The sequence below is a fragment of the uncultured Psychrosphaera sp. genome, assembly GCF_947500655.1.
In the GTDB taxonomy this organism is placed as follows: Bacteria; Pseudomonadota; Gammaproteobacteria; order Enterobacterales; family Alteromonadaceae; genus Psychrosphaera.
The window spans coordinates 1-57,671 of record NZ_CANMSK010000021.1 but is presented as its reverse complement, the minus strand read 5'-3'; the positions used below and the strand labels follow the sequence as shown (position 1 = coordinate 57,671).

Annotated in this window: 58 protein-coding genes (1 of these 58 running past the window's edge); 31 read left to right on the top strand and 27 right to left on the bottom strand. The window is 37.3% G+C overall.

Annotated elements, in window-relative coordinates; all coding sequences use genetic code 11:
- The 3 genes from Q0940_RS15165 to Q0940_RS15155 form a co-directional block, all read right to left on the bottom strand.
- On the bottom strand, positions 1–327 hold the 5' portion of the coding sequence (locus tag Q0940_RS15165) for a glycosyltransferase (RefSeq protein WP_299270358.1). Its footprint begins 771 nt before the window's first position; 327 of the gene's 1,098 nt are visible here — the first part of the coding sequence; it begins with the start codon at positions 325–327; its stop codon lies off the left edge, out of view.
- A gap of 74 nt (positions 328–401) precedes the next feature.
- Positions 402–1,025 carry a hypothetical protein gene (locus Q0940_RS15160; RefSeq protein WP_299270357.1) on the bottom strand — a complete coding sequence of 208 codons (624 nt, stop codon included), beginning with the start codon at positions 1,023–1,025 and terminating at the stop codon, positions 402–404.
- A 7-nt stretch (positions 1,026–1,032) separates the two neighbouring features.
- Positions 1,033–2,388, bottom strand: a complete 1,356-nt coding sequence (locus Q0940_RS15155; RefSeq protein ID WP_299270355.1) for a capsule assembly Wzi family protein — start codon at positions 2,386–2,388, stop codon at positions 1,033–1,035.
- A gap of 317 nt (positions 2,389–2,705) precedes the next feature.
- Here Q0940_RS15155 and Q0940_RS15150 point away from each other — a divergent pair, with 317 nt between their 5' ends.
- From Q0940_RS15150 to Q0940_RS15115, 8 genes are all read left to right on the top strand, one after another.
- Positions 2,706–3,788 (top strand): capsular biosynthesis protein, encoded by a 1,083-nt coding sequence (locus Q0940_RS15150; RefSeq protein ID WP_299270352.1) that lies wholly within the window; start codon positions 2,706–2,708, stop codon positions 3,786–3,788.
- Positions 3,785–4,543 (top strand): glycosyltransferase family 25 protein, encoded by a 759-nt coding sequence (locus Q0940_RS15145; RefSeq protein WP_299270349.1) that lies wholly within the window; start codon positions 3,785–3,787, stop codon positions 4,541–4,543. Before Q0940_RS15150 ends, Q0940_RS15145 begins: the two co-directional genes overlap by 4 nt.
- Positions 4,544–4,583: 40 nt before the next feature.
- Complete coding sequence (locus tag Q0940_RS15140; RefSeq protein WP_299270347.1) at positions 4,584–5,252, top strand: sulfotransferase family 2 domain-containing protein; 669 nt, start codon at positions 4,584–4,586, stop codon at positions 5,250–5,252.
- Between the two features lie 249 nt (positions 5,253–5,501).
- Positions 5,502–5,738: a 50S ribosomal protein L28 gene (gene rpmB / locus Q0940_RS15135; RefSeq protein ID WP_299270343.1), complete on the top strand. Its 237-nt coding sequence runs from the start codon at positions 5,502–5,504 to the stop codon at positions 5,736–5,738.
- 9 nt (positions 5,739–5,747) lie between these two features.
- The gene (gene rpmG / locus Q0940_RS15130; protein ID WP_105050859.1) at positions 5,748–5,903 is read left to right on the top strand and encodes a 50S ribosomal protein L33; all 156 of its coding nucleotides are present in this window, start codon (positions 5,748–5,750) and stop codon (positions 5,901–5,903) included.
- A gap of 543 nt (positions 5,904–6,446) precedes the next feature.
- Positions 6,447–6,950 carry a hypothetical protein gene (locus Q0940_RS15125; protein ID WP_299270337.1) on the top strand — a complete coding sequence of 168 codons (504 nt, stop codon included), beginning with the start codon at positions 6,447–6,449 and terminating at the stop codon, positions 6,948–6,950.
- Between the two features lie 10 nt (positions 6,951–6,960).
- Positions 6,961–7,770 (top strand): bifunctional DNA-formamidopyrimidine glycosylase/DNA-(apurinic or apyrimidinic site) lyase, encoded by an 810-nt coding sequence (gene mutM / locus Q0940_RS15120; protein WP_299270335.1) that lies wholly within the window; start codon positions 6,961–6,963, stop codon positions 7,768–7,770.
- 51 nt (positions 7,771–7,821) lie between these two features.
- A complete protein-coding gene (locus tag Q0940_RS15115) occupies positions 7,822–9,192 on the top strand; it encodes an aldehyde dehydrogenase family protein (RefSeq protein WP_299270332.1) in 1,371 nt (456 codons plus the stop codon).
- A gap of 84 nt (positions 9,193–9,276) precedes the next feature.
- Here Q0940_RS15115 and Q0940_RS15110 read toward each other — a convergent pair whose 3' ends face one another.
- From Q0940_RS15110 to Q0940_RS15100, 3 genes are all read right to left on the bottom strand, one after another.
- On the bottom strand, positions 9,277–9,609 hold the full coding sequence (locus Q0940_RS15110; RefSeq protein WP_299270329.1) for a hypothetical protein: 333 nt from the start codon (positions 9,607–9,609) through the stop codon (positions 9,277–9,279).
- Between the two features lie 92 nt (positions 9,610–9,701).
- Positions 9,702–11,051, bottom strand: a complete 1,350-nt coding sequence (locus Q0940_RS15105) for an amino acid carrier protein (protein WP_299270326.1) — start codon at positions 11,049–11,051, stop codon at positions 9,702–9,704.
- A 39-nt stretch (positions 11,052–11,090) separates the two neighbouring features.
- Positions 11,091–12,278, bottom strand: coding sequence for an MFS transporter (locus Q0940_RS15100; RefSeq protein ID WP_299270322.1), 1,188 nt, complete (start codon positions 12,276–12,278; stop codon positions 11,091–11,093).
- Positions 12,279–12,433: 155 nt separating this feature from the next.
- Between Q0940_RS15100 and Q0940_RS15095 the strand changes: the two genes are divergently transcribed.
- Entirely contained in the window at positions 12,434–13,000 is a 567-nt protein-coding gene (locus Q0940_RS15095; protein ID WP_299270320.1) for a DUF3016 domain-containing protein, read from the top strand.
- A gap of 92 nt (positions 13,001–13,092) precedes the next feature.
- Here Q0940_RS15095 and Q0940_RS15090 read toward each other — a convergent pair whose 3' ends face one another.
- The gene (locus Q0940_RS15090; protein WP_299270318.1) at positions 13,093–13,746 is read right to left on the bottom strand and encodes a peptidylprolyl isomerase; all 654 of its coding nucleotides are present in this window, start codon (positions 13,744–13,746) and stop codon (positions 13,093–13,095) included.
- 192 nt (positions 13,747–13,938) lie between these two features.
- Between Q0940_RS15090 and Q0940_RS15085 the strand changes: the two genes are divergently transcribed.
- The 11 genes from Q0940_RS15085 (at position 13,939) to Q0940_RS15035 (ending at position 22,950) form a co-directional block, all read left to right on the top strand.
- Positions 13,939–14,550, top strand: coding sequence for a dUTP diphosphatase (locus Q0940_RS15085; RefSeq protein ID WP_299270315.1), 612 nt, complete (start codon positions 13,939–13,941; stop codon positions 14,548–14,550).
- 198 nt (positions 14,551–14,748) lie between these two features.
- The gene (gene rnr, locus Q0940_RS15080) at positions 14,749–17,265 is read left to right on the top strand and encodes a ribonuclease R (RefSeq protein ID WP_299270311.1); all 2,517 of its coding nucleotides are present in this window, start codon (positions 14,749–14,751) and stop codon (positions 17,263–17,265) included.
- A gap of 64 nt (positions 17,266–17,329) precedes the next feature.
- Positions 17,330–18,076, top strand: coding sequence for a 23S rRNA (guanosine(2251)-2'-O)-methyltransferase RlmB (rlmB, locus tag Q0940_RS15075; RefSeq protein WP_299270309.1), 747 nt, complete (start codon positions 17,330–17,332; stop codon positions 18,074–18,076).
- Positions 18,077–18,108: 32 nt separating this feature from the next.
- Entirely contained in the window at positions 18,109–18,699 is a 591-nt protein-coding gene (locus Q0940_RS15070; protein WP_299270307.1) for a TlpA disulfide reductase family protein, read from the top strand.
- A gap of 145 nt (positions 18,700–18,844) precedes the next feature.
- On the top strand, positions 18,845–19,183 hold the full coding sequence (rpsF, locus tag Q0940_RS15065; protein WP_105050847.1) for a 30S ribosomal protein S6: 339 nt from the start codon (positions 18,845–18,847) through the stop codon (positions 19,181–19,183).
- Between the two features lie 22 nt (positions 19,184–19,205).
- Entirely contained in the window at positions 19,206–19,508 is a 303-nt protein-coding gene (gene priB, locus Q0940_RS15060; protein ID WP_299270416.1) for a primosomal replication protein N, read from the top strand.
- A 10-nt stretch (positions 19,509–19,518) separates the two neighbouring features.
- Positions 19,519–19,746 carry a 30S ribosomal protein S18 gene (rpsR, locus tag Q0940_RS15055; RefSeq protein ID WP_105050846.1) on the top strand — a complete coding sequence of 76 codons (228 nt, stop codon included), beginning with the start codon at positions 19,519–19,521 and terminating at the stop codon, positions 19,744–19,746.
- A gap of 14 nt (positions 19,747–19,760) precedes the next feature.
- A complete protein-coding gene (gene rplI, locus Q0940_RS15050) occupies positions 19,761–20,213 on the top strand; it encodes a 50S ribosomal protein L9 (protein WP_299270299.1) in 453 nt (150 codons plus the stop codon).
- Positions 20,214–20,408: 195 nt separating this feature from the next.
- Positions 20,409–21,053, top strand: a complete 645-nt coding sequence (locus tag Q0940_RS15045; protein WP_299270294.1) for a YitT family protein — start codon at positions 20,409–20,411, stop codon at positions 21,051–21,053.
- Between the two features lie 117 nt (positions 21,054–21,170).
- The gene (locus tag Q0940_RS15040) at positions 21,171–21,950 is read left to right on the top strand and encodes an ABC transporter substrate-binding protein (RefSeq protein ID WP_299270291.1); all 780 of its coding nucleotides are present in this window, start codon (positions 21,171–21,173) and stop codon (positions 21,948–21,950) included.
- Between the two features lie 37 nt (positions 21,951–21,987).
- Positions 21,988–22,950, top strand: a complete 963-nt coding sequence (locus Q0940_RS15035) for a D-2-hydroxyacid dehydrogenase (protein WP_299270287.1) — start codon at positions 21,988–21,990, stop codon at positions 22,948–22,950.
- Here the strand turns inward: Q0940_RS15035 and Q0940_RS15030 are convergent.
- The 3 genes from Q0940_RS15030 to Q0940_RS15020 form a co-directional block, all read right to left on the bottom strand.
- On the bottom strand, positions 22,925–23,347 hold the full coding sequence (locus tag Q0940_RS15030; protein ID WP_299270283.1) for a secondary thiamine-phosphate synthase enzyme YjbQ: 423 nt from the start codon (positions 23,345–23,347) through the stop codon (positions 22,925–22,927). The genes Q0940_RS15035 and Q0940_RS15030 overlap by 26 nt on opposite strands.
- A gap of 28 nt (positions 23,348–23,375) precedes the next feature.
- Positions 23,376–23,858: a chemotaxis protein CheX gene (locus tag Q0940_RS15025; protein ID WP_299270280.1), complete on the bottom strand. Its 483-nt coding sequence runs from the start codon at positions 23,856–23,858 to the stop codon at positions 23,376–23,378.
- A 174-nt stretch (positions 23,859–24,032) separates the two neighbouring features.
- Positions 24,033–24,917, bottom strand: coding sequence for a GGDEF domain-containing protein (locus Q0940_RS15020; RefSeq protein ID WP_299270277.1), 885 nt, complete (start codon positions 24,915–24,917; stop codon positions 24,033–24,035).
- A gap of 294 nt (positions 24,918–25,211) precedes the next feature.
- On the opposite strand from Q0940_RS15020, the gene typA reads away from it, so the two are divergent.
- The 3 genes from typA (at position 25,212) to panP (ending at position 29,466) form a co-directional block, all read left to right on the top strand.
- On the top strand, positions 25,212–27,053 hold the full coding sequence (gene typA / locus Q0940_RS15015) for a translational GTPase TypA (protein ID WP_299270274.1): 1,842 nt from the start codon (positions 25,212–25,214) through the stop codon (positions 27,051–27,053).
- Positions 27,054–27,120: 67 nt separating this feature from the next.
- Positions 27,121–27,702: a hypothetical protein gene (locus Q0940_RS15010; protein ID WP_299270272.1), complete on the top strand. Its 582-nt coding sequence runs from the start codon at positions 27,121–27,123 to the stop codon at positions 27,700–27,702.
- Positions 27,703–27,819: 117 nt separating this feature from the next.
- On the top strand, positions 27,820–29,466 hold the full coding sequence (gene panP, locus Q0940_RS15005; RefSeq protein ID WP_299270270.1) for a pyridoxal-dependent aspartate 1-decarboxylase PanP: 1,647 nt from the start codon (positions 27,820–27,822) through the stop codon (positions 29,464–29,466).
- A gap of 93 nt (positions 29,467–29,559) precedes the next feature.
- Here panP and panC read toward each other — a convergent pair whose 3' ends face one another.
- The 8 genes from panC to Q0940_RS14965 form a co-directional block, all read right to left on the bottom strand.
- Positions 29,560–30,423 (bottom strand): pantoate--beta-alanine ligase, encoded by an 864-nt coding sequence (gene panC / locus Q0940_RS15000; RefSeq protein WP_299270266.1) that lies wholly within the window; start codon positions 30,421–30,423, stop codon positions 29,560–29,562.
- Between the two features lie 11 nt (positions 30,424–30,434).
- Positions 30,435–31,229: a 3-methyl-2-oxobutanoate hydroxymethyltransferase gene (gene panB / locus Q0940_RS14995; RefSeq protein WP_299270264.1), complete on the bottom strand. Its 795-nt coding sequence runs from the start codon at positions 31,227–31,229 to the stop codon at positions 30,435–30,437.
- 56 nt (positions 31,230–31,285) lie between these two features.
- Complete coding sequence (gene folK / locus Q0940_RS14990; RefSeq protein ID WP_299270261.1) at positions 31,286–31,768, bottom strand: 2-amino-4-hydroxy-6-hydroxymethyldihydropteridine diphosphokinase; 483 nt, start codon at positions 31,766–31,768, stop codon at positions 31,286–31,288.
- Between the two features lie 2 nt (positions 31,769–31,770).
- Positions 31,771–33,153, bottom strand: coding sequence for a polynucleotide adenylyltransferase PcnB (pcnB, locus tag Q0940_RS14985; RefSeq protein WP_299270413.1), 1,383 nt, complete (start codon positions 33,151–33,153; stop codon positions 31,771–31,773).
- 264 nt (positions 33,154–33,417) lie between these two features.
- Positions 33,418–34,365, bottom strand: coding sequence for a tRNA glutamyl-Q(34) synthetase GluQRS (gene gluQRS, locus Q0940_RS14980; RefSeq protein WP_299270258.1), 948 nt, complete (start codon positions 34,363–34,365; stop codon positions 33,418–33,420).
- A gap of 59 nt (positions 34,366–34,424) precedes the next feature.
- Positions 34,425–34,865 carry an RNA polymerase-binding protein DksA gene (gene dksA, locus Q0940_RS14975; protein ID WP_299270255.1) on the bottom strand — a complete coding sequence of 147 codons (441 nt, stop codon included), beginning with the start codon at positions 34,863–34,865 and terminating at the stop codon, positions 34,425–34,427.
- 152 nt (positions 34,866–35,017) lie between these two features.
- Positions 35,018–35,767: a DNA/RNA nuclease SfsA gene (sfsA, locus tag Q0940_RS14970; RefSeq protein WP_299270251.1), complete on the bottom strand. Its 750-nt coding sequence runs from the start codon at positions 35,765–35,767 to the stop codon at positions 35,018–35,020.
- Between the two features lie 39 nt (positions 35,768–35,806).
- The gene (locus Q0940_RS14965) at positions 35,807–36,748 is read right to left on the bottom strand and encodes a DUF808 domain-containing protein (protein WP_299270248.1); all 942 of its coding nucleotides are present in this window, start codon (positions 36,746–36,748) and stop codon (positions 35,807–35,809) included.
- Between the two features lie 194 nt (positions 36,749–36,942).
- Between Q0940_RS14965 and pepB the strand changes: the two genes are divergently transcribed.
- From pepB to Q0940_RS17120, 5 genes are all read left to right on the top strand, one after another.
- On the top strand, positions 36,943–38,232 hold the full coding sequence (gene pepB, locus Q0940_RS14960) for an aminopeptidase PepB (protein ID WP_299270246.1): 1,290 nt from the start codon (positions 36,943–36,945) through the stop codon (positions 38,230–38,232).
- Between the two features lie 332 nt (positions 38,233–38,564).
- On the top strand, positions 38,565–40,967 hold the full coding sequence (locus Q0940_RS14955; protein WP_299270244.1) for a TonB-dependent receptor: 2,403 nt from the start codon (positions 38,565–38,567) through the stop codon (positions 40,965–40,967).
- A gap of 24 nt (positions 40,968–40,991) precedes the next feature.
- Entirely contained in the window at positions 40,992–41,276 is a 285-nt protein-coding gene (locus Q0940_RS14950) for a hypothetical protein (RefSeq protein WP_299270242.1), read from the top strand.
- 7 nt (positions 41,277–41,283) lie between these two features.
- Positions 41,284–42,843: a PepSY-associated TM helix domain-containing protein gene (locus Q0940_RS14945; RefSeq protein ID WP_299270239.1), complete on the top strand. Its 1,560-nt coding sequence runs from the start codon at positions 41,284–41,286 to the stop codon at positions 42,841–42,843.
- Positions 42,837–43,109 (top strand): DUF3325 family protein, encoded by a 273-nt coding sequence (locus tag Q0940_RS17120; RefSeq protein ID WP_363323589.1) that lies wholly within the window; start codon positions 42,837–42,839, stop codon positions 43,107–43,109. The genes Q0940_RS14945 and Q0940_RS17120 overlap by 7 nt, the downstream gene beginning before the upstream one ends.
- Before the next feature lie 92 nt (positions 43,110–43,201).
- On the opposite strand, the gene glpQ is transcribed toward Q0940_RS17120, so the two are convergent.
- The 3 genes from glpQ to Q0940_RS14930 form a co-directional block, all read right to left on the bottom strand.
- Positions 43,202–44,299 (bottom strand): glycerophosphodiester phosphodiesterase, encoded by a 1,098-nt coding sequence (glpQ, locus tag Q0940_RS14940; protein ID WP_299270236.1) that lies wholly within the window; start codon positions 44,297–44,299, stop codon positions 43,202–43,204.
- A gap of 153 nt (positions 44,300–44,452) precedes the next feature.
- Positions 44,453–45,280, bottom strand: a complete 828-nt coding sequence (locus Q0940_RS14935; RefSeq protein ID WP_299270233.1) for a DUF2145 domain-containing protein — start codon at positions 45,278–45,280, stop codon at positions 44,453–44,455.
- A gap of 37 nt (positions 45,281–45,317) precedes the next feature.
- The gene (locus Q0940_RS14930) at positions 45,318–45,641 is read right to left on the bottom strand and encodes a hypothetical protein (RefSeq protein ID WP_299270231.1); all 324 of its coding nucleotides are present in this window, start codon (positions 45,639–45,641) and stop codon (positions 45,318–45,320) included.
- A gap of 165 nt (positions 45,642–45,806) precedes the next feature.
- Between Q0940_RS14930 and Q0940_RS14925 the strand changes: the two genes are divergently transcribed.
- On the top strand, positions 45,807–46,544 hold the full coding sequence (locus Q0940_RS14925; RefSeq protein WP_299270229.1) for a helix-turn-helix transcriptional regulator: 738 nt from the start codon (positions 45,807–45,809) through the stop codon (positions 46,542–46,544).
- Between the two features lie 261 nt (positions 46,545–46,805).
- On the opposite strand, the gene Q0940_RS14920 is transcribed toward Q0940_RS14925, so the two are convergent.
- Entirely contained in the window at positions 46,806–49,022 is a 2,217-nt protein-coding gene (locus tag Q0940_RS14920) for a malate synthase G (protein WP_299270225.1), read from the bottom strand.
- A gap of 159 nt (positions 49,023–49,181) precedes the next feature.
- Positions 49,182–50,114, bottom strand: coding sequence for a LysR family transcriptional regulator (locus Q0940_RS14915; RefSeq protein ID WP_299270222.1), 933 nt, complete (start codon positions 50,112–50,114; stop codon positions 49,182–49,184).
- A 162-nt stretch (positions 50,115–50,276) separates the two neighbouring features.
- On the opposite strand from Q0940_RS14915, the gene Q0940_RS14910 reads away from it, so the two are divergent.
- On the top strand, positions 50,277–51,872 hold the full coding sequence (locus Q0940_RS14910) for an isocitrate lyase (RefSeq protein ID WP_299270219.1): 1,596 nt from the start codon (positions 50,277–50,279) through the stop codon (positions 51,870–51,872).
- 244 nt (positions 51,873–52,116) lie between these two features.
- On the opposite strand, the gene Q0940_RS14905 is transcribed toward Q0940_RS14910, so the two are convergent.
- Positions 52,117–52,821 carry a peroxiredoxin gene (locus Q0940_RS14905; RefSeq protein ID WP_299270218.1) on the bottom strand — a complete coding sequence of 235 codons (705 nt, stop codon included), beginning with the start codon at positions 52,819–52,821 and terminating at the stop codon, positions 52,117–52,119.
- A gap of 294 nt (positions 52,822–53,115) precedes the next feature.
- On the opposite strand from Q0940_RS14905, the gene Q0940_RS14900 reads away from it, so the two are divergent.
- Entirely contained in the window at positions 53,116–54,489 is a 1,374-nt protein-coding gene (locus tag Q0940_RS14900) for a hypothetical protein (RefSeq protein ID WP_299270215.1), read from the top strand.
- Positions 54,490–54,497: 8 nt separating this feature from the next.
- Here Q0940_RS14900 and Q0940_RS14895 read toward each other — a convergent pair whose 3' ends face one another.
- The 3 genes from Q0940_RS14895 to thpR form a co-directional block, all read right to left on the bottom strand.
- Positions 54,498–55,904, bottom strand: a complete 1,407-nt coding sequence (locus Q0940_RS14895) for an MATE family efflux transporter (RefSeq protein WP_299270212.1) — start codon at positions 55,902–55,904, stop codon at positions 54,498–54,500.
- A 71-nt stretch (positions 55,905–55,975) separates the two neighbouring features.
- Positions 55,976–56,863, bottom strand: a complete 888-nt coding sequence (locus Q0940_RS14890; RefSeq protein ID WP_299270209.1) for a GyrI-like domain-containing protein — start codon at positions 56,861–56,863, stop codon at positions 55,976–55,978.
- 161 nt (positions 56,864–57,024) lie between these two features.
- Positions 57,025–57,561: an RNA 2',3'-cyclic phosphodiesterase gene (thpR, locus tag Q0940_RS14885; RefSeq protein ID WP_299270205.1), complete on the bottom strand. Its 537-nt coding sequence runs from the start codon at positions 57,559–57,561 to the stop codon at positions 57,025–57,027.
- Positions 57,562–57,671 lie beyond the last annotated feature (110 nt).

The window sequence follows — 57,671 nt, the reverse complement described above, 5'->3', positions numbered from 1 at the left end:
TAACACTTTACAAGTTGGATCTAGATTAGCTAAGTGTAAATCAAATTCACCATGTTCTTTGGTAACGTCTTGAACTAGCGTTTGCATATCTGCAACGGTTTGTCGGATATTAAATATATTGGCACTTTTGCGGTGTTTCACATTCTTGTAAAGAATGTGAACCGCGAAGTCCTGTGAAGGGGTGTATTCAATCCTAGACTCTAATAAAAAAAAATGTACCTGATGACCTGCTGATTTTAAGCCAGAGGCAAGCGTTAACATGACTTTTTCAGCACCACCACCGCCTAAACTGTCGATAAATATGGCTATGTTTTTTTTACTTATCACTTAATTCATTTCCCACTTATTTCCATGCTTTGAATCATTATTTTTTGAGGTATTGCTAGTTGATTATTTTATTACTAAAAGTAATAGTTCACACCAAAAGTGATAGCTTTAAAAGCTGAAAAAGAGTCGAACCCATCGTAGCTTGGTCCTGTTGGATCTTCAGGTGAAAGTTTATCTCTAGCTATTGTATCAAAGTATTGAGCCTCAAATTGCAGTCCCCAATTACCCCATTCAGCAGGGCGATATAATACACCAAATCCCATACTGTAGCCATAAGCTGGTGTTCTAAATTGATAACTCGCTGCTCCCACAAACGCATTAGCCTTAAATGATTCTGATAATGTTCTATGATAATCAAGAGCTCTAACGTTGAGTAACATAGAACCATCAAACTCTTGTATATCTATTCGTGAACCTATCGAACTAGAAGGTGAAACGGCTTGTTGCACAGAAATACCTAAATACTGTCCTAATTTAGCAGAACTAAATGAAGGGATCTCTTGTTGAATTGCCTCATATAATCTACTCGAATATACAGACGCTCCAAAATCCATCCTGAGCTGGTAACCTTGAGTATTATTGAACGGTAAGCTTTCTTTGTCAGTACTTTGTAATTCAGAAGCATAAGATGTTAAACAGAAAAGGCCACAAAAAAAGCTGAGTAAACTAATTTTAATTATAAAAGATATTTTTTTCATTTAATATTTACCAAGCAATTGACGTTGAAATTAAAAAGTAAGATTCGCCAAATATGTCTTTGCCATATTCAAATGAAGACTCCCATAAGTAACTGTCGACAGTTTTAATCCAATCTGCTTTTAATTGATAGCTAGTATCATAATCATATTGGGTATAACTTTCATTTTCGGTCATACTCGCTGTAATTGTTATGTCATCACCATTTGGCTGGAGCCAATACAATTTTGTCATTATATTATAAGCACCTACACCATCACCTGAAAATGAAGAATCTCTATTACGTGATTCCGCAGCCCAATGGCCAATGATATTACCTTGGTTTGTTAGACCATCTTTATAGACATGATGGACATACCAACCATTTTGCCATTCAGATATCTCTAAGCGTAATCCTATATTTTCTGTAATGGTAGGAATGTAAAGTCCAGCAGACAGTGCTGAGTTACCAAGTTTATAGTTATAATCTCGGCTTGTATCCTCTCCTGCGTATTCAAAATATAAAGAAAAAGGGGTTTTACCACTGAAGGTAAACTGGCTGACAATAGACGCAGCTTGATTACCAAATTGCTCATCTACTGTTAAATCTGCATCTGTATTATCATTGGTGGTAGGGTTAAAAAAAGCCCCAAAAAAGTCATTAAGTGAATTATTTCCTCGTTCACCACCACCGGATTGTAATAACCTATTTATTCCTAAGCTAAACCCTTGCCAAGGAGAAATCGAAAGTTGGAGCCCAGTTATAATCGGTTTTCCGCTAATATATTCACTTTGGTAATAAATATTATCTGATGCTGATAACTCACCCACGAACAGTTCATAACTAATGCCTAAATCAGAAAGTGGCGTTGAGTTTGATATGGAAAGAGTGGGAATCGTTTCTGCGTGAGTGCTTAATAACATTGCTGAGTTTTCCATTGGTGATAACCAATGAGGTTTAGTGCCCAAGTCAAGTTGCAACCAATCAGTGCCGATTGAAAGGTAAGTGTTCTCTAATGTCGTGTGTTGTTCATTCAGTTGAGCACCTGCGCTGATTGACATGTAATCGCTTAATTGGCTGTAACCAGTAATATAAGCATAATAACCTGCCTCATAGTCAATACCACGTTGATTTGCTAAGGAAGCATCGACCTTATTAGAACGTTGGATCGCTAATTTTGCATTTACAACAGATACTGAAGCTTCGTATCTTTTTAGGTAATGTTTAATATCTGCGCAGATTGAACTTTGCTGTATTGGACATATCTTTTTTAAAGCTATTTGTACTTGATTAATTGCCAGTGGCTTTTTTAATGATGACATATTTGCCAGCAAAAATAGCTGATCCACTTTACGTTCAATTTGTGGTGATTGCTTTAATGGCAAATAGGCAGTGGTTCCTGCAATAGCCAAAGAAGATGTTAAATATAGGAGAATTAATATGAGTTTTATTTGCACAGTAGAGATCAATATGACTATAAATTTGATGATAGTGTAATGGCTTTTGTTTTGAAATCTACTATTTCATTAACTTTTTGATAATACTGCGCTAATATCGGCGAAGATTAAAAGAATGAAAATCATTGAGCTAATTTATTTTGAAATCAAATTATAAAAAACAACAATATTTGTTTATCTCCCGAAAATCGTCTCATTACCGCTATTATAAAAAATTAATATCGTATTTAGGTGAGCGAGCTGAATTGCATAAACTAAAAACCTTTGTGTTACCTAAGTTTAGCCAGTGGTCAAAAGTCAATCAACTTAACATCACAGATTTGGTCGAGGTTCACTTAAAAAGAAAGCAAGTTCGTCATCCAATATTAAAACATTCTAAGTTTTTAAATTTTTTAGTGTGTTGCTTTTATCGTTTTCGAGAAAAGTCCAGAGCCAGCTTCTATTTTCAATTATTTGCTGATCACCCATGTGAAACAGTTGTCATTTGGAATGGTATGAAGCAGCCAAATAGAACACCTTATATCGTCGCGCAAGCAGCGGGTAAAGAAACAATGCTGTTTGAAAATGGATTGTTACCTAATACAACCGTACTTGATAGCAAAGGTGTTAATGCGGTAAATTCGTTGCCTCGAGATCCTAATTTTTATTTGAACTGGCAAGGGAAAGTTGAAGATGCAGATAAAACATTGGTTGCTAGAAAAGCACATAAAAATCGAAAAGTAAGTAAGGCGGAAATTACCCTACCTGAACGTTATATTTTTGTGCCATTTCAGGTGCCAAATGACACACAGATTGTTTGTCATTCGCCTTGGGTACCTGATATGGAGTCTTTTTATCAATCGATAGAAAATGCATTAACTTTTTTACAGCAACAAGCCGACTGGAAACAGGTGAAGTTTGTGATTAAAGAACATCCTAGCTGGCCACGTAGTTTTGTCGATTTGCATAATAAAAACAGCGATATTATTTTTGCTAATGAAAATAATACACAGGCACTTATCGAAAATTCACTCGCGGTGATCACTATTAATTCAACCGTTGGTATCGAATCCCTACTTTTGAATAAAAATGTGATCACTTTGGGAAATGCGTTTTTTAATATAGATGGCCTAGTTTATCATTGTGCAGATCAGTTACAGCTTAATAATACTTTACTAACCATTGAGCAACATTCGGTTAATCAAGAGCTGGTAAATAAGTTTTTAAATTATATGAAAGTGGAATACTTGTTACCACAAAGTTGGAATAACTTAACCAATGAAATTGAACATTTTGAAGCTGTTGCTCAACGTTTAGAAACACCATATATCCCTAAGGAAGTAAAATGAAGTTTAAAGTATTTTTGATAAATCTAGACAAAAGTACCGACCGTTTAGAGTTATGCCAAAATGAACTGAAAAAATACAATATAGATTTTGAAAGAATTCCTGGTGTATACGGTAAGGATTTGACAACGGAAGAAGTTGAAACAATTTATGATGAAAGTAGAAATGACAAACACTATAAAAAACCGTTAAGCCTAGGTGAGATAGGGTGCTATTTAAGTCATATTAAATGTTGGCAAAAAATAGTAGATGAAAAGTTAGACTATGCGGTTATTTTAGAAGATGATTTTAAGTTAGATAGTAACTTTAAAGAGTTTGAATCTGTTTTTGAGCAGATGCAAAATTGGGATTATGTAAGAATGGCATTCTCTTCAAGAAAAGTCCCTATTGTAAAACGTCATAAAATAACTAATACACGTGATTTAGTTTATTATAAAAAAATACCGATTAATACTTTAGCTCAGGCTGTCTCATTAGAAGGCGCAAAAAAGCTGTTAGCCAATTCAAAAACAATTTTTAGGCCAGTAGATGTTGATATGAAACACTATTGGGAAAAAGAGATTAATATACTTGGCATTGACCCTCCACTTATTTTAGATCGTTATGACTTCACCAGTGAAATCAGTCAAATGTCTGACGGAAAAGGCCGTATGTCTAAAACTTCAATTTGGAAAAATTTGCGCTATGTATTGAACTATAAAATAAAACATTTCTTTTATAGTTTTATAAAACAAGATTTGAAGTCATTTTGTAAATGACCCGAAGGGATTTAGAATTACACCATTGAGAGTTATTTTAGTGAAAAAGAAAGTAAAAAACTATAATCAATTATCAAGGATGTTACGTCGGATTTTAGGGAAAACTCTGTATCGAGGAGGAATGGACAAAAGAAAAGCGATTTTTGTTCATATCCCTAAAGCTGCGGGTACTTCAGTGTGCAAAGCTGTATTTGATTGTCCCGATAGTAGCCATTATACGGCACGATGTTATCGTAGTGATAATCCGGTGAAGTTTGATAATTATTTTAAATTTACCGTGGTTCGTAATCCTTATGATAGGTTTTGCTCAGCATATAACTATTTGAAAAATGGCGGTGAACGTTTAAGCGAAAAAGATAAAATTTTTAGAGATACTTTTTTAAATGATTTTTCCGATATTAATGATTTTGCTTTACATGGTTTATATTGTGAAGAGTTATATCAACGACCTCATTTTGATCTTCAATATGAATATATATTTGATGATAATGAAAAAACATTATTGGTCGATTTTGTCGGGAGAATGGAGAGTTTAGAACAGTTCACTCAACAGTTAAGTAATGAGCTTGGTACAAATATAGACATAGGACATGAAAATAAAACGCGCTCTGCTGCAGTATGTTTGAATGATAATATAACTGAACAAGCCAAAGCGCGAATTTACGAAAAGTATAAAAAAGACTTTGAATTACTGGGGTATGAAAAGTAAATAAAGTTAGGTTTGGTCTGATGAATTGTTTATTTGTTTTTAGGAATTAATTCCCTAAAAATCTTAGCTTTGTTTAAAAAACAAACTTAATTGCAAAAAAGACGAAAAAAACCATCTTATTTACAACTAAAACTTGACCTTAATCATCAAATTCTGTATAAATTGCGCCCTTTCGAATGCCCGGACAAATCAATTGGCCAATAGGGCGAATTAGATTGACGTCAGAATTTTTGTTTTGGAGTAAATGACATGGCTAAAGTTTGCCAAGTAACAGGTAAGCGTCCAACGGTTGGTAACAATCGTTCACACGCGCGCAACGCTACTAGACGTCGTTTCTTACCTAACCTACAAACACACCGTTTTTGGGTTGAAAGTGAGAAGCGATTTGTGAAATTACGTTTATCTACTAAAGGTATGCGTATAATTGATAAAAAAGGTATTGATACAGTGCTTGCAGATATGCGTGCAGATGGTCAAAAAATCTAAGGAACTAACATGCGTGATAAAATTCGTTTAGTTTCAACGGCTGGAACTGGTTATTTTTATACTACTGATAAAAATAAAAAGCTAATGCCTGAAAAGATGGAAATCAAAAAATTTGATCCAAAGATCCGTAAACACGTGATCTTCAAAGAAGCTAAAATTAAGTAAGCTTTTTGATTCTATTGAAACTTTTGCAAAAGTTTAAAAAACCTGACTAACGTCGGGTTTTTTTATGTCTAAAATTCAAGTTTAGTAAAAACGTTGGTAATAATGAATTTTAAGCTCGCACAATAAGTTTAAATTGTGCGATTATAATACCAATTGTATTAATGAATTGATTAGTTCAGAGCTATGTTAGAGGTGTGAGAATAAGTAAAATTTGTGTCGATATAGTTATTCTCGGCTTTGTCTCCTGAGTCGCTCTATCTCCTGCATCCATGCAGTCGTACATCAAATAAATTTTGCGCAATTATCGCGCCTCTAACAAGCTCCCGAAGGGCGAGTTTAAAAGGTTCATATGCTTTGTTGCCCTACAAGGATGTAGGGTAAGGTGACAATGCAGGAGCATATTGTCTTTATTGATTTCAACAAGGGAACAACCATTCTCTTCAATCAATGCCTCACCTATGAACCTTTTAATTCTCGCTGAATAACTAATTCATTAATTCAATTGGTATAATTTGTGATCTAATAATTTCGATAGGACGTATAATGAGAACAGGCTTAAGTCAAAGAGGTTGGAATAATGTTTTAATTTTTGCCTCGTTATTTATGATCGTATTATTTAACAGTACACATCAGCGCTTCGTATCAAATGAAAATAACAAAGTTAAACGCACGCTAATCGACTCAAACAGCTTAATTCAAAATATAGATTACAATGGTCTACGTTTTGAACGTATCGGCGCTAGCTGGCGTACAGTGAGCGAAATAGCGTTAGATAAAGAGTTAATGCCAGCCGATATTATAAGTCATTGGACTTCGACTTCGATTGAACTTTTGACTAACGAACCGGCGATAAATAGTTCAAATACTCGTTTACCAATTTCAGTGGATGTATTGGGGACGAAACAAACGCTCATTTTTGAGTTTATTATTGATAATGATTTAGGGCTAGTTTATGTTTTTGACCATCATTTAGCACAATGGATGATGATCGATCAGTCCCAGTTACCTTTATTTATTCCACTCGTTTTACTCAATATAACTAGTTAGGTTAATACGAATGCCTGAGTTACCAGAAGTTGAAGTTAGCCGTTTAGGTATTTCACCTCATATAACCGATCAAGTCGTGACTAAAGTCATTGTTCGAAACGGACGCTTGCGTTGGTTAGTGCCAGATGAAGTTCAATTATTAGTCGGCCAAAAAGTAAAAGCGGTTACTCGCCGAGCTAAGTATTTATTTATAGAGACCGACGCTGGAAGTGGCATTTTACACTTGGGTATGTCGGGCAAATTACGTGTTGTCGACAAAGATGTAGAATTGGTTAAGCATGATCACATCGATATAGAGTTTAGTAACGGTAAAGTGCTCAGATATAACGACGCTCGTCGCTTTGGCTCGTTTTTATGGCAGGAACCTAATACAACCCACAAGTTACTTATGAAATTGGGTCCTGAGCCGTTAACGGACGCATTTGACGCTAATGTATTGTTTGAACAATCCAGAGGCAAAAATACAGTTGTTAAAAACTTTATTATGGATAATCACATTGTTGTCGGTGTTGGAAATATTTACGCCAATGAGAGTTTATTTAAAGCCGGTATAGACCCAAGAAAACCCGCTGGGAAAATCACAAAAAAAGCTTATGGAATACTAACTGAACATATTAAGCAAACGTTAGCAGAAGCAATTGTTCAAGGTGGTACTACATTGAAGGACTTCACCCAGTCAGATGGAAGTCCAGGTTACTTTGCTCAAGAATTGTTGGTGTATGCACGAGCAGGAAAGGAATGTTTAACCTGCCAAAATGTTATAGAATCGATAAAAATAGGGCAGCGTAATTCGTTCTATTGCCCAAGTTGCCAAGGATAACAAATCAAGTTATCTTCGGTATTAGAAAATCAGTGATGAGGTGTTGTTATAATGGAATTTATTTCTCAATTTAAAAAGACATTTGGTAGTGGAAAAACAAGATCAATAGAGTGGCGTCATAGTCAGTTATTGGCATTAAAACAAATGTTAGAGGAAAATGAAAAGTCGATTTATAAAGCGCTTCATGATGACTTAGGTAAATGCGAATTTGAAGCACATGTTTCAGAATATGCTTTCGTATTAAAAGACATTTCTTTGTTCCTCAAAAAAACGAAAACTTGGGCAAAAACAAGAAACCTTAGCACTCCATTATTATTGCAACCGGGTCATAGTAAAATAACACCTGAGCCTTTAGGTACAGTATTAATTATGGGCGCATGGAATTATCCATTGCAGTTAGTATTAAGCCCAATGGTTGCTGCTATAGCTGCGGGGAATTGTGTCGTACTTAAGCCTTCTGAATTGTCAGTAGCTACGTCAAAATTGTTAGCTGAATTAGTGCCTAAATACTTAGATAAAACCGCTGTTGCTGTATATGAAGGTGGTGTTGCAGAGACCACAGAACTACTTAAACAGCGCTTTGACCATATTATGTATACAGGCAGTGAAACGGTTGGAAAAATCGTTATGCGCGCAGCAAGTGAGTACCTAACTCCTGTTACTTTAGAGCTTGGCGGAAAAAGCCCGTGTATTGTCGATAACAACACTAATTTAAAGGTAACCGCAGCTAGAATTATTTGGGGTAAATTTATCAATGCAGGCCAAACCTGCATCGCACCAGATTACATATTAGTTACGCCTTTAATGCGTGAACCGTTGATCAAAGCTCTACAACAAGCCTTAATCAAACAATATGGACGCGATCCAAAACAATCTGAGGATTATGGCCGAATTATTAATGAACGCCATTTTGATAGGTTATCGGGTTATTTAAAAGAGAACGAAGAGAAACTGATCATCGGTGGACAAACAGACAAGAAAACCAAATACATAGCTCCAACGTTAATTTTTAATCCGGATTTAACAAGTCCAATTATGGAAGAAGAAATATTTGGTCCTTTATTGCCGATAATTGAAGTACCTTCAATGGATAAAGCCGTTCAGTTTATTAAAGATAGAGAAAAACCATTAGCGTTATATTTATTTAGTAATAATGATCTAACCATTAAAATGGTAAAAAATGAGACTAGTTCTGGAACATTAAGCATTAATGACACGCTTACCTTTATGCTTAACTCAGACTTTCCATTTGGTGGTGTTGGTCATTCGGGGATGGGGGCATATCATGGGAAGTGGGGCTTTGATACTTTCAGCCACCTTAAGCCTATTTTACATAAAAGCTTTTTTGCCGATATGCCAGTTAGGTATGCACCATATTCTAATTGGAGACAAAAGATATTTAAGTTTTTAGCTAAGCTTTAATAATTAGCTAATTAAGACCCAGCTTTTCGATTAATTCCAGAGCTGGCGGGCTAAAATAACAAAAAAGTGATATTCAAATGAATATCACTTTTTTGTTTTGTAGGTATTAAATTTTTTGATGGTTTTTGTTCTGTCAGGACGCTCACCGTTATATACACAATAAATATGATCCTCAGTTTTAACAAAAACCTCATCGGTACAAAACTCTTCAGCTACTTCGGCATCAATATAAATTAACTCACCTGGGTTACACACGTATGGAATTTTACCTACGTATACTTTTTCACATTGATTAAACTCAGGCTCGTAATCGGTTATTTTTTTATCAGCTAAAGAAGAGCGCCATAAATACATAACAATTAATGCGATAGATAGCGCCGCAAGAATATAGATAACTGGCTTCTTACTTCTATTCATAATATTTAACCCTTTTAATTATCTATATTCTGTTACACACATACTAGATTTTTAATCTAGCTTATTCTTGCTCGATACTACTGTCTATACTATTAAAGTTTAGCAAAATATACTTTAGCTGCGGCTTTAACTTTAGGCGCTAGTAAAATAGCTGAGAGCATAGTTGGTATTGCCATTATACCGTACATGCCAATCATAAAGTTAAATATGATATCTAGCGTAACTAAACATCCTATTACAATGGTTGATAAGTAAAACGCTTTGTAATATTTTCTATTGGCTTCACCGAGTAAATACACAAAACACTTTTCCCCATAATACCAATACGTAAACATAGTACTGGCGGCTAAGAATAAAATTTCAATGGCTAATAATACTTGTCCAATAACGCCTAGCTCTTGTCCAAAGACTTGCATTGTTAATTCTACACCTTTAACACCCTCAACATCTTGCCACATACCAGATGCTAAAATAACCAATGCAGTACAAGTACACATAATTAAGGTATCAACAATTGGCCCTAACATGCCAACTAATCCTTCACGGATTGGTTCATTAGTTTTTACTGCACCGTGGGCTAATACTTCTGTACCAATGCCAGCTTCGTTAGAAAATACACCGCGGGATACACCAATAATAAGAACACCTAATATGCCACCAGAAACAGCTTGAGGTTGAAAAGCTTCTACGAATATAGATTGAAATAATTGTGGGATTTCAGAAAAATGATTAAACAGTACTGCTAATGTCATTAATACATACATAATTGCCATGCTTGGAACTAAACGTGTGGTGACATAAGCAACACGCTTTAATCCACCTAAAATAACCCCCGCAACCAATACTGTAATAACAATTGCCACAATTAAATTGAACATGTCTGGTGATGAAAACCAAGACTTAGGAATTAACTCTTCTCGTAACGCGGCGGTTAATTGATTGGCTTGGAATGCCGGAATCGTTCCCCATAAACCTGCGAATGCGAATAAAATGGCCAACGGTTTCCATTTTTTACCTAAGCCTTCTGTTATGACGTACATAGGTCCGCCATGAACTTCGCCATCTTTATCGGTTTTTCTAAACATAACACCTAAAGAGCAAGTGAAAAACTTAGTGGAAATACCTAATAACGCAGTTAACCACATCCAAAATACAGCACCTGGGCCGCCAGCGGTAATTGCTAAAGCAACGCCTGAAATATTACCCATACCAACCGTACCTGCTAATGCAGCCGATAATGCTTGGGCATGAGTTAGCTGACCTTTTTCAGAATCTTTATCGTGCTTCCCGGTTAACAATGAAATACCGTGACCAATATAACGAAAAGGGGTTAAACGAGAATAAACGGTAAAAAAGATCCCTCCACCCACTAATAAAAAAATCATGGGCATTCCCCAAACAAAATTTGAGAACGCAGACATGATAGAGCTTAGTAAATCCATAGTTATTCCTTCGCAGAGGTAGTTGTAGTGTTTAAATTTTTATTTTTTATTACGTCTGTGCCAGTGCACTATAACAGTTGCAGATAACAGCAATAAAGGGATACAAATAATCAACATTGAATTCCAGCCCAGAGTATTAATAACCCAACCAGCAGACAATGAAGCTGCGGCTTGGCAAGAAAACATAACAAGATCGTTTAAACCTTGAATCTTATATTTTTCAGAAGGTGTATAACTTTGTGGTAATAATGTTGTTGCAGTTATAAACATAAAGTTCCAACCAATCCCTAACAATACCAAAGCTCCCCAATAATGCACGTACTGATGACCGGCAAAGCCTATAATTATACAAAGTGACAAAGCAAGGATGCCTGCCAATAGTATTTTGACTTGGCCAAATCGTTGAATTAACTTGCCAGTAAAAAAAGAAGGCAAGTACATTGCGATGATATGACTTTGAATAACCCACTTAGTATCTTCTATATTAAAACCACTATAAACATGCATGCTTATTGGGGTTGCAGTCATAATAAAACTCATAACCGTAAAGCCAACGGTTGCACTTACGATAGAAGCTAAAAATACAGGTTGTTTTATAATGTCTATTAATTCACGTTGCGGTGCTTGAACCTCTTCTTGCTGTTTAGACACAGGTTTATAAAAAGAAACAAAGCTAATTGATAAAAGCAGCAAAATAGATACACCAACAAAAGAACCAACAAATTCAGTTTCAAACCAGTCTTTACCAAGAAATGCGACTTCAGGACCAACAAATGCCGCAATTAACCCAGCTAATAAAAGAATAGACACCGCTTTACTGGCAAGTTCGTCGGGGACAGATTCCATCGCTGCAAAGCGAAATTGTTGCATGGCGGATATAACAATGCCAAATAAAAATATACTGGAACAAAACACCCAAAAATTTGCAATTTCAATAGCATAAGCGGCAAATAGGCAATTTAACGCGCCCACAATAATTGCAACAATAAAGCCTTTTTTTCTGCCTAAAATCGATAAGCATTTAATGACAGGGAGCATAAAAAAAGCAATGCCAAGGATCATTAAGGCAATGGGGAGCGTAGCCAGGACTTTGGTTGGGGCTAGCTGCAAGCCAATAAAGCCTCCAACAAAAACAATAACAGGGCCAGCCGAACCAATTAAAGATTGAGCTAACATCAATAGCCATACATTTGGATGGATTTGACCTTTGTTATGACTTAATGGCACTGGCTTTACTCTATTGTAGGAAATACGTTATTGCAGTAGGGTATAGAAATGAGTTTGTTAATTCAGCATTTATTTAAACTTATATGAAGTTTATGGCTCTAAGCACATACGTAGTTTAAATAACGTAACATAAAATTTTTCATAGGAGCGCTCAAATGGCAAAACTAATTAACCAAATTACATTATGTGTAAGCGGCTTATTTACCACATCTTTATTTATCACGTCTTTGCTTGTAAGTGTTGCTTATGCCGGAACGGCTACCGTTAAATGGCAAGAGCCTGATAAATATACAGACATTCGTAGTGGTGATTCAGGAAAAACTCAATTTAGAAAAAATGTGTTTAATCAATTAGAGAAACACTTGGTAAAATTAACATCTGAATTACCAGAAGACTTTGAACTACAAATTAAAGTTACCAATCTTAATTTGGCTGGGCAGGTTGAATATAACTTTGGAATGAGTCGCGATATTAGGATAGTAAAAGATTTTTACTGGCCAATGATTGAGTTTGAATATCAAGTGTTGGTTAACAAACAAAAAGTTAAAATAGAAACTGTAAAATTAAAAGATATGGCTTTTATGAGTCGAGGTGGCAGTAATCGTTTAAGTCATGATACATACTATTATGAAAAGCGACTTTTAACTGACTGGTTTAATAAAAATATTGAAAACATGGTTCCAGCTTGGCAAGAACAACAAAACGCCATTATGGGGAAATGATTTTATTTGATGTTGATGTTATTTAAAATTGAAAATAAAAAACGAGTTCAAATATGAACTCGTTTTTTTATTTTAAGCAGTAATAAATCATATTACTCAGAAACAGGGCAATCCATAGGCGTTATCGTATCAATAGTGACATCGTCCACAGGTACATCGGCATAACCATTAGTAGTTGCTGTTTCAACGGCTTCTATTGCATCCACCACATCCATACCTGCAATCACTTCACCAAATACAGTATAACCATAACCGTCTGACGCATTCCCATAATCTAAAAATGCATTATCAACGGTATTAATAAAGAACTGCGAAGTTGCTGAATCGGGGACTGATGTTCTTGCCATAGCAATGCGACCACGGTAATTTTTTAAACCATTTTTAGATTCTATTTCAATAGAGGCTTGAGTTGCTTTTGCAACTAACCCTGGTTCAAACCCACCACCTTGGATCATAAAGTTTGAAATAACTCGATGAAAAATTAAACCGTCATAAAAGCTGTCTTCTACGTAATTGTAAAAATTTAAGCTGGTGGCAGGAGCATATTTTTCATCTAAGGCTAATTCGATGTTACCCAAGCTGGTAACCATTTCATAACAAGCGTATTCACCGCGAGATAAATCAAATGGAGTATCAGAGTCATTTTCTAATACTGGGTAGTTTAATACCTCCTCTTCTGAATCATCAGAGCAGGCGGAAAGAGCAACAACTAAAGACAGTACACTGGCTTTCAACAAAGACTTCATAGGGGGTACCTAACATTTGTAATAATAAAATTATCGATTTTCAAATATTTTTTGATGTCCTTATCAACAAATATTCACTTGTAATTAAATGAATACTAATGATTTAAAACCTTTTTGGTAGTGTTAATTTCAATGGAAAATTATATGATGCTCTGTAATGAGTAAATTACTATTTTTTATGGTGTGAATATAATGCAGCAACAATTATTAACCATGTTACAAATGCAGGACGATATGAATACTAAAGTTCACCCTCAGTGGCGTGAACAAGGCTTTTCATGGCATAGAGCTATGTGGGTTGAACTGGCGGAAATGCTAGATCATTACGGTTGGAAATGGTGGAAACACCAAGAGCCAGATATCGAGCAAGTACACTTAGAACTAATTGATATTTTCCATTTCGGTTTAAGTGCTCGTTTGGTTTCAGGACAAAGTGTTGCTGAAATTGCCGCAGACATTGAAAAAGAATTAAGTAAACCATTAGCTCAAGCTACATTTGCCGAAACCATTGAAACTATGGTGAGCAATACCTTGGCTGATAAAGGTTTCGATGTAAATACCTTTGCCGGATTAATGCAACAAACAGATTTGAGTTTTGATGAGTTATTTAGACATTACGTTGGTAAAAATGTTTTAAATTTCTTCCGTCAAGATCACGGTTATAAAACCGGTGAATATATTAAAATCTGGAATGGTAAAGAAGACAACGAAGTATTAATGGACGTTTTACGTACCACAGATGCATCGAGTGCAAACTTTAAAGAGCTAGTTTATAACGGTTTAAAATCTGCTTACCCAGCCTAGTAATGATTGAAATAATACAAACAAAGAGTCTGTAGTCGAGTGATCACAGACTCTTTTTTACATGTAATCTAGCTGTAATTAATACTTTCTATACTAACCTTAGGTTAAATAATAAAACTAAACATTGTTCAATAAATCCACCGAGTTATAATACACATATAAAACCTATCAAATTCAAAAACTATTAAGCGAGTATTAATGCCAAAACACGACCCGAACTTCTCACGGGAAAAAGAAAAATACGACACACCAATTGCAAGTCGAGAGTTTATCCTTGAACAAATCAACAACAATGGTGGGCCGTTAGGTTTTGGCGAACTGGTTAAATTGTGTCACATCCCAAATGAAGATTTAAAAGTGGCGTTAAAGCGTCGACTTCGTGCCATGGAGCGTGAAGGTCAGCTTTTATATAATCGTCATAATAAATATGAAATTCCACTGGAAAGTGACTTTGTAACTGGCAAAGTGATCGGTCACCGTGATGGTTTCGGTTTCTTGCAACTTGAAGGCACTCGCCCTGGCAAAAATGACTGGTATATTAGCCATAGTCAAATGCGTAAATTATTCCACGGCGACGTTGTTAAAGCACAAGAGATTGGCGAACATAAAGGCAAAACAGAAGCGCGAGTTGTTAAGGTATTAGAACCAAGAACCGCACCAATTATAGGCCGTTACTTTGTTGAAATGGGTGTACATGTTGTCATTCCTGATGATAGTCGCATCAAACAAGAAATTATAATTCCACAAGGCGAAGAACTTGGGTCTCGCCATGGCCAAATGGTGGTTGTTGAGTTAGTCACTCGTCCAGATAAACGTTCAAGCGGTATTGGTAAAGTTGTTGAAGTCCTTGGTGAACATATGGCACCGGGAGTTGAAATTGAAATTGCCCTTAGAAATTACGAAATTCCGCATGAATGGCCAGCAGAAGTCAGTAGCTTTGCTGAGAGTTTATCGGCAGAAGTAACCGAACAAGACAAAGAAGGTCGCGTAGATTTACGTAAACTACCATTAGTGACTATTGATGGCGAAAGCTCACGAGATTTTGATGATGCGGTTTACAGTGAAAAACTAGCAACAGGCGGCTGGCGTTTATATGTCGCAATTGCCGATGTATCGCATTATGTTAAACATAACTCGCCAATGGATAAAGAAGCCATTGAACGAGGCAACTCAGTGTATTTTCCTGATCAAGTTGTACCTATGTTGCCAGAAAAATTATCCAATGGTTTATGTTCGTTAAATCCACAGGTAGACCGTCTGTGTCTAGTGTGTGAAATGACCATTAGTGCTGCTGGTGAATTGTCTGAGCACAAATTCTACCAAGCTGTAATGCACTCACATGCACGCTTAACGTATACCAAAGTAGCGGCAATGTTAGACGGTGATGAAGAACAAAGAGAACGTTATCAGCATGTCTATCCGCATATTGTTGATTTGTTTGAGTTGTACACTCAACTTAAACAAGTACGTGCAGAGCGTGGTGCATTTGAATTTGAAACGGTTGAAGCTAAGTTTATCTTTAACGCTCAACGTAAAATTGAATCAGTAGAAACCGTTGCCCGTAACGACGCACATAAGATCATTGAAGAATGTATGATCTTAGCCAATGTATCAGCGGCGCAGTTTATTGAACAGAATAATGCAGAAGCCTTATTCCGCGTGCATGACAAACCAGATCCAAGTAAGTTGGCTGCATTTAGAAGTTTTATTGCTGAACTTGGTGGTGAACTTACCTTTGGTGACGAACCAACACCAAAAGAACTAAGTGCTCAGGTTAACAAATACTTATCAAGACCAGATGGTGAGTTAATTCAAACTATGATGATCCGCTCTATGCGCCAAGCCGTATATCAAGCCGATAACATAGGTCACTTTGGATTGGCACTTGAAGGTTATGCACATTTCACGTCACCAATTCGTCGTTACCCTGATTTAATTGTTCACAGAGCAATTAAAGCAATAATAAACAAACAAGGTCAAAAAACATCTGGCCATTACGCGTATAACTCAGAAGAGTTAGAAGCGCTTGGTGAACAATGTTCCATGACAGAGCGTCGTGCTGATGAAGCAACCAGAGATGTAGAATCTTGGTTGAAATGTGAATTCATGCAAGACCATATTGGTTCTGAGCATGCAGGTGTTATTTCATCAGTAACCTCATTTGGTATTTTTGTTCGTTTGTTAGATTTACATATTGAAGGTCTAGTTCATATAACCGCACTAGGTAACGATTATTATCAATACGATGGTGACCGTCACGTATTAGTTGGTGAACGTAATCGCCGAGTTTTCCGTTTGGGCGACAAGTTAGATGTTCGCGTTAAAGCGGTAGATTTAGACGAAAAACAAATAGATTTTGAATTGGCAGAATTACCAACCCAAGGTGGCAGAGCTAGCAATGGAAAAGCTAACGCTGGCAAAGGTTCAAGAACTCGTAGCAAAGCCAATGAAGAAAGAACCAATAACACTGCTACGTCAATTAGAGATAAATTGCGTAAAGGTGATGTTCCAAATACTACGAAATCTGACGGTTCTGGTAAAAGAGGCACTGGCAAAAGTAAAACCGCCAAGTCGACTGACGAGAAAAGCCCTAAAAGAGACTCCCGTAAAAAGCCTGTAAAAAGTGGCAAGAAAAAACCTAAGTCACGAGCGGGTAAACGCATAGCGGCTAAAAAAACAGATTCGGCTAGTTCAGGTAAGTCAGCAAAAAAGTAGCCATAAACAGCCAGTAGTAATAAACAAAAACTCGTAGTTATCAGTTAAGTAGGTAAGTTAAAAAATGAGCGTTGAATTAGCGTACGGCATCCATTCAGTGGCTGCTATTTTACAGCATGAACCAGAACGTATTATTGAAGTATTTGCATTAAAAGGTCGTGAAGATGATCGAGTTTTACCCATTATTAATGATGCAAAAGAATTAGGTGTTTCGGTTCAGTTTATGTCTAGAAAAGCTTTAGATGACAAAAGTGATGGCGAACAACATCAAGGTATAATGGCTAGAGTTAAAGCTGGAAAGCAAAAGGATGAGTCAGATTTAAAAGACTTACTTGATGCTAAAGCTGAAGCAGGCAAAGCACCATTTTTATTAGTATTAGATGGCGTTACTGACCCACATAACTTAGGCGCTGTGATCAGAACTGCAGACGCTGCAGGTGTGGATGCGGTTATCGTCCCTAGAGATAAATCAGCTAAGCTAACGCCAACTACACGTAAAGTGGCATGTGGCGCGGCTGAAGTAATGCCATTGATCGTTGTTACTAACTTGGCAAGAACATTAAAGATGTTACAAGACGAACAAGTTTGGATCATTGGTACCGCAGGCGAAGCAGAAAAAGATGTGTTTCAAATGAAATTTGAAGGACCTTTGGCTATAGTGATGGGTGCTGAAGGTTCAGGTATGCGCCGTTTAACGCGTGAACATTGTGACCAGCTTGTGAAAATCCCTATGGCAGGCACTGTGTCTAGCTTGAATGTATCTGTAGCAACTGGGGTTATTTTATTTGAAGCGGTTCGTCAAAGAAGCTAGTCGTTTTGATAGTTAGAGGAGTGAAGTAAAAGATGATGTTAAAAATTAAATTATTAGCCATGCTTTTTTTATGTAGCTTCTCGTTATTCGCTTTGAGTGATGAGCCTGAATTGGATGAAGATGGCAATCCTATTATAGAAGCCATTATGGCTCCTGCTTGGCAGATCACCAATGACACTATCGAGCTTTCATCAGAAACTTTACTCGGTAAACCTTATGTTTTACATTTTTGGGCCACTTGGTGTCCTTACTGTAAAAAGCTACAGCCGGGTTTAGAAACTATCTCCAAAGGTTATGTAAAAAAAGGAATTGAAACATACGCCGTCAGTTTTTGGGAAAACCCAAGAACAAAACCAATCAAAGAAATGAAGCGCAGAGGACTCGACTTAAAAGTACTAGTGGATGGTGATGATGCCGCTAAGTCGTTTGAGGTAACAAACACACCTACGACAGTATTTATTAACCACCGTGGTGAAATTGTATTTACTTATATATTATCAGATCCTAACGATCCACAACTTAGGTTGGCTTACGAAACACTCGTTGACCAAGTGAAAGCCGATCAACTCAAAGCCGCCGAAGAGTTAGCAAAAAAACAAGCAGAAGAACAAGCCAGTAAATAGTTGGTTAATTAGTCAGTTAATTCTTGTTTTATCCCCCAATCACAGTATAATTCGCGCCCAAATCAGCCATTTATTTAATTCCTTGCCTTTGTTCAAGTGTGGCTGAGCTTGATTTTGAGGCTAAAAATCCATAAGGAATCTAACGATGCGTCATTACGAAATCGTTTTAATGGTTCACCCTGATCAGAGTGAACAAGTTACAGGTATGATAGAACGTTATACTGGTACAATTACAGAAGCAAACGGACAGATCCACCGTCTAGAAGACTGGGGTCGTCGTCAATTAGCTTATCCAATTGAGAAACTACACAAAGCACATTATGTTCTTTTGAACATTGAAGCGCCAAGTGAAGTTGTTGCTGAGCTAGAAGAATCTTTCCGCTATAACGATGCGGTTTTACGTAGCTTAACTATCCGTAAAGATAGCGCAGTTACAGAAGCTTCTCCTTTAGCTAAAGAAGAGAAGAAAGAACAAGCTGCTTAATTTGTTTGGAGTGTCTTAAGTGTTGAATCAAGTTGTATTAAGTGGCCTGATTTGCAAAGCACCTAAGTTTTCAGATAGTCCAGCAGGGGTGATTCATGGTCAATTTTCAATTGAACATAAGTCCATTCAACAAGAGTCAGAGTTTAGTAGAAATGCTTATATTCGAATTCATGTTGTAACCTGTGGGAAAGAGCAACAACAGTTAATTAAAAATTTTATTGTGGGTGATGCAGTTCAAGTGAGTGGTTTTTTAAATCGCCACGAAAGTAATAAAGGGACTCCCATTATTGCCTTGCACGCTCAACATATAGAAATACTCAATTAGGAGAATTCAAATGGCACGTTATTTCAGACGTCGTAAAGTATGCCGTTTCAAAGCTGATGGCGTAAAAGAAATAGATTATAAAGATCTAGCTACGCTACGTAACTATGTTACAGAAAGTGGCAAAATCGTACCAAGTCGTATTACTGGTACAAGCGCAAAGTATCAACGTCAACTAGCTCGTGCAATCAAACGCGCACGCTATGTTGCATTGTTACCTTACACTGACTTACATCAATAAGAGGAATAATAAATATGAACGTTATCCTTTTAGATAAAGTTGCTAACCTAGGTTCACTAGGCGACAGCGTTAATGTTAAGTCTGGTTTTGCACGTAACTTCCTTTTCCCTCAAGGAAAAGCAGTTCCTGCAACTAAAGCTAACACTGAACAGTTTGAAGCTCGTCGCGCAGAATTAGAGAAGAAAGTTGCTGCTGAATTAGCAGCATGTGAAGCTCGTTCTGACAAAGTAACTGGTCTTGGTGAAGTGACTATCGCTTCTAAAGCTGGTGAAGAAGGTAAACTATTTGGTTCAATCGGTACTCGTGATATTGCTCTTGCAATAACTGAAGCCGGTGTTGAAGTAGCTAAATCAGAAGTTAAAATGCCTGAAGGCGTTATCCGTGAACTAGGTGAATTTGATATTGCTATCCAATTACACCCTGAAGTTACTGCATCAATTAAAATTGTAGTAATCGCGGAAGCTTAATTTATTCACCGCTTGCGGTAATAAGTTAGATAATAAAAACACTGTCCTCGGGCAGTGTTTTTTTATGTCATTTTTTCAATACGTTTTGCTGATTATTGGTTTTTTTGTAAAAAAATCATTTAGTGTTTTTAGAGTTTATACTCGAAATTGAACGGGTAAAAACATATACTGCAGGCCAAATATATTGAGGTAAAAATGAAAAAAATTGCATTTGAATGGTACGCGATAGTTGAAGGTTGTTTCTTAGTCGCATTAGGTTTTTTCTTTTTACAATCAAGTAGCTTGCTAATTGGCGGAACCGGTGGCCTAGCGGCTATCACAAATAACCTGTACGAGATAAGTCTTGGTACTTGGTTCTTCTTAATTAACCTACCATTTTTTGTTATTGCGCTTAAACAAATGGGCAAATCATTTACCTTTAAAAGTATCGTCTCCATCGCATTAGTTTCAGTTTTGTCAGACGCCTTATCTTCTATGATCGTTATTGATGTTATTCCACTATGGTTAGCTGCTATTATTGCTGGCGGCTTAATGGGTATTGGCCTTTTATTAGTATTCCGAAATGGCGCCTCTCTTGGTGGCGTAAATATTTTGGCTCTGTATTTAGAAAAACATTATGGTATTCATACCGGGAAAGTGATCTTTATAATCGATATGATCATTCTTACTCTTGCCTTTCAAGTTTATTCGGTTGAGCAGGTTCTATATTCAGTTATTGCTTCGTTAGTATTAACTTCCGTTATTGGTCGATATCATAAAAAAGCACCAATTAGTCAGTTACAGCCAAAACCCGACAGATTAAAGTCGAGATTTAAAAGTTTTAGACTGTTCTCCAAGTAAATGATGCTAATTTAATCAAGAATGTTGGTATTAGCTTGAATAAACTACAAAATCCTTGATAATCGGGCTTGTGAAAAATTCAGCTTAATAAAAGTACAATATAGGTTAACAATGTTTATGAAAAAATTTATTTACCTTTGTTTAGCTCTGTCGTTATCTGCTTTTTCCAATACAGCTATGGCAGCGAGTAAGTCTAATTTAGAACAAAGTCAATTAACCCCAATCACTTTTTATACCGAAATTTACCCACCTGCTAATTATATGAAAGATAATGAATTAGTTGGTATTACAGTGGATTCGTTAAAGTTGATTTGGACTGAGTTAAAGTTACCAGAGCAAGATATAACCGTTTTACCTTGGACTCGTGCTTACCGAAACACATTAAAAACCTCAAATACAGCATTGTTCACTATGGCTAAAACTCCAGCTCGTGAACCTTTATTTAAGTGGGTTGGCCCTCTGTTTAAATCTGTTCATATATTAATGGCAAAAAAATCATCTAATCTAAAATTTACTAATTTAGCCGATGTATTGAACTACAAAGTATCTGCAATTAAAGGTGATGTTTCAGAAATTTCGCTTCGACAAGTTGGCTTTCCAGACTTTAATATTGCTAAAGTTGATGATTTGGAGCGTTCATTTATCATGTTGCAATCAGAACGCGTTGAAATGATGGTTACATCAGTACATAGCTTCCAGCATTTGACTAATCGTTTAAACATAGATGCTAGCCAATATGAACAAGTATGGAAAGTGAATGAAATTAGTAACTATATAGCGTTCAATATAGAAACATCCGATGAAGTTATCCAAGCTTATCAAACGGCATTAGATAAGTTAGAAAGTCAGCGTGCTTTAATTAAACAAAGCTATATATTACCCATACTTGAATATTAAGTCTGTAATAAGTTAAATAGCAAATTAGATAAAAATAATGACAAAAAAACTAACTGGCGTATTTTTAGATGCAGCTACATTGGGTCAAGATATTAATTTTGAACCATTAACTAATTTACCAATTAATTGGCAAATGCATGCTTATTCATCACCAGATGAAGTATTACAGCGCTGCGCTGACGCACAGGTGATCATAACCAATAAAGTGCAGTTAGACGCTCAGACTTTATCTCAACTTCCAGAGCTAAAGTTAATATGTGTTGCAGCAACGGGGATGAACAACGTTGATTTAGATGCAGCAGCTAAACAGTCGATTGCGGTTAAAAATGTAAAGAACTATGCCGGAAATTCGGTCGCTCAACTTGTGTTTAGTTTGTTATTAGAATTGGTTAATAATACTAGCCGTTATAGCGCTCTCGTTAAAAAAGGTGATTGGAGTAAGAGTAAGTCGTTTTGCTTATTAGACTTTCCTATAGCAGAGCTAACTGGTAAAACTATTGGGCTAGTAGGCTATGGTACGTTAGCTAAGTCAGTAGAAAAAATAGCGCTGGCATTTGATATGAAGGTAATTATTGCTGAGCATAAAGATGCTAAATCAATAAGAGCAGGGCGTGTTAGTTTTATCGACTTACTCACTAATTCAGATGTGATCAGCATTCATTGTCCATTAACGGCACAAACAACTGACTTGATTGCAGCAACAGAGTTCGGTTTGATGAAACCATCAGCGGTTATTATTAATACAGCAAGAGGTGGGATTGTTAATGAAGCTGATTTACTGCAAGCATTAAAGCAAAAAACAATTTGCGGTGCCGCAACCGATGTATTGAATATAGAGCCGCCACCAAAAGATCATATATTGTTAACTGAGCAATTAGAAAATCTAATTATTACCCCACACATAGCATGGGCGAGTATAGAAGCCCGTCAGCGTTTGTTGGAGCAAGTTTGTAGTAATATCAAACAGTCCCTAATTAACTGCCAATATAAGTGGCTATAATAGTTCGGCTGCTTGCGTGGTTTCTATGTTCTCCTAAATAAATTCCCTGCCACATTCCTAACAATAAACTGCCATTATTCACTGGGATACTGACTGAGCTACCTAAAACTGATGCTTTAATATGAGCGGGCATATCGTCGCTGCCCTCATAATCATGGAGGTAGTAGGGGGCATTTTCAGGAACAAATTTATTAAAATGAGATTCCATGTCAATTCTTACAGTAGGATCTGCATTTTCGTTTATAGTTAATGACGCTGAGGTATGTTGGATAAATAGATTGAGTATGCCAATTTCACAGCTATGTAGTTGCGGTAATTGGTTTAAAATATCTGAGTCTATTAGATGAAAGCCGCGATTACGCGGCTTTAAATGTATTTGTTTTTGCCAGTTAGACATGGATTTTACTTATACTGAAGCCTTATATTTATTCTTCATCGGCTTCAAGTACATCAAACGATACTTCAATAAATGCTTTGCCGTTTTCTGAATCAAAAGGAATGATAAGTGTTGATGCTTCACATTTATGGTTTATGGTATGACCTTCTCCTGAAACAACCATAGGTGTAGCCATGTCAAATTCGTAACCATTATCGGATAGAATATTTTTAGCACCACCTGTCACCATATTGGTTATTTCACCAACCATGTCGGTTACGTCTTCATTTATAGAATCAGGACGTTCACCTAACATTTTTTCCATAATAGAAATAGCGAGAGACGCTTCAAAGGTGATAGATAATGAACCCTTAGTTTGAGGCCCTACCATGCCCATTAAGCCTGATACATCACCTCTGGCTATTTGTTCCTTTTTTAATGATGGTTTACCTGGCACTAACTTCGTCATGGCCATAGTTTCAAGTACATTCATTAATGATGTTAAAAATGGGTTTATAAATTTTACGTTCATATAAGATTATATTTACTTTTAGTTGATGAATTTAAATAACAATTTATTTGCTCGTAGTAAACTTAGAACGATATCGGATTAATAACAATGTTTTTGTTAATTTGATTTCATTATTTTAAATATAATCCAATATATTAGGGTCAGTTGATCCTTTCAAAAAGATTAAAAAAAGCGCTACATCTCAGGTTTATTGTTTTTCATTTTGTACATTCTACGATCGGCTTGATTAATCAGTTCTAACACATCGTTAGATTCGTCAGGATAGATAGACACGCCGATGCTGATCCCGATATGTATTTTTATACCGGCCACATCAAAAGGTTGGGAAATAGAGCGACCTATTTTCTCTTTGATCACTGAAATAACGTTATCGTCAGTTAATGGTGAAATTAAGATCACAAATTCGTCACCGCCGTAACGAGCAATAATGTCTTCATTACGAATATGTTTACTTAATCGTTTTGCGACTTGATGCAGTACTTTGTCACCAACGGCATGGCCGTGAGTATCATTTACTTGTTTAAATCCATCTAAATCGCAGAACAAGAGTGCAAATCTATCTAAAGTTCGATCGCGGTTAGTTGTTAATGATTCTAACTTTTTTTCTAAATAAAGACGGTTTGGTATGTCGGTTAAAGGATCGGTATTGGCGGATACTGATAAGATACTTTCAGCTCGTTTAAATTCAGTGACGTCTTTTACGATAATAATCACTCCAACCACTTCTTCTGTTTGTTCAGAAATATGCGGTAAGTAAGACATATATAAAAAGTGTGGTTCTTCGAGTTTATTTGCTGTGATCCATGTATCAAAATTAACTGGCGTCTTTTCTTTAATACATTCCTTAAGGTATGGGTTGATGACTTTGTTATAGGTTATTGAGTCAAAGACTTGAACAGGTGTACGTCCAATTAACTCATCGGGCTTAAATCCGTAAAAATTAGCATAGCTGTTACTTACATAAAGATAGCGGTAGTTGATATCTATATAAGCAAACAGGTCAAGACTGTATCCCAATACGGTTGAGAATATTTCTTTATAAAAGGCACTTTTATCCATACAACACTCACTAGCTAAAAATTAACCTATCTTCAGTCTATTCATCTAAAAAGGAAAAACAACTGTAAATGTTAAATTATCGTCTTCGGTTAAGTTAATAAATTACTCTGAATTAGGGCTACCGTAAAATAAGCTCACTTAACATGATTCTTTTTTTACCCACTATTTTATTATTCGTGTATAATGCGCGAAAATTTTAATGTAGTAGATAACATTTAATGGTCCAAGAAGGTTTGGATTTTATATAGTGAATTGCTCTACGTTTACCCCAAAAACGAATTTGAGAGAATTAAAATGAACAAACCAGCTGATGCTGCTCACTTACGCAATATTGCTATCATTGCTCACGTTGACCACGGTAAAACTACCCTTGTTGACAAACTATTAGCACAGTCTGGAACACTAGAGACTCGTGGTGATGCTGAAGACCGTGTTATGGACTCGAACGATATCGAGAAAGAACGTGGTATTACAATCCTAGCTAAAAATACAGCGATAGACTGGAAAGATTACCGTGTAAACATCGTAGATACCCCAGGACATGCTGACTTTGGTGGCGAAGTTGAACGTGTAATGTCAATGGTAGATTCTGTTCTATTGATTGTTGATGCACAAGAAGGTCCAATGCCGCAAACTCGCTTTGTAACACAAAAAGCATTTGCTCAAGGTCTTAAACCAATTCTAGTTATCAATAAAATTGATAAGCCAGGTTCTCGTCCTGATTGGGTTATGGATCAAGTATTTGATTTATTCGACAACCTTGGTGCAACTGACGAACAATTAGACTTTAAAGTTGTTTATGCTTCAGCATTAAACGGTTGGGCTTCTCATGAAGAAGGCGAAACTGGCACAGACATGACTCCATTGTTTGAAACTATCATTGATCAAGTTCCGCCTCCGGCTGCTGATATCGACGGTCCTTTCCAAATGCAGATCTCTCAACTTGATTACAGCTCATACTTAGGTGTTATCGGTATAGGTCGTGTTACACGTGGTACGGTTAAACCAAACCAACAAGTAACAATTCAAACAGCTGCTGGTACTGTTCATAACGCTAAAGTAGGTAAAGTATTTGGTTACTTAGGTCTAGACCGTTACGAAGCTGAAGGCGCACACGCAGGTGATATTATTGCTATTACTGGTGTTGGCGAATTAAAAATATCTGACACTATTTGTGATCCATCTCAAGTTGAAGGTTTACCGTTATTATCTGTTGATGAACCAACAGTAACAATGACATTCCAAGTAAATACGTCTCCATTTGCTGGTCAAGAAGGTAAATTTGTAACTTCACGTAACATCAAAGAACGTTTGGACAAAGAATTAGTTCATAACGTTGCATTACGTGTTGAGCAACTTGACGATCCAGATAAGTTTAAAGTTTCTGGTCGTGGTGAGTTACACCTAGGCATATTAATTGAAAACATGCGTCGTGAAGGGTTTGAGTTAGCAGTTTCTCGTCCTGAAGTTATCATGCGTGAAGTAGATGGCGAAAAACAAGAACCATATGAAACAGTAACTATTGATGTTGAAGAACAACATCAGGGTTCTATCATGGAAAAAATGGGTATCCGTAAAGCAGAACTTACTGACATGGCTCCAGATGGAAAAGGCCGTATTCGTATGGACTTCATGATGCCTAGCCGTGGTTTAATTGGTTTCCAAACTGAATTTATGACATTAACGTCTGGTTCTGGTTTGATTTATCACACATTCGTTGAGTACGGACCTTTCAAAGGTGGCGTAATTGGTCAACGTTTGAATGGTGTATTAGTTGCAAATGCAACTGGTAAAGCATTAACAAATGCAATCTTTAACTTACAATCACGTGGTCGTATGATGATTGGACACGCAACTGACATCTATGAAGGTCAAGTTGTTGGTATCCACAGCCGTGATAACGACTTAACCGTTAACGTACTTAAAGGTAAGCAATTAACTAACGTACGTTCATCTGGTACAGATGAAGCGCAAACACTAACTCCACATATCGTAATGACATTGGAACAAGCGTTAGAATTCATCGATGATGACGAATTGGTTGAAGTAACACCAGAAAGCATTCGTATCCGTAAGAAATTCCTTACTGAAAACGAACGTAAACGTAACTCACGTCCTAAGCCTAACGATATTTAATCGATAGTCTTTAGCAAAAAAACCGAGCCTAGCTCGGTTTTTTTATATCTATCAAAGGTCAAAATAAATGAAAGATTGGACGAGCAGTAAAATCGTAGGATTTGGTGTAATAAAACATTCGCCTCGTGTCGTTTTACATATTGCCAACAGACCACCGATGGATGACTTTCAACACGATATTAGTCGGCCACTACAGCTTGGTGAAGCTGCGAGTATCATTCAGCAAACCGGTAATCATTGGCGTAAAGTGTTTTCAATTTTGGCAAAAATATCGTTTGCCTTATTTGATACAGGATGTAAAACATGGCAAGAGTACCGAGATACAAAGCTGTTAACAGAGCAGGGCTTTGAGTTTATTGCTTTTTCACCACTTAGTGTGACAACCGAACAGCGTGTTCAAAATCTTAAGCAATTAGAAAGTGAACCAACACCTTATGTTTCTCTTGTGTGTGGTTTTAGTTACGCGCAAAGCCAATTGGATTTATTACCGTTAGTATCACATCAAAAATTTGATAAATTAAAATGGTCTGACGTAGATCAATGCTTAGTTACACCTTATTTTGATTGGCGCCAACTTAATAATGAAATGCTTGATATTGTGGTCAATATCATTAAATCTAAACTGGATGTTGATGGATCACCGTTATAGTTTAGGTTTTTAATAAGTTAAATATCAGATTAAAAAACAGTTTTACTGCTATAAAGTAAAGACATTTTCTGTCAGTTACAGTAAAGTACTGGCAACTTAAATCGGCTGAATTTAGCTATGTCTGACAAACGAATTGCTGCGGCAACAGAAGAAAATTTATATCGGATATTCACAATACCTGAAGATCCTGATTCGACGCTGTCGCTGATTGAACAAGAAGTATCGCAAAACCTAGATGGTTTTTTGCGTGATCATATTGTTGCAGTCGAAAAACCTCTATCAGAAATTGAAAAAGACTTTCTAGATTCGGCTATGCCAGAAAATCCTCAGTTTGTCTCAGACATTGCTGATGAATTACTGCATAAATTAGTTGCTCAGTCAGTACACACTTCGTCTCCGAGCTTTATTGGTCATATGACCTCTGCGCTTCCATACTTTTTACTACCTCTGTCTAAATTGATGGTAGGTTTAAACCAAAACCTAGTAAAAATAGAAACCTCCAAAGCATTCACGCCATTGGAACGCCAAGTTATCGGTATGATGCATCGCATCGCTTATGGCGAAACCCGTGAAAATAATGACGGCTATTACGAGCATTACATGCACAGTGCAAATCATTCACTGGGTGCGTTTTGTTCAGGTGGCACTGTGGCCAATATAACGGCATTGTGGATTGCACGTAATACCGTTTTGGGACCAGATGGTGACTTTAAAGGTGTCGGCAAAGAAGGTTTGTTCCGCGCAATGAAGCATTACGGTTACGAACGTGTTGTCGTATTAGTATCTGAACGTGGTCATTATTCGTTAAGTAAATCAGCAGATATTCTTGGTATTGGTCGTCAAGATATAGTGACTGTCCCGACGGATGATGATAATAAAATTCGAATCGATTTACTTGCTGAAACCATCAAAGAATTAAAGCAGCAAAACGTAGGTATTATGGCGCTGGTTGGTGTTGCTGGTACAACAGAAACTGGCAGCATAGATCCTCTCGTTGCTATGGCTGACTTAGCAGAACAACATAAAATACACTTTCATGTTGATGCTGCATGGGGCGGAGCGACGTTACTGTCTGGTAATCAACGCTCTAAGCTTGTTGGCATAGAAAGAGCTGACTCTATTACTATAGATGCTCATAAACAGATGTATGTGCCTATGGGTGCAGGTATGGTGTTATTTAAAGATCCACGAGCTACTGATGTAATTGAACATCATGCGGAATATATATTACGTAAAGGCTCCAAGGATTTAGGTTCACATACACTTGAGGGCAGCCGTCCTGGTATGTCGATGTTGGTTTATGCATGCTTAAAAGTAATGGGGCGTAAAGGTTATGAAATGCTGATAGATCGCAGCATAGACAACGCCAACTATTTTGCCGAATTAATCCAAAAAGATGATGACTTTGAGCTGATCACCCAACCTGAGTTGTGTATTTTAACTTATCGTTATGTGCCTAAAGCAGTACAAGATTTTATGGCTATGTGTGGCAAAGATGAAAAGGTTATTATTAACGATTTACTTAATGACTTAACGCGTTTTATTCAAAAGAAACAGCGTGAATCTGGTAAATCTTTTGTTTCAAGAACTCGCTTAACACCTCAACGTTATGATGGAAAAACCATTACCGTATTTAGAACTGTGTTAGCTAACCCTCTAACCACAAAACAGATATTGAAAGATATTTTGGATGAGCAAAGAGAAATTGCTAAAGAAAGCTGGCGCAGTTTACCGGCTATCTTGAAAAAAGTGCTTAGCCAATAAGATAAATGGACAAATAAAAAAGCCAACCTGTTAACTTAATAGGTTGGCTTTTTTATATTTGAATCTGGAATATAAAATAAAACAGATTCAGAATTAATTGGTTTCGCGTTTAAAGCTTATGTTATCAATTAAGCGCGCTTTACCTAAATATGCTGCACCTAAGATCACAACCTCTGTCGTTTCTTTAGTCAGTGGTGCTAAAGTATGAGCGTCACGTACAAGAATATAATCGGTCTTTAACCCAGCTTCATTAAGAAACTCAGTCGCCAGTTTTTTGAGTGTATCTATTCTTGCAATACCATCTAATACAGATTGTTTTATTAAGAGAAGAGCTTGATTTAACGCAGGCGCTAAACTCTTTTCTGCTGCGGTTAAATAGCCATTGCGTGAACTTTTTGCTAAACCACTTTCTTCTCTTACCGTTTCAACACCAATAATTTCAATTGGCATATTAAGATCTGAAACCATAGTTTTGATCAGCCGTAATTGTTGATAATCTTTTTCGCCAAATACCGCAACATCAGGCTGAACCAAGTTAAATAACTTAGCGACAACAGTAGATACGCCACGAAAATGTCCTGGTCTTTGGGTTGCTTCACCACACAAGCTATGTGCTGTGTCTGGAACTTCAACATAGGTTTGTGCATCTAAGCCATTTGGGTAAACTTCTTTGGCATTAGGGTAAAAAACAGCATGATTATTTGCTGCTTTTAGTTTGTCGCAATCTGCTTCAAACGTACGAGGATAGGCATCTAAGTCTTCATTTTTACCAAATTGCATTGGATTAACAAAAATAGAGGTTATAACAACATCGGCGTAGTTATGCGCTTCTTCTACTAATTTGATATGCCCTTCATGCAAGTTGCCCATGGTTGGTACAAATGCTAATGACTTACCTTGTAATGCTAACTCTTTACGCCATTGACGTAATTCAGATAATTTATTAAAAATTAACATAAATTGACCTATTAATTAAACGAACGAGACTCATCTGGAAACTCACCAGATTTAACTTCTGATACATATAATTCGACCGCTTCACGCATGTTGCCAGTTAAAGCTATGTAGTTTTTTGAGAACTTAGGAATGTAACCTGAGCTAATGCCAAACATATCGTGCATAACCAAAATTTGTCCATCAGTTTGGTTACCAGCACCAATGCCTATTGTTGGAATAGAGATGGCATCGGTTATCGCTTTGGCTAAATCTGTTGGAATACATTCTAATACTAATAATTGCGCGCCAGCAGCTTCTAAGCCTTTAGCGTGTTCAACCATTTCTAATGCTTTTAGATCATCACGTCCTTGTACTTTAAAACCACCAAATACGTTTACAGATTGTGGCGTTAAGCCCAAATGACCACATACTGGAATACCGTTTTGAGTTAGTTTAGTAATGCTGTCATATAACCAGTCACCACCTTCCATTTTGATCATGTTAGCGCCAGCTGCCATTAATTCATGGGCATTCTCTAACGTTTTATCAGCACTGTAATAAGTCATAAATGGCATGTCAGCGATAACTAACGCATTGGCCGCGCCAGCTCTAACGCAGCGAGTGTGGTAAGCAATCTGTTCATTGGTCACACTTAATGTGCTGTCAGCACCATGTAAAACCATTCCCATTGAGTCGCCAATTAATAAAACATGAACACCTTGGGCATCAAATAATTGAGCGAAACTTGCGTCGTAAGCAGTTAACGCCGCGATTTTTTCGCCGTTTTGTTTCATCTTTAATAACGTTGAAGTTGTGATCTTTGCCATGATAAACCTTTGTAATTTTGCTTAACAATCTTGTTATAACTTGTAATCTAGGGTGTTTAAATGGGCGTCATCCCATTCAACGGAATGTTACTAGTTAATGCAGCAACTGATGTACTGCAAGGTAACACTAAATCGGGAGTAATATCTAATAAAGGATAAATAACAAACTCACGTTGCTGTAAACCATAATGAGGGATAATTAAGGTTTCGTCATTTATTAATTGTTGACCAAATAATAAGATATCTAAGTCTAACGTACGCGCTCCCCAATGCTCACCTAAGCGAGTTCGGCCATGTTTATCTTCAATGCTACAAGTATGCTTAAATAATTCATGAGCTGTCAGCTCAGTTTTAATTAATGCAACTGCGTTGATATAATCAGGTTGGTCGGCAGGTCCCATTGGTTTACTGCTGTATATCTTAGACACAGTAATAAACTCAGAATTTGGTAAATTAGCTAACTCTTCAAGTGCTAATTTTATGGTTGCTAGTGGTGATTGTAAATTTGCCCCTAAACCAATATAAACCAGTTCACTCATTATTAGCTTCCTTGGTTTTTGGCCTTAGGCTTATCATATTTGCGAGGTTTACGTTTTTTCTTTGGGTAGCTTGAATCTGGTGCTTTTGATTTAAAGCTAGGTTTGCCTTGGTTTGGATTAGCGTAGGCGTGTTTTTTACCTTCGTCAGATTGTTGATAATCTGTCCAGAATTGCGCCAACTCAACCAATTCACCACCTTCAACTTCAGCACGTAGTACTAAGAAATCATAAGCGGCTCTAAATCTTGGATTTTCAATTAACACTGACGGACGTTTGCCAGTCGTTTTGGTTAATCTATGTTGGAACGTCCAAATCTCGCGAGCAGCAGCAGTAAAGCGTTTTGGAATAGCAATAGTTTGCACAGCTTGTTGTAACACATCGTTAGTCGCAACTTGGAATGCATCATACGGATGTAATCCACCTTCTTGCTCTAGTGAGGTTGCAATTGCTTCCAATGGGTACCAAAACATAGCCGCTAGGATATAAGCTGGAGAAACCGACTTACCTGAATTAATACGAGTATCGGTAGCATTAAACATAATAGACAGTAAGCGTTCTTCTTTATCGTCCATATTGCCCGTTAGCTCTTTATCAACCGCAGGATAAAAATAGCGGAATAAACCATATTCTCTTAACGACTGATAATTTACTTGAGCTTTACCCGCTAACATTAGTTTTAATGATTCATCAAACAAACGTGCCGGTGGGATATTTTGTAATAAGTGAGCCAGTTCAAAAATTGGTTTTTCAGTACGTTCTGCAATTTGCATGCGTAATTTATTAGAAAAACGAACTGCGCGTAACATACGCACTGGATCTTCACGATAGCGAGTTTCAGGATCGCCAATTAGGTCAATTAAGCCTTTTTCGATATCAGCCATGCCATTGGCAAAGTCGTAAATTGAGAAATCTCTGATGTCGTAATATAAGGCATTGATAGTAAAATCACGACGTTCCGCGTCTTCCTCCATTGAACCAAATACATTGTCACGCAACAATTGTCCTTCGTCGCTTTGACGAGAAACCTTTTTAGCTAACTGTTCTTTTGTTTCGTTTTCTTCAGGTTCGGCTTCTGCTTCGTGATGTCCACGGAACGTTGCAACTTCAATGATCTCCCTACCAAACATGATATGCGCTAAACGGAAGCGGCGACCAATTAAGCGGCAATTATTAAAACAGCGTTTAACTTGTTCTGGAGTGGCGTTAGTTACTACGTCAAAATCTTTAGGCTCTAAACCTAATAAGATATCTCGAATACAGCCACCAACTAAGTAAGCTTCGTAACCATTATCTTTAAGACGATATAAAACTTTAAGCGCACTTGGGCTAATGTCCTTTCTGGACACTGGATGTTCGCTACGTGGAATTGTCGTGGCGCCTTCGATAACTCTAGGAGTTCGAGCAACATATTGTTTGGCAGGTGCCTTTGACTTGCTTGGAGTTGTAGCCGCTGATTGAGGCTTGCTTTTACTAAACCAAGATATAACTTTTTTAAATACCACTAAGAGATTTACCCAATTTTATTAATTATGATTAGACGCATGTAGCTAAGCCTACGAAAGCGGCGCATTTTACAGCAATTAGCTGTAAATATAAATAAGTTAACGATGAATCAAACATCTTTAATTTTTTAATGTTGTTTTTGTTCGTTAAAGCAAAATATTTAACTGAGTTGGGATCTTATTTATATCCCAATTTTGTATTGCCCAGTCAATGATATCAGGTATTGAAAGGGCCGACAGAGAAGATTGACTTAACACCGGCAATCCTAAGCAAGCTAAAGCTTTAAGCAATTCAGGTTTTGGATCACTACAATTAATTGCAGACGCTTTATTTTGTTTACTTAGCTTTTGCCCATCATCATTAACTATCAAAGGTAAATGCAAATAACTTGGCGGTGCAATGCCAAATAAATTAAATAAACTTATCTGCCTAGGTGTTAATTCCATGATATCAACACCTCTTACTACATTGGTAATGGCTTGATCTATATCATCAATAACCACGACCAACTGATAAGCAAATAGACCATCCGAACGCTTAACAATGTAATCTTCATTCATTAGCTGCTCATCAATATTAACTTTGCCATGCAGTAAATCGGTAAACTCAGTTTGTGCTGCTTGTTGCTTTATCCTAACCGCATGAGCGTCAAATCTGTGCTGTTTATTACGGCAGTGACCAAGATAAATGCCACCCATTTCTTTAATCTCTTTGCGTGTGCAATAACAAGAATACAGAAGACCTTGTTGTTTTAAATCATCAAAAATTTGTTGGTAGCGCTCTAAGCGATTGGATTGGACTAAACAGCCACGATAGTTATTTTCGTTGTTTGTTTGTAAATCTTGATCCCAAACCATACCAAAGCTTTCAAGAGCATTTAAAATATCATCAACAGAGCCAGCTTGCTCTCTTGGTTTATCTATATCTTCAATCCGTACAAACCATAAACCATTTTGAGATTTTGCATGCAAAAAACTACCAAGAGCTGCGACTAAAGAGCCAAAGTGTAAAGGTCCAGATGGAGATGGCGCAAAACGTCCACGATATTGGACATTGCTGATTTGGAATTTTTTTTGCAGATGAAACGAGTTCAAAATTGGAAGCTTCACTAAAATGGATAAGTACTAAAGTGAAAAGGGTTAAGGCTTATGCCTTAACCACCTAATTGCTTCTCTTTAATTTCAGATAATGTTTTACAGTCGATACATTGGTCTGCGGTAGGACGTGCTTCTAAGCGACGAATACCAATTTCTATTCCACAAGTCTTACAAAAACCAAAGTCGCCAGATTTAATTAAACCAAGTGTTTTTTCGATTTTCTTAATTAACTTACGTTCACGATCTCGAGTACGTAATTCCAATGCAAACTCTTCTTCTTGCGAAGCACGGTCTACTGGATCTGGAAAGTTCGCTGCTTCGTCTTGCATATGAGACAAAGTACGGTCAACTTCTTCGCGTAACTGAGTACGCCAAGCATTTAAAATTTTACTAAAATGTTCGTACTGCTCATCACACATGTACTCTTCATTTTTCTTCTCAACATACGGCTCAACGCCTGCGAGGGCTAGCAATCCTAATGATTTTTTATCTGCCATGCGTTGTTTTCTCCTAATAATTCAACTGGTTAGCGTATTTTGGTATTTTTATTCAGCAACCAGTGGTGTTACTGCTTTTAAAAAACGGCGCTATCTATAGCAAATAATTAAGGCCAGAGCAATTTATTTGTTAAATATGAACAAAATAAATCTTATGCCGGCCACTGAAATTTACTGGTGTTATTCGCCGTAATACCGTCAACATCAATTTTTGTGTGTAATACTATTATTTCTAATCCTGCAAAAAACGCCTTTTTTAGTTCGTCAGCATATTTAGCATCAACAGTATCGGCCACTTTTACCGATTCAATACCTGTATGTTGAACTAAAAACACTATTACGCCCCTATGACCTTGTTGGATCATCTCAACTAGCTCGCGAATGTGCTTTTGTCCACGTGTAGTGACCGCGTCTGGAAATGCGCCTAACCCTGTTTTTTCATCTAACAATAATGTTGTAGATTTTACTTCCACATAACAATTAGGTTTTGTACTGCTCCTGTCAGAGCTATCATCTAAGGCATTATCCGTGAGTAATATATCAATTCGACTGTTCTCGTTACCGTATTTCACTTCTGTTGCTAACGTGGAGTAATTGTTAAGAGTTGGCAGTAAACCTTTGTTTATTGCCTCAATTACGACTTTATTTGCTTTGATAGTATTAATACCAATAAAGTGTCCTAGATGATTTTGAGCGAGTTCAAAAGTGTTTGGATATTTACGTTTAGGATTATCGCTCGTACTGTAATACACGGTATAACCAGGCTCTGCACAACCCGTCATTGCCCCTGTATTGGGACAATGAATGGTGATCACTTCGCCATTTTCGGTTTCTACATCGGCTAAAAAACGTTTGTAACGTTTTATTAATGTGCCCTTTACTAAAGGCGAGCTATGCTTCATAAAAATAACGCTTCATAACAATAATGCCGCATAAAATAGTTACTCTTTAGTTTTGCTTAGGATTAAATGTAACAAGCCCGCTACTATTAATCCGGCAATTACACCGTAACTACCGTCTAATAAAACACTGGTGGTTGTATGTATTACATTGCTATCTGCTGGTAAAAAACCTAAAACGATTTCAGATACGTGATGTAACCAAGCCATATTGTGCGTTAGCATGCCGCCGCCAACTAAAAACATAGCAACTAGGCCAATCCAACTTAAACTCTGCATTAATTTAGGTGCAAACATTAATAAACCTGACCCAATTTTGTTACGCAACTTATTAAATAAATTACTCGGTTTAAGTGACAACCAAGCTAAACCTACATCATCCATCCTAACGATAAGCGCAACCACGCCATAAACGCCTGTAGTTACCACGATGGCAATAACTGATAATACTAATATTTGTTCAATTAAGGTGTTGTTGGCAACGGTTCCAAGGGCAATAATTATTATTTCTGCCGATAAAACAAAGTCGGTTTTTATCGCACTTTTTATTTTGTCTTTTTCGTATTTGACTATATCTAGGTCCGGTTCATTTAATGCCGAAATTAAAGCTTCTTGGTGTTGTGTTTTTTTGTTTTTTCCTTTCCCTTTCTTCTCTACCATTTCAATGATTTTTTCTGCCCCTTCAAAAGACAAAAATAAACCACCCATGATCAATAATGGCACAATCAGCCAGTTGGCAAATATGCTAATTAATATCGCCGCAGGCACTAACATGCACTTATTTAGTAAAGATCCTTTTGCCACAGCCCAAACAACCGGCAATTCTCTATTGGCTTTAACACCTGAAACTTGCTCAGCATTCACCGCTAAGTCATCACCTAATACACCAGCTGTTTTTTTAGCGGCTACTTTCGTCATTGCTGCTACGTCATCTAACAGTAAGGCGATATCATCAAACAATGCAAAAAAACTTGCTCCGGCCATTGCTATTTTCCTTTATAAAAATAAGTTAAAAACTATCCCCAACCATCCAATCAATTAACGAAGACAATTTTATTAAGATGTGTATTCAATAACTATATTAATGAGAAAACAAGGAGTAAACTGATGTTATAGAATTAATTTTCTTTTTTGTAGCCAATTATACGTCTTCAATTATTTTAACTATGAGAGTGCCCATGTCAGATATCTTAAACGTTACCGTTTCAAAACAAGCAGCACCAGCCCAGTGGGGAACAAACAACTCACTTAGCATGAATGCAGAAGGTCAAGTCATTCATCTAACGGATACAGATTACAAATCCCAATTATCAACTATCCAAACGTCGGCTCGCCAAATTCAATCTTTAGGGGTTAATGCCGTTGCACTTGCAGAGTCTTGGGACATAGAACAACAATGGAGTTTCTATCTTGGTTTTACAACAGCCAAAGGTGGCCAAACGGTTGTTTGGGCTGAAGGTGATACGACTGAATTAAACAATCGTAAACTAGCGTTTGATTGGTCAAAAAATGTTACCAATCAATCTCCACAAGATATGTATCCATTAGCATTAGCTAACAGCTCAATAAACCTTATTACAGAATTAGCCCCAGATTGCGTGACTCACGAAATCGTAATGGGTGACGACTTACTAGAAAATGGCTGGGTTGGACTTCATTCAGTTGGCCGCGCCAGTATTCATCCTCCGGTTATGTTGACGTTAGATTACAATCCAACTAAAGATAAAAATGCACCAATTTCAACGGCGCTTGTTGGTAAAGGTATAACCTTTGACAGTGGTGGTTATTCCATTAAAGCGTCTGAAGGCATGTTGAGCATGAAATGCGACATGGGCGGCGCTGCAACAGTAACAGCTGCACTTGCATTAGCTATTTCTCGTGGCCTTAACAAACGAGTTAAACTTATATTATGCTGCGCAGAAAACCTTATTGGCGGTAACGCTTATAAACTAGGTGACATTTTAACTTATAAAAATGGCACAACCGTAGAGATTGTAAATACAGATGCAGAAGGGCGCGTTGTATTGGCAGACGGTTTATTACACGCAGGCGAGTTAAAAGCACAACGTGTTATTAACGCAGCGACGCTAACTGGTGCCGCTATGATGGCCGTTGGTAGTGATTACAATGCGGTATTTGGTTTAGACAAACCATTTGTTGCACAAGGCTTACAAGCTGCTGAATTAGAGTTTGAGGGCGCGTGGGCATTACCACTTGAGAAATTCCATCAAAAAGCGTGTCCATCACCGTATGCAGATACGGCAAACAGCCGAGCACAAAAAGGTGGTGGTCAAGGCGGAGCTTCAAACGCAGCAGGCTTCTTATCACGCTTTGTCGCTAATGAAGGCCAAAACTGGTTACACTTTGACTTAGCTGGCGCATTCAACCCTGCAGGCAATGGCAAATACTCAGCCGGAGCAACAGGCATGGGCGTCCGTACTATTGCTAGAATATTGTTAGATGACTAATTGTTAATATTGGCGCTTTATTAAATAAGGTTCCAATTTAATAGGTTAACAACTTATCTAAGGTCAGTGACATTGTCTCTGGCCTTTTTTGTATGTGCAGATTTATTGACTGGCCAATTAATATATTTCTCTTTTCTCCAATCGACCCTTTCCATTATTTTTTACTTTTATAATCAACAGATTAAAGTGATTAATTTCGCGGTGATCCACTACAGGCTTAACGTACACATAAAAATAGCTGATTTAAATATTGAATAAACAAATGAGAATCATTATCATTGCTATATATTAAAAAGATATAAAACACACATATTTAATAAGGGTATCCTCTAATGCGTTTCAAGCTTAAACCTACATGGCCGATTTCAGCTGCTGTAACCATGTTAATGGCAACAACTTCATCTCTAACTTATGCAAACGAAGACACTACAAAAGTAACTAAAGACGGTGAAATTGAAAAAATAAGCGTATATAGCAAACATAATAAACTTATTGTTGATTCTGGAACTGCGACTAAATCTAATATGAATTTAATGCAGACGCCTGCAGCCATTGTCGTGGTAGACAAGTTGTTATTCACAGAGCAGTCTGGAGCAACATTACAAGAAAGTTTACGTAATGTAAGTGGATTAAGCCAAGCCGGTAATAACTATGGTGTTGGTGATAATCTAGCTATTCGTGGTTTAGGTGTTAATTATGCTTACGATGGTATGTATGGCGGAGCTGACTTAGAAAATAGTTATAACCCAACACGTACAATGACCAATGTTGAGAGTATTGAAGTATTAAAAGGTCCTGCAACAGGGCTTTATGGTATGGGTGCTGCTGGTGGTGTTATCAATTTAATTGAGAAAAAACCACAACAAGAGGCCGCTTATCAAATCCGTGCAGTTGCTGGGCAATGGAACAACCAAGGTTTAATGGTTGATGCAACGGCTGGTTTAACTAAAGACACGGCTTATAGAATTGTTGCTAATTATGAAAAATCTGACGGTTACCGTGGATTAAGCTCAGAACGCTCAGAGTTTTACGCTTCTTTAAGTCATAACATCTCTAGTGGTAATTCATTACTTTTCTCTGCCGCTTATGTTGATGATGCTGTGCAAATTGATTCTGTTGGACATCCTGTACGTTTAATTGATTTAAGTCTAATTGATGCCGAAGCTGGCAGTATTACTGCAGCAGATTTACCAAATGGTGATACTGCTATCAGTGCAGACGCCTTGCAACTTACTGACGCTCAGCGTGAAGAATTAGCTAGCAGTTTAAGTAGTACAGACGGTTGGCAGCCAATTGACTTAGGCGACACTGCATTAATTTCACCTATCTCTACACCAAACCAAGGTGAAGAAGTTAGATTTAAAGTTCGTCACGATCTTGAAATTACGGATAACTGGGTATTAGCGCATCAATTACAATACCGAAGCTATTCAACAGAATACATTCGCCAAACATCAGCAAATAATTATATCTTCACGGAACGTGACGGAACAACGAATGTAAATCCTAGAGCTCCTTTAGTGATTGACGGTGTATTGTATCCTTATGCAGCTCGTCGTCAGGAATATCGTAGTATTGAAGCAAATGAAACAACTTGGCAATACTTTGCTGATTTGTCTAACGCATGGACATTCGGCGATATAAGCGGTGAGCATTTAATAAGTGCCAACTATGAAAACCGTGAAATGGATTACCAACAATATTCAATTTGGGATGCTGACGATACTAGAAGTGATGCAGTTCCTTATATTTTAGATATCCGTAATCCTAACTGGCCTACAGGTACTTTTGAAGATTATAACCCTTCACTAAGAAGTAAATATGATAAGTCAGCCACAGCGTGGGGCTTAAGCTTACAAGAAGTGGTTTATATTACAGATGAACTAACCGCTCGTGTTGGTGGTGCATACAGTAGTATCAGTCAAACATATCAAAACCAAACTTCAGACAGCAACCCTGAATTAGATGCGGATGACAGTGGTTTTACTTACAACCTAGGTTTAAATTACCAACCATTTGAGCAGTTAAGCACATTTTTAAATGCATCAAAAGGCAGAACCGCATACAGCGTATTAGGTAGCTTAAGTGAAGACGATAACCGCCCAGATTCAGAGTCTGAGTCTTTTGATTTAGGTGCACGTTTTACCGCATTTGAAGAAGACTTACTTGCCTCTGTTGTGTTCTTCCAAACAAGTCGTACTAACTTACGCTATTCAAATCCTCTTTATGATGATGTAGATAACTTTGATCTTACTGAGTATTACTACGACGAGAAAGACCAAACAGAAGGTGTTGAAGTTGATTTAAACTTAGCGTTTAACGACCAATGGACAATGAACTTTAATGCAACACACCAAACACCGGTAACTGTGCCAGGCAACTACGCAGCTAGCCAGAGTGAAGAACAAACTAAAGGTCTTGCAGAAAACCTTGCTAGTTTATGGACAAGTTACAGCTATAAGTTTGAAGCTTTACCAAGTCCAATTAAATTTAGTATTGGTGTAACGCATGAAGGTGAGCGCTCTATTGCAGCGTCTGCATTTGGTGTTAATTACGCAATTGTTGAAGCTTATACCGTTTTAGGTGGCGCAGTTAGTTATGTAGGTGAAGAGTGGAATATCCAACTTAACTTACGCAACTTAACGGATGAAACTTATTACAGCAAAGCTATGTACTTAGGTGGTTTACCGGGTGAAAGCCGTAACGCAAAATTAACCGCTACCTATAGCTTTTAACATTACACAATTTTGAATTGTAAAATGAAACACAATTTAGATGTGTTCTCTCGTGTTATAGCCGCCGTCATTGGCGGCTATGCTTTGTCTGTTGCATTCAGTTTTGCATTTGCTCAACTGCTTGTTTGGGGGCAAATTTGCGAGCTAAATGAAGCGGTAATGTCCGCGTCAATGTTAAGTTATGTCGTTTACTTTATTGTGATAATCGCCTGCTTTTGTCGTAAAAGTGCTTGGTTATTATGGCGAGATATATTGTTAAGTCTCTGTTTGTTTGGCGTTATTTATTACGTGTTAGTCGTGAAATGGTAGGAAAAGAATGAAGCCTGACTTTAGAAAGTCGATGATCTGGTTACACACGTACTCAGGGCTCGTTATTGGATGGTTGCTGTTTACAATATTTTTAACCGGCACGTTAAGTTACTTTAACCCAGAAATTACTCAGTGGATGAAACCCGAATTAGTTCAAGTTTCATCAACGCAAAATATGGTAAACCGCTCACTGGATGTATTACATAAAGAAGGTACAGACTCAGATCGCTGGCGTATTAATTTACCAGATAAAAGAACCGAACATTGGTCTATCCAATGGAGTAAAGGCCGAGATAGGCAGAACCTTAGTTTAGGCCCTGACGAAGGCCAAGTTGTTACACCGCGTGAATCTGCTGGTGGAAATTTCTTTAGAGTTTTCCATTACACATTGGAATTACGGGGTTATGGCGGTCGTTATATTTCAGGTATCGCAGCAATGTTTATGCTGATAGCTGTGTTTAGTGGCATTTTTACTCACAGGCGCTTTTTCCGAGATTTCTTTACCTTACGTTTCAATAAAGTAGGTAAAGCGTTAACTGACTTTCATGCGCTGGCTGGCGTCACCACAATCCCTTTTTGTATCATGATCTGCAGCAGTGGCATTATGATATATAACATTATGTATATGCCGTTTAGCGCCAATTATTATGCTGGTGGTGAACGTGCATTAAGTAGGCAGCTAGCTCCTAACTTAGCTCCTCATTTAGCTCCTAATTTACCTTCTATAGAATCATCTTCAAACGCTGTATCTGAGATGCCATTACCACTAAAAGACTTTGCTGTTGTTCAGCAGCAAGTACAACAAACGTGGACTGGTGAAGATCAAATTCGTCGTATTACATTTGAACAACCGTTTAGTCAGAACGGTCGTATCATTGTAGACCGAGTAAAAGACAATACCTTGTCTCGTCAGTCTGAACGTTTGGTGTTTTCTTCTCACACTGGTGAAGCGCTTGAAGGTTATCAACCAGCCAGTACAGCAACAGAGGTGAGACGAGTGTTCTTTGGTTTACATGAAGGACACTTTGCCGACACAGGTTTGCGTTGGTTGCTGTTTCTGCTTGGCTTGTTATCCAGTGCATTAATCGCCACTGGTCTTATTATTTGGTTAAAAAAACGCAAAGAAAAACACCAAGGTTTTCACTTGGGTTACTTTATTGTTGAGCGGCTAAATATCTCGGGCATTGCCGGTTTGTTGGTGGCAACCACCGCATTTTTTCTAGCAAATAGATTATTGCCAATTGAAATAGCAAACCGAGCTAATATGGAAGTTCATGTTTTTTTATGGACCTGGTTAATATGCTTAATTCATGCGCTTTTACGTCCTGCCAATAAAGCATGGTTTGAGCAATTACTTATATCTGCTGTCGGATGTATTTTACTGCCGTTTGTTGATGTTATGCAAAATAGCCAATGGCTCGTTAATGCGATAATCCAGACCAATGTTACTTACCTTGGCGTGACTGTCGCTATGTTTATTATTGGCATTATTTTATTGAAAACAGCGCTTTGGTTAAAAGTAAGAACGTCGGTTAATTATTTAAAGGTTGAGGCAAAGTCATGTTAATAAGTATTGTTCTGCAGATGTTTGCCTTGCCTTGTTTATTGTTAAGCATGGATAAACATTTTAAGGTGGTTTTTAACACCAGGTTAACAAAAAAAGCGCGGTATACATTTAAAACAATTGGCTGGAGTGGAATGTTCATTTCCACCTTACTAATGCTGCAATTAAGCGGTGTAGAAATTGTATATTGGCTGGCTTATTTGTCGTTTAATATTGCACTCCTAATTAGCTTATATACTTGGCTTTTTGCCAGCAAAAACTCCCTCTAGGTAAATCCTCTTACCTAGTTTATAACCGCAGGTGTGACAATATGTCACTGTTGTCGAGTCATTCTTATGTCTTGTCAGAACGTGCTCCGTCGTTATTTATTCCCTTGTGCTTTTTGTAAAAACTGAACCGCTTTATCTGGAAAATCGGTGAATACGCCATCTACGCCAATGTCGAAGTAGAAGATCTTTAAAAGATCATCGAAATCCTGGGCATATTCTGGAATACGGCCGCTATCTGCTCTGAACGTGTAGGGATGAACAACTAATCCCGCTTTATGTGCTGCTTGTAACAAGCCATTAGATTTAACAGGTTTGCTTGTTGTATCAACTAACATAGGTTTCCAAGGGCCAACACCGTCGGCGTAGGTCGCAATTTTTTGCATGCCTTCTGGTGTTAACATCCAATCGTAATCATAAGCTGTGGTTGTATTCTTGTTATAAATTAAGGTTTCTTGCCAGTCCGTCATTGCGATTAATTGCACCAGTTTTACCTGTATATTTAGCTCAGGTAATAGTTTTTGTTTAATACGTTGCAGATCAATAGCATCAAAGCTTTGTACAAATACTTTATCGTTAGTGTTGTCGTACCCATAGCGTTTCAGCTCTTTTAATACCGCTTTGCTGATGTCTTTACCTTCATGTAAATGAAACGCTGGCGATTTTATTTCTACGTAAATACCGATGTTTTTGCCGGTACTTTTGTTTAAACCTTGGATTAGCTCAATCTCTTCAGCCAAGGTATGTACTGCAAATGTAGATTTCCATAATGGAAAACGTTCTGGAAATCCGGCTTTTTGTTGGCCACTTTCATCCACACTAAATCCTTCTGTCATCTTGAGGGTACGGATTTCTGTCAGGGTAAAGTCAATGGCGTAATAACGATCGTCTTGACGTTTTCGGTTAGGAAAAACAGTCGCAACATTGGTGACTCGGTCAAGGTAGTGGTCGTGCAATATTAGCAATTGGTTGTCTTTGCTCATCACCACGTCTTGTTCAATGTAATCAGCGTTCATAGCATGAGCCATCGCTTTAGCTGCTATAGAGTGTTCTGGTAAATAACCGCTGGCTCCACGATGTGCAATGACCAGCTTGTCTTGAGCATTGATTTGCTTTGCCAATACAGGCGAGTTAAAAATAAAAAGAGAGCTAAATAGAAAGGTGAATACTAAGATGGAATGTAAAATCTTCATAAATGATAGCCGTTAGTAAAATCGTTAAAAAAGTAATGATCACAGTATTATCTATAAATATGACAGCTATATTAAAGTAAGAAAAGGGAGCAGAATTAAATTGCTATCTTATTTAACTCCGCACCTTATTTAACTCCGCACCTCGATTTAGTTTTAGCTTTTTAATAGAGGTGTCACTTCGCCTTCTGCATTTAGTGTTACTGCTTTGTTCATCAATTCAAATTGTTGAAGATATTTTGCAATACTGGTAAATGTTGCCGTTCTTGGTTTTCCTTTATGGTCGCTGTTATGTACGCCGTCCATAAACAGGCCACCTAACGCTAACTTCAATCCATTCATTTTTACTTTTTGCGGATTAAAGTAGGCTTTTGAGTTTACCTTTAATTGTTTGATATCTGTCGTTTCATATATGGCAGAATTAATTAAATCTAACGTGTGTTCAGTACAGTTTTGGTATTTAGTATTAAATGGGTTTGCTAGTACTGAATACTTAGGGTTATGTATTGCCTCGCCGTTGCCTGCTGCAATAGCTTGAATTAAACGTTGTTGTAATGACTCAGTTGGAATAATGATCCCAGCTTTTAAGCTACTAACGCCCCAGAAAAAATCAACAGGATAATCAGTTACTAAAGAACTACGGTCTAAGTTATTGTCATTTTGGTATAAATTGTAAATTGCATAACCTTTAAGCAACTCTCCGCTTTCCAACTTAATGCTTGAATAAACAGCAATGGCGGTATGAGTAAAGGCAATTCCTTTTGGTAGGTCTTTTTCTGGCTGCCCAACTCTACCTATAATAAATGCTCGTGCGCCTTGACTGGCGGCGTATTTTTCTACATTTTTTGCAAATTCGCTAACGACTAGAGGCTCATGTTGAATATCACTTGAGCGGTTACTACCCGCCCAAGTTGGTTCAGCAGAGAATATTAGCAATAGCGTTATTAGCTTAAATATAACTAGTATTAATTGCTTGGTATTCATCTTAACTTCCTTTTATTGGTTTCGAGTTGGGTGTATTTTATTGTTTCATTGCATCAGCTGGAGATTTATCAGCGGTGATCACAACGTCTGAAATTTCTAGTGGTTCACTTGTAGATCCAGTCGCTGACTCCATAAGAGCTGAACCCGCGCCCATACTTAATGTTCCTACACTACCAACAACCATAAGAGGTACTGCAACAACGCCGCTGGCTACTTGTCCGGTCGCTTTGAGACTATGTTTACCTGCAAGTAGTGAGTGTTTGCTCGCGGTGCTAGCGTTTTCCGAAGGTCCTTTTGCATGAGCAGAATTGATAGACATTACGATAAGTGCAGTGATAGTTACTAAGTTTAATTTATTCATATTCATGTTCCTTTAATTTTAATTATGTTTTTGTTTTTGTTGAGTGTCTCAACTGGAATTAGACTATGTTTAGGTATAAAAATTGTAAACTGTTAAGTTTGTTGTAGTAATTTACGAGACTTTAAGTATATTAAAACTGTACTTTATGCGGTTTTGGAACGATTTATGAGTCAAATTCAACAAATAACCTCAACGCTAAAGCAGCTGTTGAGAGATAAAAAAATTACCTATAAGAAAATTGCCGAAAAGTTAGAGTTAAGCGAAGCAAACATTAAACGTATTTTTGCCAAAGACAGTTTTACTCTTAATCGTTTGGAGCAAATATGTAACATTATAGGCATTGAATTATCTGATTTATTTTTGTTATCTGAAAAACAAAAAAAGCAATTACAACACTTAACAGAAGAACAAGAACAAGAGTTGATGGAAAATCCACAACTGCTATTACTGGCTATTTGTGTAATAGATGGCTGGACTTACAACGAAATTATTTCTTATTACGATATAGATGAGTTTAAAGCGGTTCAATTGATGGCTAAGTTGGACAGACTTAATATTATTCAGTTATTACCCGAGAATCATTATAAATTACTCATCGCACAAGATTTCCGCTGGAGAAAAAACGGACCGTTGGAGAAATATATGGAGACGGAGGTCATGACAAAATTCATGAATTCCAAATTTAATGAAGAGGGAAGTTTCCGTTTTTATTTAAGAGGTCGTTATTCTGAATCTTCAATTGAAACGATTAAACTAAAATTGAACCAACTTACTAAAGAAGTAGCGGTTATGAATCAAGAGGACAGCGCCTTGCCGTTAAGTAGCAGAAAGCACATGGGCTTATTATTTGCGATGCGACCTTGGGAACCCTCTTTATTTGAAAAAATGCGCAGAGATACATAAGCGTAAATTAAAAAACAAAACCGCCAGTTGGCTAATGCCGATCAGTTAGTCACTTTTTTGAATAATCATTCATGTTTTATTCAAAATTTAGCTAGACGGAAAAACGCCTATAAATAAGTCGAAGCGTAGATACAAAAAGGGCTTCAGTATGATTTTCTAAAATCACTCTGAAGCCCTTTATTTTATTGATGTTCGCTTAACTGACTGGCATTACGCCAGTTGGCGGTTTTTTATGATTTTTTGTTATTTGGAGCTTTACCATTAACGCTTAGCTATTTCTTGTTTTTTCAACAATCTATAATTATGCAACAAAGGTTCGGTATATCCGCTTGGTTGCTCGACACCTTTTATGATCAAATCTCTTGCCGCTTGAAACGCTAATGAGTCTTCAACATTTGGTGTCATGTTTTCGTATAACGGATCGTGTTCATTTTGTTTATCTACCACAGCTGCCATACGCAATAATACGTCATTTACTTGTTGCTCTGTGCATACGTCTTGATGTAACCAGTTGGCTACGTGCTGGCTTGAAATACGACAAGTTGCTCTGTCTTCCATTAAACCTACATTATTGATGTCTGGCACTTTTGAGCAGCCAACACCTTGGTCAACCCAACGCACTACATAACCTAATATGCCTTGGGCGTTGTTTTCTAGTTCTTTGTTGATCAACTCTTTGGTTAACTCACATTCATCAGTAATTAACGGAATAGCTAAAATAGTGTCTATGTCTGAGGTTATCGTGCCCAGTAATTGTTGCTGAATATCACTTACATTAACTTGGTGATAATGCATTACGTGTAAAGTGGCAGCGGTTGGTGATGGAACCCAGGCGGTATTCGCGCCTGCTTTTGGATGACCAATTTTAACTTTCATCATTTGCGCCATCTGATCCGGAATAGGCCACATACCTTTACCTATTTGCGCTTTGCCTTTAAAGCCACAATTTAAGCCAACAGCTACGTTTGACTCTTCATAAGCGTGGATCCAAGGTTTTGCTTTAAGTTCAGCTTTTGGAGCAAATACGCCGGCATCCATACTGGTATGAATTTCGTCGCCGGTGCGGTCTAAAAATCCAGTATTGATAAACACAACCCGGTGTTTGGCTTGCTCTACACAAGCTTTTAAATTAAGTGACGTTCTGCGCTCTTCATCCATTATGCCCATTTTTATGGTGTGGCGTGGTAAAGCTAAAGTATCTTCTACTTTATCAAACAGGGTATTGGTGAAAGCGACTTCGTCGGCTCCGTGCATTTTTGGTTTTACTATATAGATAGAACCTTTTTGTGAATTTTTAATTGCCGATCTTGACCCTGTTAAAGTAACTGTCGCAGACTTTAACAAATCAATTTTACCTATAGCTGATGTCATAATTGCATCTAAAATACCTTCAGGTATTTCTTTGCCATTAACCAAAATAGCTGGGTTTGTCATTAAGTGACCCACATTACGTACAAACATAAGTGCACGTCCGGTTAAGGATGTTGCTATGCCACTCGGGGTTAAAAACTCAACATCGTCAGCTAATTTACGGGTAAATTGTTTGCCATTTTTATTAACGGTTTCTGTTAAATTACCTGTCATTAGGCCAAGCCAATTACGATAAACAATGCATTTATCTTCAGCATCCACTGCGGCAACAGAGTCTTCACAGTCCATAATCGTGGTTAGGGCAGATTCCAGCGTAATATCTTTAATATGCGCAAGGTCGGTTTTGCCAATAGGGTGATTGGCGTCAATGTTAATGATGATGTGTAATTTATGATGCTGTAATACAATATCAGTAGGGGCGTTAACATTACCACGGTAACCAACAAATTGACTTGCTTGCGCTAATGACGTGTCACCAGAATTTGTTTGAACAACTAGCTGCCCAGCTTCAATTTTAAAGCCAGTAACATGATTAAAGTCACCAGTTGCTAAAGGTGTATTTTTATTTAAAAAGTCTCGGCCGTATTCCACCACTTTTTGTCCACGTATTGGATTGTAAGTACTTTGTACTTCTGCCCCCTTGTCTGAACTAATAACATCAGTGCCGTATAACGCATCGTATAAACTACCCCAACGAGAATTTACCGCATTAATTGCATAACGTGCATTCATTACAGGCACAACAAGCTGAGGGCCCGCCATTGTTGCAATTTCATCATCTACATTGGTACTCGTGATGTTAAAATCTGCAGGTTCTGGTTGTAAGTAACCAATTTCAGTTAAAAATTGTTTGTAATGTTTTGGCTCTAAGTTTGTGTGCTTTTTGTGATAGTTATTGATCTTCTGCTGCAGTTTGTCTCTGGTTTGCAGTAGGGCTTCATTAATTGGCATTAACTCTGTGGTAAGTTTTTCGACATCTTTCCAAAAGTTTTCTTTGTTAAGATCAATTTTATCTAACACCTGAGTATTCACAAAGTTATACAACTCGGCATCAATAGATAATTGACCAGATTTAACGTGTTCTCTACCCTGCACTATATTATTCATAACTATTCTCAAACTTATGCTGACATTTATTTATAGCGACAGTGTAAAGTTATTTACTAAAATTCATCTAGCTTTGTTTTTATATAGCCATCATACATATTATGAATAAAGGTAATGTATCCTTTAAAATAAGAGGGTAGAGCTGATTTAGTAGCGAGCTTACTTGCTACCAACATCTACAATTAAACGTCTTAGCCAAATATGACCAACATCATGGTGTAATAAAGGTGACCAAGCCATTTTTAATGCAATTGGTGGAATATCAAATGGTGGTTCTAGTACCTTTACCTTATCATTGTCGGCATATAGTTCAGTTGCTTTGGTGGGTAATGTTGCGATTAAGCCTTGCTCTTTAGCTAACCACATCGCCATGTGATAATGACGGGTGAAAACACGAATGTTACGTTTTTTTCCTAATCTATCTAACTCAGCGTCTACCCAACCTAGCTTCTGAACTTCAGTAGGATCAATACCTACGCCCACACCAAAGCCGGTTTTGCTCACCCAAACATGTTGATGTTCTAAGTAACTGTCTAAGTCAAAGTTTGGCAGACAAGGGTGGTCTTTATTCACCATACAGCTGAAAGTATCGTACCAAATTACCTTTTGGTGGAATGACATCGGCAACTCTTCAAAGCGGTTAATTGCCATATCTACTTTACCAAGCTCAACATCGTGAAAACTAACGTCTGACGGCGTAACTATATCTAAAGTAACGCTAGGCGCTTTGGTACGTAATTCTCCCAGAACCTTTGCCAGTAGCGTAGTTTCCGCATAATCACTGGCCATTATTCTAAAGGTACGGCTTGAACTTAGTGGTTCAAATTCTGTTTCTGGCTGAATAGTCGCTTCTAGTTTAGATAAAACATCGCGTACCACAGGTTGTAATTGCAAAGCACGAGCCGTTGGCATCATGCCTTCTGAAGTTCGCACTAATATAGGATCTGAAAATAAATCTCGTAACCGTTTTAGGCCATTACTCATAGCCGGTTGAGTAATAGAAAGCTGATCTGCTGAGCGAGTTACGTTTTTCTCTCGTAATAATACATCTAGGTATACCAATAAATTGAGATCTATTTTACTAATATTCATTCTGTGAATCCTATGTATGTGATTTATCTATTTGTTGAATGTTAGTCGTTTGGATTAGAGTTGTCATCAACAGATTTACTCCAGCTCGCAAAAAGTGAGTCGTTAACTGAGTAAATTTAAAATAACTATAATTATTATAAATGATATTAAGAGGGTACAACTATGTCAGCATATACAAATGAAATTCAGCTATTAGAGGCTATCCGAGCATCTCGTGGTGCAAGCTGGGATGCAATTAGCCCTGAGTATGCAGCAAGAATGCGTACACAAAATAAATTCAAAACGGGTTTAGATATTGCTAAGTATACCGCCGCTATTATGCGTACAGATATGGACAGATACGACGCAGATCCATCACAATACACCCAATCGTTAGGTTGCTGGCACGGATTTATTGGTCAACAGAAGATGATCTCTATTAAGAAACATTTCAATAGTACAGACAGACGTTACTTATACCTTTCTGGTTGGATGGTTGCGGCATTACGTTCTGAGTTTGGGCCTTTACCAGACCAGTCAATGCATGAAAAAACATCAGTAGCCAGTTTAGTTGAAGAGCTATATACCTTTTTACGCCAAGCGGATGCACGTGAGTTAGGTGGTTTGTTCCGTCAACTTGACGATGCAAGAGAAGCTGGCGATAAAGCTACTGAGAAAAAAGTACAAAGTGAAATCGACAATCATCAAACTCATGTTGTGCCAATTATTGCAGATATTGATGCTGGTTTCGGTAATGCAGAAGCCACTTACTTAATGGCAAAACAAATGATTGAAGCGGGTGCTTGTTGTATTCAAATTGAAAACCAAGTATCTGATGAAAAACAATGTGGTCACCAAGACGGTAAAGTTACGGTTCCGCATGAAGACTTCTTAGCCAAAATACGTGCAGTACGTTACGCGTTTTTAGAACTGGGTATAGATGACGGTGTTATTGTTGCTCGTACTGACTCATTAGGTGCAGGCTTAACTAAACAAATAGCCGTTACCAATGAACCAGGTGACTTAGGCGACCAATACAACAGTTTCTTAGATTGTGAAGAAGTTGCTCCAGGTAAATTGCAAAACGGCGATGTTATCCTCAATCGTGACGGTAAATTATTACGTCCGAAACGTTTACCATCTAACCTGTTCCAATTCCGTGCCGGTACAGGTGAAGACAGATGTGTACTAGATTGCATAACGTCATTACAAAATGGTGCTGACTTATTATGGATTGAAACTGAGAAACCACATGTAGGACAAATCGGTGGCATGGTTAATCGTATTCGTGAAGTAGTGCCAAATGCTAAGCTAGTTTACAACAACAGCCCATCATTTAACTGGACGCTAAGCTTCCGCCAACAAATATTCGACCTTTATGCTGAAGCTGGCAAAGACGTATCAAACTACAACCGAGCTGATCTTATGAGTGTTGAATACGATGCAACTGAATTAGCGATGGAAGCCGATGAAAAAATCCGTACCTTCCAAGCAGATTCAGCAAGAGAAGCTGGCATATTCCATCACTTAATCACATTGCCAACGTACCACACAGCGGCATTGTCTACGGATAACCTTGCTAAAGAATACTTTGGTGACCAAGGCATGTTGGGTTACGTTAAAAGTGTTCAACGTGAAGAAATTCGTCAAGGTATAGCCTGTGTTAAACATCAAAACATGGCTGGTTCTGATATGGGCGACGACCATAAAGAATACTTTGCTGGTGAAGCTGCATTAAAAGCTGGTGGTAAAGATAATACGATGAACCAGTTTGGTTAAGAGTACGGATATTGCACCTTACTGTTCATAATAATTTGTATTTGTCATGATTAATGTCTAAGGTGATTATTAGCTTAGACATTATTAAAGCCGTTTTATAAAAGAGTGTGTGTAACAATAGTTCCCAACTTTAGTTAGCTTTACTATTTATAAAACAGAAAAACCAAAACCGCCTTCATTGGCGGTTTTTTATTTTTTAACATATAAAAAAACGGGAATTCCCGTCTTTTTCAATTAGAGTTTTTTAACTCAATATTTCTTCGATAGTGATGTAATCACCTACGCGACCAGTCATCTGTTCAGCATCAGTATTAACAGGAAGAGTTTTCTTACCTGGTCTCCAACCTGCTGGACAAACCTCACCTGTTTCAGTCGCATATTGCCATGCTTCTATTTGACGTAGGAACTCATTCACATTACGACCAACTGAATCAGCCTGAACTTCTTGAGCTACACAAATACCATCAGGATTAAAAAGGAAACGGCCTCGTAGAGCTACACCTTCTTCTTCAATTAAAACACCAAAGTCACGACTGACCTGTTGAGTTGTATCTGCACCCATAGTTAATTTCAAACCGGCTAAGACAGGTTCTGTTTCGACAAAACGTTTATGAGAAAACTTAGAATCAACAGAAACCGGTAAGATCTCAACCCCCATCTTTTGAAATTCATCGTATTTTGCATTCATTGCTGCAATTTCAGTTGGACAAACAAAAGTGAAATCAGCAGGATAGAAGCAAATTGCTACCCATTTCCCTTTGTAATCTTTACTAGAAACTGTTGTGTAATGCCCTGTACTTGAGTCATAGGCTTCCATCTCAAATTCAGGCATTTCATTACGAACCATAGTTGAACTCATTGTTTTTTTCTCCTCAGAAATATTAGTGTCGGCATTAACTTGTGTATTTGTTTTTACTTTTCTTGGTTTTAATTTTGTATCGCAACTCATAACTATTCCTTTTTAATTAATTTAATGATTATTGGTCTTTGTTGTAGTTACATTAGTTCAATCTAATATATAATCTAGTTATTAATATCTATCACCCTAATAGGTAAAAGCTATCAATTGTAATGGGAATGTAATCGTGATCGCTATCAGGTGTTCAACCAGGTACTAGCCATCCGTATTTTTACTGATTAAGGTTAAAAACTGTAATTGATTAATGTGGGTAATGAGGTAAAAATAAGGCATACTCATTTGACTCAGGCTTGACGATATAACGACGGGGAGATAAATAGAAAATTGAATAAAATCAAACTTAGCCAAGATGAAAACCTTTCTATAAAAGTCAGTTACCAACTATTGCCGAGTGATAAGCAGCGGGTCGACCTATATTTCTCTTTGCCGGATGAAATGGGGATCAGCCCTAAAACCTTAGAAGAAGAAAACTATTTTCATCATAGTATTCAAAATTACAGTTCTTATTATTCAGATCAGTTGCATTTACCTTTAGTACGTAGCCGCTTTATCAGTCAACAAAAAGGTGAGCAAACGGACTATCGTTTAAACCTGAATTTGTTTTCTTATCAAATTCGTTTAGCGTTAGATACCGACATAAAACAAACTCTTAAGTTAACCGAGAGCGAAGAGTTTTATCCACAAGCCATTATATTAGCAGAGCAGATCTCGGGCTTACTGAAAAAATTAAGAAGGTATGCTCCGCCAGATAAAAAACTCAGAGCGTATTTTGAAAATGCCGACAATTATTTAAGCTGGCAAGTCGAACAATCTTTTTTAAAGCTATTATCTAGAGCCCCCAAAAGCAGCGAATTTACCAGTGAGAGAAACTTCTTATTAACTTTTTGTCGCAGTGAAAGTGAATACAGAGAAGACAATCAATACAATACACAAGTCACTTTAGGTGACCCAAATCGCATCACCAATAAAATGCGCTTGCTGCAAAGATTAATTGAATATGGTGTGGTGTTTCAAAAAGAATTTAAAAATCTCAACCGAAATTTAAATCGTATTGTGCGTGGCTCTGTTACTGCGGTAATTATGGCGTTTGTAATGTTGTTGGTACTAAATGCCCGCACTAACTTTACTGAAGTAACAATTGCATTGGTTGGTATGCTCGGCGTAATTTATGGCCTGCGAGAAATATTTAAAGAAGATATTACCCGTATGATCTGGCGACGTATTCAAAAAGGTCTACCAAAGTGGAAGATCATTTATAGTCATAGTGTTAATAAAAGTAGAATAGCGGGGCAAGCAATTTGGCTTGAATACATTCGTAATAAAGACTTGCCTAAGCACGTGGATGAGTTATTTCAAACACGCCGACAACAAAATAAACAAGCCGCACAATTATTACATTTTCGTAGTGACACTCGGGTTTCTGCCAAAAGTTTTTTACCCGGGTACGACGAAATTCAACAACGTATTACGTTTAACTTAACGCCTTTTATACGTTTCTTGAAAAAAGGCGAAGGGCGCTTATATTCATTAGATGGTAATAAAATAACCAAACAAGCGGTTGAACGACGTTATCAAATTAATGTTGTGTTAATGCACACAAATAAACAACAGCAACAACATACCCAGCGTTATAAAATAACGTTAAATCGTTCGACTATTATTAATATAGAGGCAATAGGCTCAGATACCGATTCTTAGCACTTTGTTTAATTATTTTCTTTGGCGTTAATATCATTTTCAGTTTTAAAGAATAAGCCAAATGGATTGCCTAACTTTTGACGGCGTTGATATAAAACGCCAATAGTTAAAAATAAGGCTAATAATTCAGAGCTCGGGCCTGCTAACCAAATACCTGTTTCGGCAAACAAGATTGGCAATATAAAAATCAACGGCAGGGTGAATAAATACACTTTTGCCAAACGTAAAATAGCAGCTCTTTTAGCATCGCCCATGGCTTGGAACACAACACCAATCATCATCAACGGGCCTAATAAAAATAAAGCCGATGACATAATAGGTAAAATACGCGCCACTTCTGTAGCCACATATATATCGTTAACAAACACACCGCCCAATTGGTTTTTAAGCAACAAAACAAACAACTGGCAAAATACACAATAAATAAAAGCAATGATGATGGCGATTTTAATTGCGCTGTTCGATCTTAACCCTTCTTTGGCGCCAATGTTATTGCCTAAAATGGTTTGAAACGCCATGCTCAATCCCAACAAAGGCAGAAAAATAAACGTCATAATTCGGGTAATAATGCCATAAGCCGCAACGGTCATGTTGTAGTCTGCGTTACTCCATATCTGTAAGTTATATAAAATAAAAGCAGAAGAAAGTGCGACACCAACATAAGACAAACTCGTTGGCGCGCCTAAGGCTAAAAAATCTGACCATAACTTACGGTTCGCAGTAAAGCGCACAATAGACACCTTTAACGCGGTTTTACTGTAACGGCGAAATAAGTACACAGCAAACAGGGATAAGGTTTGCGCTAACAAAGTACCGTAAACAGAACCAACTACGCCCCAGCCAAGCATCGCAATAAAAATGTAGTTAAACACAATATTAAAAAATACTGATAACAAAGGCACAACCGCCATAAAAGCCATTTGTCCTTCACAACGTAAACTGTCGCTATTAATAGTGAGAATAAATAACAGTGGTGAGAAAAATATCATTAAAGATAAATAATCATAACTCATGCTAGATAAGCTTTCTGAACCATAATTAACAAATAATACTAAGTCCTTACCGCCGACTAAAAACAATAAAATCAACACCAAGCAAACAAACATAGATAAAGTCATCGCTTGGCCGTAAGCCGATATAGCTTCATCTTTTTTATTGGCACCCAACAGCCTTGCCATCACACTCGAAAAACCCGCAGACACCCAACTTGATAAAGCCACCAATAACATAAAAGCAGGGAACACAGAAGTAACAGCTGCAAGAGCATGTGCTCCAACATATTCACCAAGAAAGTAAGCATCAACTAATGAAAACGAACCATTGACCAACATCATTAAAATAATAGGTGCGGCGGTTTTCATAAACACAGACGGTAAAGAACCGACAAGAAACATATTGTTAGAAGAAGTCGTCATATTTTAAACATTCCTAATTGGATAAAGCTTATAAGTGAAAAGCTGGTAACCAAAAGCTTGTAAGTAAAAAGTTATTTAATTGGTAGATAAATATCAGTGATCACTTCATGTTCAGGTACGTCGTGAACAAAATTAACATAATGAAAAAACACAGGGAAATCTCGACATTGTTCACCACTTGTTGGCAACCATTGTTGATATAAATAATAAACGCCTTTTTTTAAGTCATCTCGATTACCAATATCACGAACAACGGCACAACGTCCTGCTGGAATGATTTGATTTACCACACCAAATTTATTTTCTGGAATGTCTGCTTTGACCGCGCCACAAAGATCAAAATGAAAATCTTCTGCTTTTACCACGTTCGGATCAGAATAAGGAATACCATAAGTATTGCTGGTTTTTATTGGTGACAACTTGCTGGCTTTACGCCAAGCAATAAACTTCATAGATGTTTGGTAGTGCAGTTTGGGATCTCCACGATGCGCCAGCGCCGCTACTTTCTGTTCTTGAAAATCAACAATTTTAACGTCCATTGTAGTATCCGTTTTTTCTGTTAACGCTAGGGTTAATGTATCGGTTTTGTCGTGCCAGTTAAGCCATTGAGGAGACTTTCTAAACTCAGAAGGGCTTTGCCCAAACTCGCGCTTAAAGGCTCTAGAAAAAGCCTCGGCACTTTCAAATCCAGCTTCAAACGCAATGTCGATAATTTTAATGTCAGCTTTAAATACCAATCTAAAAGACGCGCGCTTTAAGCGTGACATCTGAATAAACTTAATTAAATTAAGCCCAGTGAAAGCTGAAAAAACACGATGAAAGTGATATTTAGAAAACCCCGATACCGCACTTAACCTATCTAAGGTTAAGTCATCATCAAGGTTCTGATTAATGTAATCACAAACCCTAACGATACTTTGTTCATAGTTATTCATTTTGTAATGTTCATAGTGTTTCATGTACCTAATTAGCTTACCGGTATGTAGTGATATTTTATTGTGAATGGATTCTTACATACATTAGTAACACATACTTGATTGAGATTGCTGTAAATTGAATTCTGCTTTTCGCTTTTCGCTTTTCGCTTTTCGCTTTTCGCTTTTCGCTTTTCGCTTACAGCTTATTCCAGTCTAAAACTCATGCGTTTAGGATAATGCGGTGGTTTACCTTGTTTGGAACTTGATACAGACTCAAACAAATGAAACTCAGTGAAGTTTAATTCAAGCTTTGGCGGTTCAAACAGGATAGGTACAGCCTCTGCGTGTTTACGATTTAGTGTTATATGCGGACGGTATACTTCATGTGGACTAGGGAATGCTAACTTTCCATTAATCCCCAAACATTGCTTGGCTAGTTGTTGCAAACTAGGCGTTAACTCCACACCCAAATACAATATTTTAGGTTTACTAAATACACCAAGTTCATTGGTTATTGTGTTAACACTTTTGGTTGAAATTGCATCTAATAGCATTTCCAACTGCTCAAGTTTATTCTGAGGCACTTGCCCTAAAAACGACAAAGTAATATGAAAGTTCTCAACCGGAACAGGCTTGTCTGTCGCTGCAAATATTTGCTTGTCACGCCAATTAGCAATAGCCAACTTGTCAGTACTAGATAAATCTAAACCAATAAAATAGCGCGAGTGACTTTTTTGCATTTTGTTGACCTTGTATTTTCAGAGCTTTACCATTTCAAGCATTCAAGCATTCAAGCATTCAAGCATTCAAGCATTCAAGCATTCAAGCATTCAAGCATTCAAGCATTCAA

Bases quoted from the DNA above. Each gene is read 5' to 3' on its own strand.
- Q0940_RS14930 (WP_299270231.1), bottom strand. From the start codon at position 45,641: ATGAATAAATTAAACTTAGTAACTATCACTGCACTTATCGTAATGTCT.
- Q0940_RS15035 (WP_299270287.1), top strand. From the start codon at position 21,988: ATGACAAAAAAACTAACTGGCGTATTTTTAGATGCAGCTACATTGGGT.
- rpsR (WP_105050846.1), top strand. From the start codon at position 19,519: ATGGCACGTTATTTCAGACGTCGTAAAGTATGCCGTTTCAAAGCTGAT.
- Q0940_RS14920 (WP_299270225.1), bottom strand. From the start codon at position 49,022: ATGAATAATATAGTGCAGGGTAGAGAACACGTTAAATCTGGTCAATTA.
- Q0940_RS15105 (WP_299270326.1), bottom strand. From the start codon at position 11,051: ATGGATTTACTAAGCTCTATCATGTCTGCGTTCTCAAATTTTGTTTGG.
- rpsF (WP_105050847.1), top strand. From the start codon at position 18,845: ATGCGTCATTACGAAATCGTTTTAATGGTTCACCCTGATCAGAGTGAA.
- dksA (WP_299270255.1), bottom strand. From the start codon at position 34,865: ATGGCAGATAAAAAATCATTAGGATTGCTAGCCCTCGCAGGCGTTGAG.
- Q0940_RS14910 (WP_299270219.1), top strand. From the start codon at position 50,277: ATGTCAGCATATACAAATGAAATTCAGCTATTAGAGGCTATCCGAGCA.
- Q0940_RS15145 (WP_299270349.1), top strand. From the start codon at position 3,785: ATGAAGTTTAAAGTATTTTTGATAAATCTAGACAAAAGTACCGACCGT.
- Q0940_RS14915 (WP_299270222.1), bottom strand. From the start codon at position 50,114: ATGAATATTAGTAAAATAGATCTCAATTTATTGGTATACCTAGATGTA.
- glpQ (WP_299270236.1), bottom strand. From the start codon at position 44,299: ATGAAGATTTTACATTCCATCTTAGTATTCACCTTTCTATTTAGCTCT.
- Q0940_RS15110 (WP_299270329.1), bottom strand. From the start codon at position 9,609: ATGAATAGAAGTAAGAAGCCAGTTATCTATATTCTTGCGGCGCTATCT.
- panC (WP_299270266.1), bottom strand. From the start codon at position 30,423: ATGTTAATTTTTAATAAATTATCTGAATTACGTCAATGGCGTAAAGAG.
- Q0940_RS15160 (WP_299270357.1), bottom strand. From the start codon at position 1,025: ATGAAAAAAATATCTTTTATAATTAAAATTAGTTTACTCAGCTTTTTT.
- Q0940_RS15125 (WP_299270337.1), top strand. From the start codon at position 6,447: ATGAGAACAGGCTTAAGTCAAAGAGGTTGGAATAATGTTTTAATTTTT.
- Q0940_RS14965 (WP_299270248.1), bottom strand. From the start codon at position 36,748: ATGGCCGGAGCAAGTTTTTTTGCATTGTTTGATGATATCGCCTTACTG.
- Q0940_RS14895 (WP_299270212.1), bottom strand. From the start codon at position 55,904: ATGACGACTTCTTCTAACAATATGTTTCTTGTCGGTTCTTTACCGTCT.
- Q0940_RS15095 (WP_299270320.1), top strand. From the start codon at position 12,434: ATGGCAAAACTAATTAACCAAATTACATTATGTGTAAGCGGCTTATTT.
- Q0940_RS14945 (WP_299270239.1), top strand. From the start codon at position 41,284: ATGAAGCCTGACTTTAGAAAGTCGATGATCTGGTTACACACGTACTCA.
- Q0940_RS15030 (WP_299270283.1), bottom strand. From the start codon at position 23,347: ATGTCTAACTGGCAAAAACAAATACATTTAAAGCCGCGTAATCGCGGC.
- Q0940_RS14890 (WP_299270209.1), bottom strand. From the start codon at position 56,863: ATGAAACACTATGAACATTACAAAATGAATAACTATGAACAAAGTATC.
- typA (WP_299270274.1), top strand. From the start codon at position 25,212: ATGAACAAACCAGCTGATGCTGCTCACTTACGCAATATTGCTATCATT.
- Q0940_RS15025 (WP_299270280.1), bottom strand. From the start codon at position 23,858: ATGAACGTAAAATTTATAAACCCATTTTTAACATCATTAATGAATGTA.
- panB (WP_299270264.1), bottom strand. From the start codon at position 31,229: ATGGCAAAGATCACAACTTCAACGTTATTAAAGATGAAACAAAACGGC.
- Q0940_RS15040 (WP_299270291.1), top strand. From the start codon at position 21,171: ATGAAAAAATTTATTTACCTTTGTTTAGCTCTGTCGTTATCTGCTTTT.
- Q0940_RS15045 (WP_299270294.1), top strand. From the start codon at position 20,409: ATGAAAAAAATTGCATTTGAATGGTACGCGATAGTTGAAGGTTGTTTC.
- Q0940_RS15070 (WP_299270307.1), top strand. From the start codon at position 18,109: ATGATGTTAAAAATTAAATTATTAGCCATGCTTTTTTTATGTAGCTTC.
- Q0940_RS15090 (WP_299270318.1), bottom strand. From the start codon at position 13,746: ATGAAGTCTTTGTTGAAAGCCAGTGTACTGTCTTTAGTTGTTGCTCTT.
- panP (WP_299270270.1), top strand. From the start codon at position 27,820: ATGTCTGACAAACGAATTGCTGCGGCAACAGAAGAAAATTTATATCGG.
- Q0940_RS15115 (WP_299270332.1), top strand. From the start codon at position 7,822: ATGGAATTTATTTCTCAATTTAAAAAGACATTTGGTAGTGGAAAAACA.
- Q0940_RS17120 (WP_363323589.1), top strand. From the start codon at position 42,837: ATGTTAATAAGTATTGTTCTGCAGATGTTTGCCTTGCCTTGTTTATTG.
- Q0940_RS14935 (WP_299270233.1), bottom strand. From the start codon at position 45,280: ATGAATACCAAGCAATTAATACTAGTTATATTTAAGCTAATAACGCTA.
- thpR (WP_299270205.1), bottom strand. From the start codon at position 57,561: ATGCAAAAAAGTCACTCGCGCTATTTTATTGGTTTAGATTTATCTAGT.
- rplI (WP_299270299.1), top strand. From the start codon at position 19,761: ATGAACGTTATCCTTTTAGATAAAGTTGCTAACCTAGGTTCACTAGGC.
- rpmG (WP_105050859.1), top strand. From the start codon at position 5,748: ATGCGTGATAAAATTCGTTTAGTTTCAACGGCTGGAACTGGTTATTTT.
- Q0940_RS14905 (WP_299270218.1), bottom strand. From the start codon at position 52,821: ATGAGTTGCGATACAAAATTAAAACCAAGAAAAGTAAAAACAAATACA.
- mutM (WP_299270335.1), top strand. From the start codon at position 6,961: ATGCCTGAGTTACCAGAAGTTGAAGTTAGCCGTTTAGGTATTTCACCT.
- rlmB (WP_299270309.1), top strand. From the start codon at position 17,330: ATGAGCGTTGAATTAGCGTACGGCATCCATTCAGTGGCTGCTATTTTA.
- folK (WP_299270261.1), bottom strand. From the start codon at position 31,768: ATGAGTGAACTGGTTTATATTGGTTTAGGGGCAAATTTACAATCACCA.
- Q0940_RS14950 (WP_299270242.1), top strand. From the start codon at position 40,992: ATGAAACACAATTTAGATGTGTTCTCTCGTGTTATAGCCGCCGTCATT.
- rnr (WP_299270311.1), top strand. From the start codon at position 14,749: ATGCCAAAACACGACCCGAACTTCTCACGGGAAAAAGAAAAATACGAC.
- rpmB (WP_299270343.1), top strand. From the start codon at position 5,502: ATGGCTAAAGTTTGCCAAGTAACAGGTAAGCGTCCAACGGTTGGTAAC.
- Q0940_RS15010 (WP_299270272.1), top strand. From the start codon at position 27,121: ATGAAAGATTGGACGAGCAGTAAAATCGTAGGATTTGGTGTAATAAAA.
- Q0940_RS14955 (WP_299270244.1), top strand. From the start codon at position 38,565: ATGCGTTTCAAGCTTAAACCTACATGGCCGATTTCAGCTGCTGTAACC.
- Q0940_RS14925 (WP_299270229.1), top strand. From the start codon at position 45,807: ATGAGTCAAATTCAACAAATAACCTCAACGCTAAAGCAGCTGTTGAGA.
- Q0940_RS15085 (WP_299270315.1), top strand. From the start codon at position 13,939: ATGCAGCAACAATTATTAACCATGTTACAAATGCAGGACGATATGAAT.
- pepB (WP_299270246.1), top strand. From the start codon at position 36,943: ATGTCAGATATCTTAAACGTTACCGTTTCAAAACAAGCAGCACCAGCC.
- sfsA (WP_299270251.1), bottom strand. From the start codon at position 35,767: ATGAAGCATAGCTCGCCTTTAGTAAAGGGCACATTAATAAAACGTTAC.
- Q0940_RS15020 (WP_299270277.1), bottom strand. From the start codon at position 24,917: ATGGATAAAAGTGCCTTTTATAAAGAAATATTCTCAACCGTATTGGGA.